The organism is Streptomyces sp. NPDC001920, from assembly GCF_053594495.1.
The window spans coordinates 344,762-402,432 of record NZ_JBSFEP010000001.1 but is presented as its reverse complement, the minus strand read 5'-3'; the positions used below and the strand labels follow the sequence as shown (position 1 = coordinate 402,432).

Annotated in this window: 47 protein-coding genes (1 of these 47 cut by a window edge); 14 read left to right on the top strand and 33 right to left on the bottom strand. The window is 70.8% G+C overall.

The genetic code is table 11. The features are described 5' to 3' along the window. Nucleotides 1-428 precede the first annotated feature (428 nt). On the top strand, nt 429-1,124 hold the full coding sequence (locus ACWCPI_RS01655; protein WP_388810463.1) for a formyltransferase family protein: 696 nt from the start codon (nt 429-431) through the stop codon (nt 1,122-1,124). A 50-nt stretch (nt 1,125-1,174) separates the two neighbouring features. On the opposite strand, the gene ACWCPI_RS01650 is transcribed toward ACWCPI_RS01655, so the two are convergent. The 10 genes from ACWCPI_RS01650 to ACWCPI_RS01605 all read right to left on the bottom strand — a co-directional run bounded on the left by ACWCPI_RS01650 (nt 1,175) and on the right by ACWCPI_RS01605 (nt 12,008). Next, nucleotides 1,175-2,107 (bottom strand): LysR family transcriptional regulator, encoded by a 933-nt coding sequence (locus ACWCPI_RS01650; protein WP_451036193.1) that lies wholly within the window; start codon nt 2,105-2,107, stop codon nt 1,175-1,177. A gap of 374 nt (nt 2,108-2,481) precedes the next feature. Then, nucleotides 2,482-3,738 carry a pyridoxal phosphate-dependent aminotransferase gene (locus ACWCPI_RS01645; RefSeq protein ID WP_451036192.1) on the bottom strand — a complete coding sequence of 419 codons (1,257 nt, stop codon included), beginning with the start codon at nt 3,736-3,738 and terminating at the stop codon, nt 2,482-2,484. After that, on the bottom strand, nt 3,735-4,598 hold the full coding sequence (locus ACWCPI_RS01640; protein WP_451036191.1) for a class I SAM-dependent methyltransferase: 864 nt from the start codon (nt 4,596-4,598) through the stop codon (nt 3,735-3,737). Before ACWCPI_RS01640 ends, ACWCPI_RS01645 begins: the two co-directional genes overlap by 4 nt. 16 nt (nt 4,599-4,614) lie before the next feature. After that, on the bottom strand, nt 4,615-5,655 hold the full coding sequence (locus ACWCPI_RS01635; RefSeq protein ID WP_451036190.1) for a hypothetical protein: 1,041 nt from the start codon (nt 5,653-5,655) through the stop codon (nt 4,615-4,617). A gap of 2 nt (nt 5,656-5,657) precedes the next feature. Then, entirely contained in the window at nt 5,658-6,914 is a 1,257-nt protein-coding gene (locus ACWCPI_RS01630; protein ID WP_451036189.1) for an MFS transporter, read from the bottom strand. Next, entirely contained in the window at nt 6,911-8,077 is a 1,167-nt protein-coding gene (locus ACWCPI_RS01625; RefSeq protein ID WP_451036188.1) for a hypothetical protein, read from the bottom strand. The genes ACWCPI_RS01630 and ACWCPI_RS01625 overlap by 4 nt, the downstream gene beginning before the upstream one ends. Beyond that, nucleotides 8,067-8,561, bottom strand: a complete 495-nt coding sequence (locus ACWCPI_RS01620) for a hypothetical protein (RefSeq protein WP_451036187.1) — start codon at nt 8,559-8,561, stop codon at nt 8,067-8,069. The genes ACWCPI_RS01625 and ACWCPI_RS01620 overlap by 11 nt, the downstream gene beginning before the upstream one ends. A 37-nt stretch (nt 8,562-8,598) precedes the next feature. After that, nucleotides 8,599-9,642, bottom strand: a complete 1,044-nt coding sequence (locus tag ACWCPI_RS01615; RefSeq protein WP_451036186.1) for a S66 peptidase family protein — start codon at nt 9,640-9,642, stop codon at nt 8,599-8,601. Continuing rightward, nucleotides 9,639-10,652: an asparagine synthetase A gene (locus tag ACWCPI_RS01610; protein WP_451036185.1), complete on the bottom strand. Its 1,014-nt coding sequence runs from the start codon at nt 10,650-10,652 to the stop codon at nt 9,639-9,641. Before ACWCPI_RS01610 ends, ACWCPI_RS01615 begins: the two co-directional genes overlap by 4 nt. Before the next feature lie 57 nt (nt 10,653-10,709). Continuing rightward, a complete protein-coding gene (locus ACWCPI_RS01605; RefSeq protein WP_451036184.1) occupies nt 10,710-12,008 on the bottom strand; it encodes an ATP-grasp domain-containing protein in 1,299 nt (432 codons plus the stop codon). Nucleotides 12,009-12,467: 459 nt separating this feature from the next. On the opposite strand from ACWCPI_RS01605, the gene ACWCPI_RS01600 reads away from it, so the two are divergent. The 10 genes from ACWCPI_RS01600 (at nt 12,468) to ACWCPI_RS01555 (ending at nt 24,611) form a co-directional block, all read left to right on the top strand. Beyond that, nucleotides 12,468-13,256, top strand: coding sequence for an ABC transporter ATP-binding protein (locus tag ACWCPI_RS01600; RefSeq protein WP_451036183.1), 789 nt, complete (start codon nt 12,468-12,470; stop codon nt 13,254-13,256). Beyond that, entirely contained in the window at nt 13,253-14,002 is a 750-nt protein-coding gene (locus tag ACWCPI_RS01595; protein ID WP_451036182.1) for an ABC transporter permease, read from the top strand. The genes ACWCPI_RS01600 and ACWCPI_RS01595 overlap by 4 nt, the downstream gene beginning before the upstream one ends. After that, the gene (locus ACWCPI_RS01590; RefSeq protein ID WP_451036181.1) at nt 13,999-14,745 is read left to right on the top strand and encodes an ABC transporter permease; all 747 of its coding nucleotides are present in this window, start codon (nt 13,999-14,001) and stop codon (nt 14,743-14,745) included. The genes ACWCPI_RS01595 and ACWCPI_RS01590 overlap by 4 nt, the downstream gene beginning before the upstream one ends. 32 nt (nt 14,746-14,777) lie before the next feature. After that, nucleotides 14,778-15,854 carry an ABC transporter substrate-binding protein gene (locus ACWCPI_RS01585; RefSeq protein ID WP_451036180.1) on the top strand — a complete coding sequence of 359 codons (1,077 nt, stop codon included), beginning with the start codon at nt 14,778-14,780 and terminating at the stop codon, nt 15,852-15,854. Between the two features lie 69 nt (nt 15,855-15,923). After that, nucleotides 15,924-16,955 carry an iron-containing redox enzyme family protein gene (locus ACWCPI_RS01580; protein WP_451036355.1) on the top strand — a complete coding sequence of 344 codons (1,032 nt, stop codon included), beginning with the start codon at nt 15,924-15,926 and terminating at the stop codon, nt 16,953-16,955. Nucleotides 16,956-16,965: 10 nt separating this feature from the next. Beyond that, nucleotides 16,966-17,643 (top strand): 2OG-Fe dioxygenase family protein, encoded by a 678-nt coding sequence (locus ACWCPI_RS01575; protein ID WP_451036179.1) that lies wholly within the window; start codon nt 16,966-16,968, stop codon nt 17,641-17,643. After that, entirely contained in the window at nt 17,633-19,660 is a 2,028-nt protein-coding gene (locus tag ACWCPI_RS01570) for a radical SAM protein (RefSeq protein ID WP_451036178.1), read from the top strand. The genes ACWCPI_RS01575 and ACWCPI_RS01570 overlap by 11 nt, the downstream gene beginning before the upstream one ends. Nucleotides 19,661-19,753: 93 nt before the next feature. After that, nucleotides 19,754-22,219 carry a leucine--tRNA ligase gene (gene leuS / locus ACWCPI_RS01565; protein ID WP_451036177.1) on the top strand — a complete coding sequence of 822 codons (2,466 nt, stop codon included), beginning with the start codon at nt 19,754-19,756 and terminating at the stop codon, nt 22,217-22,219. 282 nt (nt 22,220-22,501) lie between these two features. Further along, nucleotides 22,502-23,341, top strand: a complete 840-nt coding sequence (gene dapF / locus ACWCPI_RS01560) for a diaminopimelate epimerase (protein ID WP_451036354.1) — start codon at nt 22,502-22,504, stop codon at nt 23,339-23,341. 76 nt (nt 23,342-23,417) lie between these two features. Further along, a complete protein-coding gene (locus ACWCPI_RS01555; RefSeq protein WP_451036176.1) occupies nt 23,418-24,611 on the top strand; it encodes a cytochrome P450 in 1,194 nt (397 codons plus the stop codon). 102 nt (nt 24,612-24,713) lie between these two features. On the opposite strand, the gene ACWCPI_RS01550 is transcribed toward ACWCPI_RS01555, so the two are convergent. Next, on the bottom strand, nt 24,714-25,484 hold the full coding sequence (locus ACWCPI_RS01550) for a thioesterase II family protein (protein ID WP_451036175.1): 771 nt from the start codon (nt 25,482-25,484) through the stop codon (nt 24,714-24,716). A gap of 713 nt (nt 25,485-26,197) precedes the next feature. On the opposite strand from ACWCPI_RS01550, the gene ACWCPI_RS01545 reads away from it, so the two are divergent. The 3 genes from ACWCPI_RS01545 to ACWCPI_RS01535 all read left to right on the top strand — a co-directional run bounded on the left by ACWCPI_RS01545 (nt 26,198) and on the right by ACWCPI_RS01535 (nt 28,985). Continuing rightward, on the top strand, nt 26,198-27,556 hold the full coding sequence (locus tag ACWCPI_RS01545) for an MFS transporter (protein WP_451036174.1): 1,359 nt from the start codon (nt 26,198-26,200) through the stop codon (nt 27,554-27,556). Between the two features lie 78 nt (nt 27,557-27,634). After that, entirely contained in the window at nt 27,635-28,123 is a 489-nt protein-coding gene (locus tag ACWCPI_RS01540) for a hypothetical protein (protein ID WP_451036173.1), read from the top strand. Between the two features lie 163 nt (nt 28,124-28,286). Further along, a complete protein-coding gene (locus tag ACWCPI_RS01535; RefSeq protein WP_451036353.1) occupies nt 28,287-28,985 on the top strand; it encodes a phosphatase PAP2 family protein in 699 nt (232 codons plus the stop codon). A 7-nt stretch (nt 28,986-28,992) separates the two neighbouring features. Here the strand turns inward: ACWCPI_RS01535 and ACWCPI_RS01530 are convergent, their stop codons facing one another. The 22 genes from ACWCPI_RS01530 to ACWCPI_RS01425 form a co-directional block, all read right to left on the bottom strand. Further along, entirely contained in the window at nt 28,993-30,312 is a 1,320-nt protein-coding gene (locus ACWCPI_RS01530; RefSeq protein ID WP_451036172.1) for a glutamate-1-semialdehyde 2,1-aminomutase, read from the bottom strand. Between the two features lie 7 nt (nt 30,313-30,319). Continuing rightward, entirely contained in the window at nt 30,320-30,871 is a 552-nt protein-coding gene (locus tag ACWCPI_RS01525; protein ID WP_451036171.1) for a dTDP-4-dehydrorhamnose 3,5-epimerase family protein, read from the bottom strand. Continuing rightward, on the bottom strand, nt 30,868-32,115 hold the full coding sequence (locus ACWCPI_RS01520) for a polysaccharide pyruvyl transferase family protein (protein ID WP_451036170.1): 1,248 nt from the start codon (nt 32,113-32,115) through the stop codon (nt 30,868-30,870). Before ACWCPI_RS01520 ends, ACWCPI_RS01525 begins: the two co-directional genes overlap by 4 nt. Further along, complete coding sequence (locus ACWCPI_RS01515) at nt 32,112-33,059, bottom strand: glycosyltransferase family 2 protein (RefSeq protein ID WP_451036169.1); 948 nt, start codon at nt 33,057-33,059, stop codon at nt 32,112-32,114. Before ACWCPI_RS01515 ends, ACWCPI_RS01520 begins: the two co-directional genes overlap by 4 nt. Further along, on the bottom strand, nt 33,056-34,354 hold the full coding sequence (locus ACWCPI_RS01510; protein ID WP_451036168.1) for a hypothetical protein: 1,299 nt from the start codon (nt 34,352-34,354) through the stop codon (nt 33,056-33,058). The genes ACWCPI_RS01515 and ACWCPI_RS01510 overlap by 4 nt, the downstream gene beginning before the upstream one ends. Further along, complete coding sequence (locus ACWCPI_RS01505; RefSeq protein WP_451036167.1) at nt 34,351-35,652, bottom strand: DUF4910 domain-containing protein; 1,302 nt, start codon at nt 35,650-35,652, stop codon at nt 34,351-34,353. Before ACWCPI_RS01505 ends, ACWCPI_RS01510 begins: the two co-directional genes overlap by 4 nt. Further along, on the bottom strand, nt 35,640-36,674 hold the full coding sequence (locus ACWCPI_RS01500; RefSeq protein ID WP_451036166.1) for an NAD-dependent epimerase/dehydratase family protein: 1,035 nt from the start codon (nt 36,672-36,674) through the stop codon (nt 35,640-35,642). The genes ACWCPI_RS01505 and ACWCPI_RS01500 overlap by 13 nt, the downstream gene beginning before the upstream one ends. Nucleotides 36,675-36,677: 3 nt before the next feature. Beyond that, a complete protein-coding gene (locus ACWCPI_RS01495) occupies nt 36,678-37,325 on the bottom strand; it encodes a PIG-L deacetylase family protein (RefSeq protein WP_451036165.1) in 648 nt (215 codons plus the stop codon). Then, nucleotides 37,322-38,116 carry a glucose-1-phosphate cytidylyltransferase gene (locus ACWCPI_RS01490; protein WP_451036164.1) on the bottom strand — a complete coding sequence of 265 codons (795 nt, stop codon included), beginning with the start codon at nt 38,114-38,116 and terminating at the stop codon, nt 37,322-37,324. The genes ACWCPI_RS01495 and ACWCPI_RS01490 overlap by 4 nt, the downstream gene beginning before the upstream one ends. Continuing rightward, nucleotides 38,113-39,363, bottom strand: a complete 1,251-nt coding sequence (locus tag ACWCPI_RS01485; protein ID WP_451036163.1) for a class I SAM-dependent methyltransferase — start codon at nt 39,361-39,363, stop codon at nt 38,113-38,115. Before ACWCPI_RS01485 ends, ACWCPI_RS01490 begins: the two co-directional genes overlap by 4 nt. Then, complete coding sequence (locus tag ACWCPI_RS01480; protein WP_451036162.1) at nt 39,360-40,571, bottom strand: glycosyltransferase; 1,212 nt, start codon at nt 40,569-40,571, stop codon at nt 39,360-39,362. Before ACWCPI_RS01480 ends, ACWCPI_RS01485 begins: the two co-directional genes overlap by 4 nt. Nucleotides 40,572-40,573: 2 nt before the next feature. After that, on the bottom strand, nt 40,574-41,806 hold the full coding sequence (locus tag ACWCPI_RS01475; RefSeq protein ID WP_451036161.1) for an O-antigen ligase domain-containing protein: 1,233 nt from the start codon (nt 41,804-41,806) through the stop codon (nt 40,574-40,576). 1 nt (nt 41,807) lies between these two features. After that, on the bottom strand, nt 41,808-43,331 hold the full coding sequence (locus ACWCPI_RS01470; RefSeq protein WP_451036160.1) for a right-handed parallel beta-helix repeat-containing protein: 1,524 nt from the start codon (nt 43,329-43,331) through the stop codon (nt 41,808-41,810). After that, complete coding sequence (locus tag ACWCPI_RS01465) at nt 43,322-45,319, bottom strand: alginate lyase family protein (RefSeq protein ID WP_451036159.1); 1,998 nt, start codon at nt 45,317-45,319, stop codon at nt 43,322-43,324. The genes ACWCPI_RS01470 and ACWCPI_RS01465 overlap by 10 nt, the downstream gene beginning before the upstream one ends. Beyond that, nucleotides 45,316-47,502, bottom strand: a complete 2,187-nt coding sequence (locus ACWCPI_RS01460; protein ID WP_451036158.1) for a bi-domain-containing oxidoreductase — start codon at nt 47,500-47,502, stop codon at nt 45,316-45,318. The genes ACWCPI_RS01465 and ACWCPI_RS01460 overlap by 4 nt, the downstream gene beginning before the upstream one ends. Before the next feature lie 18 nt (nt 47,503-47,520). Continuing rightward, a complete protein-coding gene (asnB, locus tag ACWCPI_RS01455; RefSeq protein WP_451036157.1) occupies nt 47,521-49,455 on the bottom strand; it encodes an asparagine synthase (glutamine-hydrolyzing) in 1,935 nt (644 codons plus the stop codon). A gap of 3 nt (nt 49,456-49,458) precedes the next feature. Continuing rightward, entirely contained in the window at nt 49,459-50,979 is a 1,521-nt protein-coding gene (locus ACWCPI_RS01450) for a Wzz/FepE/Etk N-terminal domain-containing protein (protein ID WP_451036156.1), read from the bottom strand. Beyond that, complete coding sequence (locus ACWCPI_RS01445; RefSeq protein ID WP_451036155.1) at nt 50,976-52,346, bottom strand: Wzz/FepE/Etk N-terminal domain-containing protein; 1,371 nt, start codon at nt 52,344-52,346, stop codon at nt 50,976-50,978. Before ACWCPI_RS01445 ends, ACWCPI_RS01450 begins: the two co-directional genes overlap by 4 nt. Next, a complete protein-coding gene (locus ACWCPI_RS01440; RefSeq protein WP_451036154.1) occupies nt 52,343-53,623 on the bottom strand; it encodes a glycosyltransferase family 4 protein in 1,281 nt (426 codons plus the stop codon). Before ACWCPI_RS01440 ends, ACWCPI_RS01445 begins: the two co-directional genes overlap by 4 nt. Then, complete coding sequence (locus ACWCPI_RS01435; protein WP_451036153.1) at nt 53,613-54,929, bottom strand: nucleotide sugar dehydrogenase; 1,317 nt, start codon at nt 54,927-54,929, stop codon at nt 53,613-53,615. The genes ACWCPI_RS01440 and ACWCPI_RS01435 overlap by 11 nt, the downstream gene beginning before the upstream one ends. A 75-nt stretch (nt 54,930-55,004) precedes the next feature. Next, nucleotides 55,005-56,483, bottom strand: coding sequence for a sugar transferase (locus tag ACWCPI_RS01430; protein ID WP_451036152.1), 1,479 nt, complete (start codon nt 56,481-56,483; stop codon nt 55,005-55,007). 647 nt (nt 56,484-57,130) lie between these two features. Further along, nucleotides 57,131-57,671 carry the 3' portion of a hypothetical protein gene (locus ACWCPI_RS01425; RefSeq protein WP_451036151.1) on the bottom strand. Its footprint extends 77 nt past the window's final position, so 541 of the gene's 618 nt are visible here — the last part of the coding sequence; its start codon lies off the right edge, out of view; it ends in the stop codon at nt 57,131-57,133.

Genomic DNA, 57,671 nt, shown 5'->3' with positions numbered 1-57,671 from the left:
GGGCCCGGCGCATCCACCGGGTCGCCGCCCCCGCACACCGGAGGCGTCGTGCCGACGGACGCCGGGGCCCGGATGCCCGCGTCGGGGGGAAGCCACGGCGGTCTGCCGGAACGCCCTGAGCCGTCCTCGATCCTCGATCGGCTCAGGACGTCCGACCCCGGCCGCACCCCGGACAGGCACTTGGCCCTTGGTCACGGCCCCGCTTCCTCTGCGCACCCGAGACGAACGCCGTCGGCGCGGGCCGCCGCGCCGACGGCGGGCCCGCCGACGACCGGTGCGAACGCGGCGACGCGGCGCGGGCGTCGCCCTGGGTCACGCACCACGGTCGACCGAGTCGTCCGCGATCGAGCCGGTCCTGCGCCTCGGACGAGCGCTCTTTGCCCGTACCGAAGAGATACCTACCCGACCAGCGACCACCGGGAGCGCGAGTGAACATCTACATTTCAGGACAAGGGGGGTTCGCGGTGGAGGTCGCGGATGCCCTGCTGGACGAAGGCCACAAGATAATCGGCGCAGCCGCCCCGCGGCTGCGCAAGGGGCACTCCGACGAGAGCAACGCGATGTCCTGGGACCGCCTGCGTGCCTGGGCGTACCCCAGGGGTATCCAGTGGACGGACTCGGCCGAGCTCCGCGCGATGCACATCCCGGACGGGGTGGACATCATCGTCGCCGCGCATTCGCACGCCTTCATCGGCCGCCGGACGCGCGCGAGGGCCGCCGTCGCCACCATCGGCTATCACCCCAGCCTTCTGCCGTTGCACCGTGGCCGGGACGCGATCCGCTGGACGATCCGCGACGGTGACAGGGTGACCGGCGGCAGCGTCTACCACCTCACCGAACGTACGGACGCCGGCCCGCTCGCCGCCCAGGAGCATGTGTTCGTGCCCCCCGGCTCGACCGCGCAGAGCCTGTGGCGCGACCACCTGGCCCCCCTCGGCGTGCGGTTGCTGGTGCGGGTGGTCGCCGACCTCGCCGAGGGCAGGCGGATCGAGGTGCCGCAGGACGAGAAGCTCGCGACCTGGGAGCCTGCGATGGACTCGGCACCGCTGTTCAAACCCGAACTCATCGCGCTGCCCGGAGCGACGCCCGTGGACGGCAGCAAGTGGGCGCTGCACGCACAGTGAAGCCACCAGCGCGGAGCACGTGTCCAGTGCCGTCCAGGACGCGGGCCGGCTCAGCCGGCTGTGATCGGAACGTAGATCTGCTGGGCGGTCGTGCGGAGGGCTGCCACGAAGTCACGCGCACGCCGGGTCGGCTTGCTGTCCCGCAAGGTCTGCACGCCTATGGACAGGTGGGGGAGTTCGTCGGTGATCTCCACCAGGGCGGTCCGGCTTCCGTCCGGGGTGTCCAGCGACTGGGGTCTGTGATGGGTCAACACGAATCCGACACCGGCCCCCGCCAATGCGCGCATTGTCTCCATCCCGGTTGCGGAAATGATCTGGGGCATGGGTATTTCGGCTTTCCTGAAGGCGCTCTCCACGTATGTGTAGTAGCACGAAGAGGGTATGTCCGCCATCAGGATGGGATCGCTTGCCAGATCGGCCAGCGAGATCATCTTCGCATCGGCCAGCGGGTGACTCTCGGCGATGAGCGCATACAGCTTGGGCCGGATCAGTTCGGTGAACCTGGTCTTTTCCGACGAAGTGGTGCTGTATGTGACGGCTAATTCACACGTGCCGTTCAAGAGCAGGTCTATCGGCGAGTGGACGTCATGGACGTTCACGGTCAGTCGGGGGTGGGAATCGGCCACCCGGGAAAGGGTTCTCGGCATCAGGAACGAAGTGATCGAGTAATAGGATGCGATGTCGAGGCACCCTGCGGACTCGCCCTGGAGCCTGCTGCTGTAGTGATTCAGGGCATGAGCCTGCCGGAGGATCGCCCGCGCGTCGTTGATGAGCAACTTCCCGACCGGGGTCAGGCTGACACCTTTGGCGTGGTGGCGCACGAGCAGCTGGTTCGCCAGCTGTCTCTCCAGTCGCTGGATCGCGGCCGACACCGCGGACTGGGAGGCGTGGAGGCGCTCGGCGGCCTCGGATATGTTTCCGGTCTCGGCGATGGTCACGAAGTAGAGAAGCTGAGTGAGGCTGAACTCCGGCCGACGGCCCATCCGAGGTGGTCCTTTCGTTCCCGAACAGAACTTGGACCGCTGCTTTCCGTGACGGAAAGGACAGCAGCCTTTGCGAGATATCCGTGGAATCCAACTATCAGGCTTTTTGGTGTCTACCGGGGGAGCCCTGGGCGGCGTCTTGCTGAAATCTGCCTACGTGCGGGCGGGTGAGGTGGCTGTGTATGTGGCGGGTCGAGACTCCCCGTTGTGGGCGCGGTGCTGATCAGCACGGCTCGGCGGGTTTCCGTATTCCATCATCGTGGCGCACGGCTGACGAGAAGTGAGCCGGGGCGGAGCGCGAGCTCCGCCGGCGGGCGGTCATGAGCGATGCGGCGAGAGGGCGGGCGGACGAGGCGCACCGGCAACGTTCAAGGTCACGTTTCCGGCAGGAGCTGGTTCTTCCTGAGTCGCTCGACTCCCTCCGTCAAGGTGGTGAGGTCCGGGCCGAGATACATACGGGCGTACCCGCTGCCCGACAGCCGTGTCACCCGTGCCACCGGCCAGGCCGGGGACAGGAAGACCCCGGCCCGGACAGCACACGCGTGCAGGTACTCCCGCTCGTCGTCGGCGTAGGACTGCGGTACGGGGAACAGCGCGTACGGAGCCGCCGGACCCGCCACGACCCCGGGCCGGCCGGGTGGCAGAGCGAACTCCCGGATCACGGCCGTACGCTTCTCCTCCAGGCCCGACCGCTCCGCGGCCAGGTACCTCTCCACCGCCGCGCCGTCCGCCAGCCACTCGGCCATGGCGTACTGGAGATGGCCCGCGTAGTTGAAGGTGTGCCGGGGACGCAGCTCGTTGACGAAGTCGTCGAGGAAGCCCGGTTCGGCCAGCACCGACCCGATGCCCCAACCGTTGCAGTGGAACTGCTTGCCGAACGAGCGGACGCTCAGCCACGGCAGGGACGCTCCCGCCTCGCCGAGGGTCTGCAGGAGGACGGCGGTGGCGGAGGTGGCGGTGAGGCCGTCCGCGCACAGCCCGAAGTAGGCGTCGTCCACCAGCACGGCCGCGCGCGCCTCCACGGCGATCTCGACCAGGGTCCGCACGACGTCCTGCGACCAGTTGTGGCCGGTCGGGTTGTGCTGGGCGTTGATGACGACCAGGGCCAGGTCGTCGGCGGACGCGGCCGCCTCGCGCAGACCGGCGACGCTCGGCAGGAACCCGTCGTCGGCCGACGTCTCCACGTAGCGGGGCCAAAAGCCCAGGGGCTCCAGGAAGCCGGCGTAATCCCACGCCGGAGCCACCGCCAAGGCGGACGGCCGGTCCCCGGCTGCCTGGTGCCGCACCCACTCCGCGAAGTCCCGCATGGCGCTGCGCGTGCCCGTCCACGTGACGGCGAGCTCCCACGTCCCGTCGTCGGCGAGACGCTGGGAGTCGGCCACGTACCGCTTCATACGGCGGCGCAGGGACGGCAGCCCGTACATCGACATCTGGTAGCCGTGCACGTCGTGGGGGACGTGGCGCAGGGCGTCGAGCAGCGCCCGCGGAGTGTCGTCCCAGGTCTCGCCGAGGGCCAGCAGCACAGGGGCGCCCGCGGGCTCCCCCAGCTCCCGGTACTCGCGCAGCCAGGCGACGTCCGGCAGACGGTTGGGCCGGACGTCGTCGTCGAGCATCCTGTCCAGCAGCGTCACGAGCCGGCCCCGACGACGCGACGGGACTCGTGAAGCACCGGCTCCGGGTTCGGGTGGGCCCGGCGGAACAGCAGGATCGAGTAGCCCGCGTAGGACAGGTTCTCGTCGAACAGCTCGTAGAAGTAGGTGAGCCGCTTGCGCAGGGCCGTGCGCTTCTCCTCGGGCTGCTGCTCCAGGTGCGGCTGGCGGAACACCGAGTCCACGTACGCCTCGATGCGCTCCGCGGACTGCCGGACGTACTCGTAGGGCTCCTCCACGATCAGCGTCGCCTCGGGGTGCGAGAAGACGTCGATCCAGTAGTCCAGCGAGGTCACCGGCAGCGGCGCGGCGATGGCCTTCTCCACCCGGCGCCGCAGGTCCTCCGGTGGTGTCGTGCGGTAGTAGATCGGGACCGCCGCGAGGACGCCCCGCTCGGCCAGCACGCGGTAGTACTCGGCGGCGGCCCGCCGGTGGTCGTCCATGAAGGACGTCACGTTGCTGCAGAACACCAACTCGAACTCGCCGTTGCCGTAGGGCAGCAACCGGCCGTCGCCGAGGTCGAAGGTGACGTTGTCGATCCCCGCCGCCGCGGCCTTCTTGCGGGCGAACTCGTTGGAGACCGGGTTGATGTCCAGGCCCACCACGGGGTTGTCGACCCAGCTGGCGATCTCGATGCTGGTGTAGCCGGTGTTGCTGCCCACCTCCAGCACGCGCCGGCCGGGCCTGGGCCGCGTCAGTTCCAGCACCCGGCGGACCGTCCGGCCGCCACCCGAGGGCATGTTCGGCTCGTTGACCAGCCCCACCAGCCGGGAGAAGTCGAGCTCCCGGATCTCGGAAACCGTGATGTCGTTCAGTGCGTCGAGGACGGGTCGGGAAATCAAGAGCGCTCCTGAAGGGTCAGTTGGAGATACGGAGGGTCGGCATTCCGAGCTCGACCGAGACGGCGCTGACGGTGGCGGGGGCGACTCCGAGGTCGCCGAGCTTCGCCAGCGCCTCGTCGCGGCCCAGCGCACCGAGCCGGACGTGATGGGCCATCTCGTACACGTAGGGATGGAAGCCGTGACGGTTGATGTGATCGACGATCAGCAGACTGTTGAGCCGGCAGTTCGTCGAGCAGGAGTCGGTCTCCTTCGGCGGCACCCAGCCGAATTCACGGAGCTGCTCCAGCGCCCCCGCCTCGGTGTAGTCGGTCGCGTAGAGCGGGTTGATGAGGCCCAGGGGCTCGTTCTCGGTCGGTCCGGTCCACAGGTCGAGCCCGGGGCCGAGCTGTGGATCGGCCAGTTTGACCGGGTCGAGGTTGCGGTCCGCCACCTCCCGCAGGAAGGAGGTCGGGACGAAGGCCGATGTCGTCATCTGGCCGGGCGTCCACCCTCCGGCCAGCAGGGGCACCCGGTGGGCCGACGCGATCTGGATGCCCACGGAGAAGACCAGCCCGATGCACGAACCGCAGGCCGCGGTCGAGTACTTGATGGTCTCCGGGCCCATCTCCGTGGTCATGGCGGTCCGGTAGACACCGCTCATCAGCTTCCGGTGCGGCCGGAAGACCAGGTGATCGGCGCCCACGGCGTCGACGACCGCGCGCATGTTGTGGGTCGTGGCCTGGGCGAGGAAACCGTTGTCGAGTGTCATGGCCAGCACCCGCAGACCGTGGTCCCGAGCCAGGGAGACCAGGGCCAGCGAACTGTCCTTGCCGCCGCTGTACAGCAGCACACAGTCGTACGACCGGTCGTCCCACTGCGCTGCGGTCGCCTTGCCGAGGGCCGCTTCGAGCACGGACCTGCTGTTGTCGATCCGCTCGCCCTCGTCCAGGCAGTAGCTGCACACTCCCGACTCGCCGAAGGCGATACCGGGAAACGACTCCGGGAGGACACACCGGGTGCACACCCGCTGGTCACCCGTGACGAGCAGTTTCCCGTCCACTGTCTCCACACGCACCATGTCTAGGCACTCTCCTGGACTTCCGCTGGGACCTGCCGGTCCGATTCATGGGTTTCGCCCCGCCCGCGGGAGGTCGGGAAGGCGAGCAGCACGACGCTGAGCACCACGGTCGCGAGGCCGCCGACGAGCGCCGCCTCGTGCACGCCCCACCACGAGCCCACGGCCGCCACGGCCGTGATCGCGACGGGCCGCAGACCCAGGGAGATCAGTCCGTCGATGGCGAACACGCGGCCCAGGAACTCACCCGGGAGCCACCGCTGGATCACGCTGTGCCACACCGTGTCCGCGTAGCTGATGGCCACGCCGTACAGGCCCATCAGGACGAGGGGCACGGCGAACGAGACGGCCGCGCCGAGCGCGACCAGGACGGGTCCGGCCAGTGCGGCCGAGACGAACACGGCGGCGAGAGGGCGCGAGGGAATCACCTTGACCGCCATGAGCCCGCCGACCAGATGGCCGCAGGACGCCACGGACAGCAGCAGCGCCCAGTCACCGGAACCGCCGTAGTCCGCATGCGAGATCAGCGGCCCGAGCACCTGGTTCGGCGCCACCGCGAAGCACTGGAACAGGGCCGCGTGGCAGAGGCCGAGAGCCAGCCACCGACGCGCCCGCACTTGCGCGAACCCGCCGAAAGCTTCCTTCCACATCGGACCGGAGCCGGATGCGGAGCGCGGTCGGCGCACCCCGAGACCGCCGATCAGCACCGCGCTGAGGAGGAACGAGAACGCGTCGAGCGCGATGGCCGTCCCCGGCGACCACCAGGCCACGGCCAGTCCTCCGGCGAGCGGCCCCAGGATCATCGCCGTGCTGTAGGTGATCGACAGCAGGGCCGTCGCGGACTGCACGGCGTCCTTCGGCACCAGTTGGGTGATCACGGCACGGGAGGTGGGGAAGTGGAACGCCGAGGCCGCGCCGTGCACGGCGTAGACGGCGGCCAGCGCCCAGACGCTCGCGGTGCCGGTCAGGACCAGGGCGGCCGCGGTGGCCTGGGTGCCGACCCGGACGACGTCCGTCAGCAACAGCGTGGCGGTGGGGGACCGCCGGTCGCCCACCAGGCCGCCCGGCAGCATGAACACGACCAGGGCGATGGTGTGCGCCGCGAGCACGATGCCGAGCGCGGACGGGGCGTCGGAGAACTCCAGCACCGCGAACGGCAGGGCCACGAGCAGGAACGCGTCGCCCGCCGCGGAGACCAGGGTGGACAGCAGCAGCCGGCGCATGCCGGGGTGGGTGAGCGGACCGAGCTTGGTCGATGTCACGGCCTGCCTCCTTGTCCCTCTTCGTGGTGCACGGACGATTCCGCACCCCCCGGCAGCGCGACGAGACGTCCGTGGCCCCTCAACTCGGTCCCGCCGTCGGCCGCGCAGACCAGCTGCCCCTCCAGCAACTCCCGCAGCCGCTGCTGCTGCGACCTGCGGAGGTCCTCGTCCACCAGCGCGAGGATCTCCGGGATCGGCCGGTCGACCGGGTGGCGGACGCGGTAACCGTCGGACAGCCGGGCGTAGCTGCGGCCGTCCGCGGCCAGCAGTACGGGGGCGGCGCCGGTCCGGGTGAGAGTCCGGGCGCCGCCCGCGGTGTCCGGCGGTGGCGCGGTGCGCAGGCCCGCCAGCGCGGGGTCAGGGGACTCGGTGAAGATCTGCGTGGGCGTCACCGCACTCGCGAACTGTGCGGCCTGCCCCTGCTGCATCTGCGCTCCGAACGCCATGACCCGTTCCGAGATGCCGACTTCCATGATCGCGTGCCCCGGCAGGTCCAGGTACTTCTCGTAGACCTCTCCCAGGCGGTAGGCGAGCATCCACGGTTCCCAGCGGCCGGGCGCGGTGCTGAGCAGGGCGGCCACGCAGCGCTTGGCGTAGTGCTCGGGCGCGGGCGTCTCCACCAGGAGCAGGGGGACACCGACATCCCGGGCCACACCGGCAAGCAGCGTGCCGATGTGCTGCCAGGCCTCGTCCTCCCGGGGCTCCTCGACCGCGATGTGCAGCCCGATCGCAGGTGAGATGAACTCGTCCCGCACCAGCGGGCGCGGATTGGGCACGGGCCGGTAGGTGCCCTCCGGCGAGGCGACCGCGGCGGGGAGTTCGCCCTGCCGGACGCGCCCGCGCAGATGGTCGATGTGGGCGGGGTTGGTGTCGTACCACAACACGCTGCCGTCGGGCATCCGGAAGCAGTCGAAGTTCTCGGAGATCTCCGAGGAGAACTCCAGGGACCAGGGATCGGCCAGGACCGGCGGATGGGCGTGCACCTGCAAGGGCCACAGCCGCCCCGCGTGCTCCAGCACCCGCTCGACGATACGGTCGCCGAGCTCCAGCCCGGCCCCCGTCAGGCTGGGCACGCCCGACGAGACCGGATGTCGGCTCAGATAGCCGGCGGTGACGAGACGCCTCTGATACGGCGGGAACTGCTTCGACGCTTCACGCAGCAACGCGCAACCCCCTCGCGCACGCGCGGAAATGCCGCAGTGTCCGGTCGGGCGCGCTCAGCTGCCACTCGACGTCGGTGAAGAACCGGTCGACGACCTCCAGGAAGCCGTCCACATCGGTCGAGCGGGCCCGGGTCCACGACTCGGCGAGCAGGACGTCCGGCTTCACCTCGTCGCCGTCCAGGGCGTACCCGAGGGAGAGCAGCCGCTGGTCGAGACCGTCCCGCTGCAGTCGCGGGCCGGTGACGAGAGTGAAGTCCAGGCCCACCGACCGCAGGGTGAGGGCTCGTTCGCCGGTGAGGGTGTGCGCCCGGCACACGGTGCCGTAGCGCACGTGCTCCGGGATCCGGTGGTCGCGCCACGACCTGACGGCCTCGTGGCTGCGGACCGCGAAGGCGGGCGTCTGCCGCTCCCAGCCGTGGGCCGTCAGCTCCCGGAACAGCAGCAGCCGGGTGCCGCGCACCTGCGCGGGCTCCGGGACCAGCATCGCGTCCTGGTGCCCTTTTCCCGGGTGAAGCGTGGATCTAAGCACCATCTCGCTCTTTCAGTGTGATGGCCAATGGGTCGGTGTCCAGCCGGACCTCGGCGCCCAGCGGCAGGGACAACATCGGTTCGGTGTGACCGAAGTCGACGTCGGTCACGATCGGCACGTCGATCCCGTCGAACGCCCGCAGCACGGTGTCGTCGAAGTCCACCCAGCCGCTCGCCGCCCGGCCCGGCCTCGCCCGGCGGGCGAACACCACGCCGGCGACGGACTCCAGCTGTCCGGAAAGCCGCCACTGCGCCAGCAACGGCACCAGTTGGTCCGGCCCGGTGCCGAAGTCCTCCAGGAAGAGGACCCGCCCCGAGACGTCCGGCCAGTACCGCGTGCCGAACAACGAGGACACCGAGAACAGACAGCCCGCCAGCAACCGCCCCTGTGCGACGCCGTGCCTCAGGACCCGCCAGGGCGCTGCGGTGCGCATCGTGAGCGGGCGCTCGTCGTCCCGGTCCCACCACGGATCGTCGTCGGTGTACTCGGACGGCGGCCGCAGCACGGTCGTCCCGTGGCCGCGCAGGGCGCCGCGCAGACTGTCGAGCGCGTAGGGGAACGGCCCGCCGAAGTGCCCGAACTCGGAGACGGCCATCGGACCGTGGATCAGTGACCGCACGCCCTGCGAAGCCATCGCCCACAGCACACAGCTGACATCGCTGTACCCGATCACCGGAACGTTTCGGCGGCGCACCAGCCCGTAGTCGATCCACGGAAGGATCTCCATGGCGGTGTATCCGCCCGTGGTCGCCATCACCGCACCGACCGACGTGTCCCGCAGCAGCCGGTGCAGGTCTTCGGCCACCTCGGCCGGCTCGGCCGCCCCCATGCGGTGACTGCCCAGCGTGTGCGGGGCGGTGACGGGCTCCCAGCCCGCAGCCCGCAGCGCGGCCGTGGCTCTCGCCATCCGCTTGGGGAACAGGTTCGGGGCCGGTGAGGACGGCGTCCACAATCCGATGCGCCCGCTCTCACCGGTGCGCGGCCGGGCCGATTCCGGCCTGGTGGACGGCCTGGTGGACGGCCTGGTGGCGCTCACGGAACGATGTCGGCCCCGTGCGCACGGGGCAGCAGCTGCATGTCCCGGATGTCGTCGTGGTCCAGCAGCCACATGAAGAACCGCTCCAGGCCGATGCCGAACCCGGTCGTGCGCAGCGGCACGGTGTCCCTCATCTCGCAGTACCACTCGTACGGTTCGGAGGAGACGTCGTGCACTCCGAGCGCCCGGCGGACGTCCGCCGAGGTCTCGTGCCGCTCACCGAGGCCGACGACCTCACCGATGCCGAAGAGCAGGTCGGCATTGCACGCGCGCTGCTCGGAGCCGTCCGCGAACGCCTGGTAGAAGGGCACCGAGAGGTGGTCCCAGTGGGTGATCCAGGTGAACTCGCCCAGCTTGTCCATCACGGCCCGCTCGCCCTCGCGGGTCAGCGTGCGCCAGCCGGCCTCCTGCTGTACGCCGTGGCCCTCCACCAGTTCGGCGGCCTCGTCGAAGGTGATGCGGCGGAAGACCGGGTCGGCGGCGAAGGACTCTATTCTCGCCAGGTCGCCGCCGGCTTTGGCGAGGGCGTCCGCCTCCTCTTCGAGGACGCGGCGCACGAGATGAACCAGATACTTCTCGGCCACCTGTATTCCGGTGTCGAGATCTCCGGCGACCTCGGCCTCACTGTGGAAGAACTGCGACAGATGGGAGGTGTCCGGCTGCTCGCCCCGGAACGACGGCATGATGTAGTACACGCTCTTGCCGGTGAGGCGACAGCCGTACTCCAGCATGAACTGCATGGAATCGGCCAGGTAGGTGGGCGTGCCGCCCAGTTCCACCTCGACGGGCAGTGAATCGCTGCCGAGACCCATGGGGCTGGAAATCGACCCGGTCGTCAGCGGAAGGTGGATGGTCTGGCCGCCGTTGCTCGTCCAGAATTCCGTGGTGGCGCGTGACACAACGTCCTGAAGTCCGGCGATGAGCCGGTACCAGGGATTTTCAAGAGCGAGTAGATGATGTTTCCCGGGGTGGCGCCAGATTGCAGCGGGAGAGTAAATGGATTCGGGCACGAAGGAACCTCGCTTCAGGAGTTCTACGGAACGTGCTCGGCGCTCTCGCGGCAGAGATCAGCGGGCGCTGGTGGGATCGGCGGAACCAGCGGGCTCGGTCGCCACGCGGTACTCCGTCATGACCTTCTTCATGGCGGCGTCGAATTCTGTGCGGTCGTCGGATCCGAAGATGACGATGTAGCAGAATTCCGCGCCATGGCTGAGGGAAAGGGTGTCCCCGACCTTGGCCACGGGCCAGACCCGCGCGACCCCGGGAATGGCCGCGACCTCGTCCACGGGCGGCAGCGTCGTGATGACGCCGGGCTTCTCCGGAGAGAGGTTGACGAATCCGACGTGGCGCCGGACCACTTCGCGCGGGTGGGCCTGGTCGGAGAGCAGACCACGGCCGATGATGTGCCACACGGGCTCGCCGAGGTGCTCGGAGACCATGGGCACGACGGCGCTGCCGCCGAGTCGCGTGCACATCTCGGAGAAGACCAGTTCGCCGTCGGGGGTCTCGAAGAGCTCGACCTCGGTGACGGCATGAGTGACGTGGAAGGCGGCGTTCACCCGCCGGCAGAAGTCCAGCAGCCGCTCGTAGAGCTGTGCGTTGTCTTCCCGCGACAGCAGAACCGCCCCGTCGGGAAGTTGCGTGGTGCCGCCGCCGGTCCGGCTTCCGATGCTGGCCAGACGGGGTTCCAGATAGCTGCCGGCCACGAAGAACTCCGGCTCGCCGTTCACCCAGAGGCCCTCCACCAGCAGCTCGCGGCCGGTGACGAACTCCTCGACGGTCAGCTGGCGGGAGGGCAGGAGCGGCTCGTAATGGAAGTCGTCCAGGATCCGGTCGAACTGTTCCGGGGTGTCGGCCCTGCGGGTGCTCATCGTCCCGAAGCCGAGTGCGGGCTTCACCACCACGGGGAACCGGAGCGTGCGTTTGATGTGCTCGCGGCGCTCCCGGTCGTTCGCGTCGGGGAGCGAGAGTGAGGCCGCGGTGCGGATTCCGGCCGCCCGCACCCGCTCCTTCATGAGCCGCTTGTCGCGGACGGCCACCCAGTCCAGCAGGTCCGTGGGCCGTGCGGCCACGAGACTCTGCAGGTAGCCGGCGCCGAGCTGGCTGAATTCGGTGAAGCTGATGACCTGGTCGATCTGCTCCCCGCGGAGCCGAATGTCCGCGGCGACCGCGGAAAGATCACTCAGCGCGTCGAAAGAAGAAACGCGGTAGACCCGCTCGGTGCGCTCGATCAGCTCGGGCTCTAAGTGGTGGTGCTCGGTGTCGAAGTCGTCGAGGACCAGGATCACATCATTGCCCGAGTCGAGCAGGGTGGCTAAGAGCTCCCGCTCCCACTTGCACATGAGCAGCTTTTTCAGTTGCGTCAAGTTATTTTCCCCCGGTGCGGTTTCAGGCAGCCGGATGGCGGCTTCCCGAGACGATAGACCGTCCGTCGTGCAGAGATCAACGGTGTATTGCCGGAAGTCCGGGACGGGAATGTCCGAATTTCCCGGATTAGTCGAGGTGTAGGAACTCGCGAATGCTCCGCACACGATGGCGAGGGGCAGGGCGAGTGCTTGTGCCATCCTTGAACCGGCCAAGCTCCTGTGTACTATGGCCGCTGGTATGTGCCAGACGCAAGTAGTGGCCTGAGTATGTTGTTGCCCGTGGGGTGGCCGAAAATGGTCCGCCCTGACTGCGGCACCGTATCGCGGAGCGTTCGCTTCGCTTGATCGAAATGTTTGTGCAGTTCCGGCGAATCGGCCGGATGTTTCCGAGACCTGGCTCAAAACCTTCTGGAGACCTTTGTGCGCAAGCCTGCCACCCCATCGCCATCCTTATCGGGGGTGATAACCGGGTCCGATGTCGCGCCCGCGATCGTCCTGAGTCAGGTGTCCAAGGACTACACGCTGGCCCGGGGTCGTGCGGTGCAGGCTCTGGCGGACATCGATCTGACCGTCGCACCCGGCGAGTTCGTCGCGCTCATCGGCCAGTCCGGCTGCGGCAAGTCCACCGTGGTGCGGCTCATCGCCGGCCTGGAGGAGCCGACTTCGGGAAGCGTTCTGGTCGGCGGTGGCCCGCCCGCGGCCTTCCTCGCCGAGCGCAGACTCGGGGTGGCGTTCCAGGAGCACGCGCTGCTGCCCTGGTCCTCCGTGCGGGACAACGTGGCCCTCCCCTTCCGTATCGCCGGGCGACCGGTCGACCGGGAGAAGGTCGGCCTACTGATCGACCTGGTCGGGCTGGGCGGCTTCGCGGACGCCCGGCCCAGCCAGCTGTCCGGCGGGATGAAGCAGCGCGCCGCCATCGCCCGCGCCCTGGTCATGGACCCCGACGTGCTGCTGCTCGACGAGCCCTTCGGCGCCCTGGACGCCGTCACCCGGCGGCGGATGAACCTGGAACTCGCCCGCATCTGGGCGGAGCGGCGGATCAGCACCCTCCTGGTCACCCACGACGTGAACGAGGCGGTGCTGCTCGCCGACCGGGTCGTCGTCCTCAGCGCCCGGCCGGGCCGGGTGCGCCACGTGGAGACGATCGACGTGCCCCGTGAGAAGCGCGCCGAAGCCGGCCACGCCTCCGAAGTGCAGGACGTGGCACTGCGGTTGCTGGAACAGCTGGACCGGGACGGGACCGCATGAGAAGCGGAGTACGGACCCTCGCGCTCGGCACCATGGGAACGCTTCTGCTGATCGCCGCCTGGGAAGTGATCGGGCGCAGCCGGTGGGCCGGCGCCGGCTGGCCGGCGCTGAGTGCCGTCGTCGACTACGCGGACCAGCCGCAGATCCAGGACCTGCTGCTGCGCTCCCTGTCCGCCACCACCGCCTCCGCGCTGAGCGGACTCGTGGCGGGGGCCCTCGCGGCGCTGGTCCTGGCGGTGCTCGGCGTGCTGCTGCCGGTCCTGCAGCCGGGACTTGACCGTCTGGTCACCGTGATCAACGCCCTGCCCCTGATCGCGCTCGGTCCGCTCTTCGTCTCGACCGTCGGCAGGGACGGCACGGCAACGGTGGTCGCGGCCCTGGCTTCCTGTTTCGCCGTGTTCGTGGCGGCCACCGCGGGGCTCGCCGCCGCGCCCAAAGTCCACCGCGACCTGCTCACGACCCTCGGTGCCGGCCGCCGCCGGCAGCTGCTGCACCTCCAGCTTCCCTTCGCCGTACCCCTGTTGCTCGACGGACTGGCCCAGGCGGCGCCCGCGGCGGTGCTGGGGGCGGTGATCGGAGAGTGGTTCGGTGCCGACCGGGGGCTGGGCGTGCTGCTCGTCGGGGCCATGCAGAATCTGCAGACCGAACTGCTGTGGTCGGCCGGTCTCGCCACCACCTTGCTGTCCTTCGTGGCCTACGCGGTGGTCGGTGCGTGCCGCTCGGCGGTGCGCGGGAGGTTCCTGTGAACCTGGTCAAGAAGTGGCTGATCCGCTACTGGCTGCTCCTCGGAATGCTGGCCGCCTGGGGGACGTGGGTCCACGTCGGCTCGGTCAACGCCATCGTGGCCCCGAGCCCGGCCGCCGTCTTCCAGGACCTCCTCACGCACGCCCCCGCATACCTGCCCGACCTGCTGTGGACCGTCCTGATGAGCGTGGCCGGGCTGGTGCTGGGCATGGCGCTGGGCGCCTTGCTGGCTCTCGCCGTATGGGCTTCGCGCCTGGTCACGGGGGTCGTGACACCCGCCGCCCTGGTCATGCGGTCGGTACCGGTGGTCGCCCTGATCCCGGTCATCGGACACCTGGTGGGGTACGGTCAGAGCGCCGCGCTCGTGGTGACCGTGGTCGTCTCCTTCTTCCCTGCCTTCGTCCTCATCAACTCGGCGCTGCACAGCGTGCCCCGGGCCACCGCGGACCTCTTCACCGTGCTGGGCGCCGGACCGCTGAAGCGGTTGCGGCTGCTGTACGCGCCGCACGCCGTGGGCGCCCTGCTCGTCGCCCTGCGGACGACCGCGCCGAGCGCCGTGCTCGCGGCCATGCTGGCCGAGTACCTCCTCGGACAGCACGGCCTGGGCCGGCTGTTCGCCACCTCCGTCACCTACATGGACACCGCCCGCGCCTGGGGCACCGCGCTCGTGGCCATCGCCTTGTCGGTCGCATTCTCGGTGCTGGCCCAAAGACTGGAACGCGCCGCGGCCGGCCGGTTCCACTGAAGTCGCCACAACCAACGGGGAGTTATCGCTTCATGGGCATGCCTGACCTCACACGATCCGCTCCGACCCGCCGTCAACTCCTGCGCGCCTCCGGCGCGGCAGGACTCGCCCTCAGCGGTCTGCTGGCCGGCTGCGGCAGCGGGGAGGCGGAGTCCGGCGGTGGCGGACAGACCATCAAGGTCGCGCTGGGCTGGATCAAGAACGTCGAGTTCGCCGGATACTGGATCGCGGCGGACCGCGGCTACTACGCCGACGAGGGGCTGACGGTCGAGTTCCAGGCGGGCGGTCCCAACGCGCCCGACCCGACGCAATCGGTCGCGACCGGCAACGCCCACATCGGAATCCACCCCAACCTGCAGACCGTCGTCCAGGCCATAGCCAAGGGCAACGACTTCAAGCTCGTCGGTACCCAGTTCCAGACCGGACCGGGCGGCATGCTCTCGCTGGCCTCCGATCCGGTGCGGACACCGGCCGACCTCGTCGGCAAGAAGATCCTCGGCCAGCAGGGCACCCAGCCCACGATCGACGCCGCGCTCAAGGTGGCGGGGCTGCCCAAGGACTACACCTTCGTCCCGGTCGGCTTCGATCCCGCGCCGCTCGTCGAGAAGAAGGGGGCGGTGTACACCTGCTTCGTCACCAGCCAGCCCATCACCCTGGAGCAGAAGTACGGGATGAAGGAGGGGACGGACTACGTGTCCGTCACCACCAGTGACCTCGGCATACCCGGCTACGCCTGCCTGGTCTTCACCGGGAACTCGTTCCTGGACAAGCACCGAAAGGCAGTGGAGGGATTCCTTCGTGCCTCCGTCCGCGGGTGGCAGGACAACGCCCGGGATCCCAAGATCGCCGCCCGGCTGGCCGTCGAGAAGTACGGCGTCGACCTGGGGCTCGACCTCAAGCAGCAGATCCGTGAGAACGAGTTGCAGACCCCGCTCACCCGCAGCGCGCTGACCGAGTCCAGCGGACTGTTCCGGATCGACACCGAACTGCTCGGCGGAAAGATGTACGAGGCGTTGCGCGCATCGGGCGTGCAACGCCTCCCCGATGCCTCCGAGATCGTCGATCAGACGGTCCTGGATGCGGTGTTCAAGGGAAAGTCCGCCGTCTGACACGTCATGTCCGCGGACGCATGACCCCATGCTCCGCGAGCCATCCCAGGGAGACGCGATCGCGTGAACATGTCCCACACATCCCTGCTGTCCTCACTGACGAGGGCGGAGGACAGAGACGACTGGCACGCACTCAACACCGACCCGGACTTCCGCAAGGAGGTCGTCCTCGCCTGCCGCGAACTGGTCGACACGGCGTACGGGCAGGGCGACGAGCTCGCCCTGTGGAACCTGCACGACATCCTGGCCCGCATATACGACAACGATTTCGGACCGCCCGGCGTGGACCGCGCCGGCAAGGAGACCCAGCCGATCCACCGGGACATCGCCGCCGTCCTGGAGAAGGCCGTGCTGGAACGCGAACTCGCCGACATCACCGACGACGAGGTGTCCTCGTACCCCGAGGACCCGGACGCCTACGTGACCTGGCTGAAGGCGCGCATCGGGGACCACGGCAGCCGACGGCATCCGCTGTACCGGGAGTACCTGAGGAACGAGGCCGGCGCCGAGGACTTCCGGTTCTTCCTGGCCCAGGAGTCGAACCTCGACCCCCGGTTCGACGACATCCTCGCCCTGATGCAGCTCGGTGTGTCCGGACGGCAGAAGCTGGAGCTCGCGGCGAACTACTGGGACGAGATGGGCAACGGCGACCCGGCCGACGTCCACACGGCCATGTTCGCGCAGGCGCTGCGCACGGTGGGCGCGGACGACGCGTACATCGCCAAGAACCAGTTGCTGGAGACCAGAATCTCCGGCAACCTCTCCGCCTGCCTCGCCCTGTCGCGCCGGCACTATCTGAAGGCCGTCGGCTTCATGGGCGTGACGGAGTACATGGTCCCCATACGGTTCCGGGACTTCGTCGACGGCTGGCGCCGGGCCGGCCTCCCCGAGGACGGCGTCCGGTACCACGAACTGCACATCGGCATCGACGCGCAACACGCCTCCGGTTGGTTCAAGAACGTCGTCAAGCCGCTGATCCACGAGGACCCGCGCAGCGGCCGGGAGATCGCGACCGGAGCCCTCATCCGCCTGAACTCGTCGCTGCGGTACCTGGACGCCGTGCTGGCGCACCTGCGCACCGCCACCGAACGCCCGAACTGAGGAGCCGACCATGGCGCTGAACGAGCTGGGATTCGACATCATCGACCTACCAGAGGCCACCCCGGAGCTCCTGGAGTCCTTCGACGACCTGAAGTTCGACGAGTACATGGGGGACAACCGCTACCGCCGCTTCGCCCAGTTCCGCATGTACCGGCACGACGGGCAGTGGGAGTTCGAGCGGCTGCCGCTGCGTCCCTATGTGACGTTCTCCAAGTTCAACCCGGTGGCCGGCGGCATCCGCCGCCACTACGAGCCGATCGTCGCGGACTTCACGCCGCACATCCGGGCCGGCGCCACGGCCGTTCCGCTCGACACCGGCCAGGACTGGCAGGTGAACGTCCACCAGTTCCGGATCGTGACCCGCCCGGACACCTCCGGCACGATCGTCCCGGAGGGACCGCACTCCGACGGCCGGGACTACGTGCTGATCGGTGTCTTCGGCCGGCACGGCATCACCGGCGGCGAGATGACGCTCATGCCGCACGGCGGGGGAGAGCCGTTCTACCGGGGCACGCTGCAGGCCGGTCAGGCCGCGCTGCTGGCCGACCGGGACATGTGGCACGACGTGTCGCAGATCGAGCCGGTCGAGGAGCAGGGCCACCGGGACACGCTCATCGCCACCTGGGTGCCGTGGGCCGACAAGTGGTACGGCGACGATTTCGAGGAGCGGGCCATCAGTGAGGGCTGAACACGACCATCTCGGCGGCCGGCCCCTGCCGGACGCGACCCGCCCGCCCCGAGCATCGGCACCAGGTCGGCGGCTGTGCCATCTGATCGAGATCACGGCGATGCCCGATGTCCGCTACAGCCTGATCCTGGGCTCCCTCCAGGCATCCGCGCAGGCCGATCCGCAGGTGGCCGGCGCGTACCGGTTCCACAAGCACGTCCTGTTCCAGTCCCCCGATCTCATGGGGCGCCTCCCGGAGTGGGTGGAGAGGCTGGAGCGGCCCGACGTGGTCGCGCTCAGCGTGTACTTCTGGAACCGCGCCGGCGTGATGCTCGTCGCACGGGAGGTCAAACGGCGCTGGCCGCGGTGCACGGTCGTGCTCGGCGGAAACGATGTCAGCTATCAGACCGAGTCCGTCTTCCGTGAACCGGCGGTGGACGTCCTGGTACACGGTGAGGGCGAGCTGACCTTCACCACGGTGCTGTCCTCCCTGGCCGGAACCGGCCGGCCCCTGGCGGACCTGCGGGGAATCAGCTACCGCGAAGGGGACCGCGTGGTCACCACCGCTCCCGCGGACCGCATCAGCGATCTCAGCCTCATCCCGTCCCCGCTGCTCAGCGGGGTGTACGCGGAGGAGGACCTCGCGGCCTCCCGCACCATCATCCTGGAGACGAACCGCGGATGTCCGTACTCCTGCGCGTTCTGCTACTGGGGCGGGGCCACGAAGTCCAAGGTGAGGCCCTTCCCGCTGGAGCGCGTCAAGAAGGAGATCAGCCACGTCGTCGCCCACGCCCCCGAGAACGCGACCCTCTTCCTCGCGGACGCCAACTTCGGAATTCTGCCGCGGGACGTGGAGATAGCGGAATGGCTGGTCGAGGAGCTCCAGCGGCACGAGAAGCGGATGTTCCTCTACACGAACTGGGCCAAGAACACCAACAAGCGTGTCATGGAGGCGGCCCGGATCCTGTACTCGCACCGGCTGATATCCGCGGTGACGCTGTCGGCGCAGTCGTTCACCCCGGAGGTATTGGAGATAGCAAGACGGTCGAACATCAAGACCTCCTACTACCGGACGCTGCAGGAATCCTTCCAGAACCAGGGAATTCCCACCTACACCGAGCTGATCTGGGGTCTTCCCGGAGAGTCCCTGGATTCTCATCTGGCCAGTGTGGAAGAGGTGATCGAAGCCGGCGGACACCCCGTGGTGTATCCGCTGCTGCTCCTCAACAACACCGAGTACTCGACCGAGCGGTTCCGCGGTGAGCACGGCCTGGTCACCAAGCGGCTGCCCTATCAGGTCTCGAATCCAGAGATGGAAGCCGAGTTCGTCATCGAGCACAGCCGGATGACACAGCGGGAGTGGCAGCACGGCCTGGAGATCCGGCTGGCCGGGGCGGTGTTCCACGGCTGTCTGCTGCGCAGCGTCCTGTACCACCTGCACACGCGTTCCGGGCTGCGCGTGGTCGACCTGTACAGCCGTCTGGTCCGCTATCTCCACGAGGAATGCCGCATCCCGGAGATCCGCGAACTCACCCGGAACCACCGGGCGTCGCTGCTCGACCCCTCGGCGCTGGACTCCGCGCTCATCGGCCGGTTCGTGGCCGCGGGTTCCATCCCGGAGCACCTGCACTATCAAGCCATCGTCCGCATGCTGGCGCACACCGGCGGCATGGCGCAGGTGGTACGGGAAGCGGCGGAGTACCTGTACGCCGGGCTGCCGGAACCGGTCATGGTCCCCCGCGAGGAGTTCGACGCCATGGTCGACGTCCAGACCGCGATCGCTCAGAGCCTGGCCTGCGCCGTGCGCGGGGAAGCGGTGCGCACCACGGTGCCGCTGCCGGACGGGGTGCGCCGCGTACTGGCCGCAGCCGGCCATCTGCCACCTGCGGATTCCCCGGAAGGCAGCACGGTGGGCGACGAGTTGGAACTGGACAGTTCGGCGCTCGCCGAAACACCCTCCGACACCATGTTGCTGGCGATCTATCACGGCAGCATCCGGCTGCCACGCGCCCTGCAAGCAGCGAAAGCGGGGGTGTGAGCGAGGTATCCGTGACCGAACTGCCGCACGTTAGCCGTACAGTACACTTGCCGCTCATTTAGCCGGTCGAGAGCTGCATAGCCAAGGAAACCGATGACCGAAAAGATTGCGCCAAACCAGTACGACCCGCGCCGCGTCGAAGCCCACTGGCAGGGCGTGTGGAACGAGCAGCGGACCTGGGAGGTGTCGAATTCCCCGGCACCCGGCGGTAAGTCCGCCTATGTGCTGGAGATGCTTCCTTACACCAGCGGAGAGCCGCACGTCGGTCATCTCAAGAATTACTCCGTGGGCGACGCGGTGGCGCACTTTCTTCGGCGCCAGGGGTACTACGTCCTGCATCCCATGGGCTACGACGCCTTCGGCCTGCCGGCCGAGAACCATGCCATCCGTACCGGCCAGCACCCCCGGGTCTCGACCGAGGCGTCCCTCGCCTCGTTCCGGGAGCAGTTCAAGCAGTGGGGCGTGTCGATCGACTGGACCCGCGAGGTCAGTACGCACGAGCCGTCGTACTACCGCTGGACCCAGTGGATCTTCCTTCAGCTGCTGAAGGCGGGCCTCGCCTACCGCAAGCAGTCGGCGGTCAACTGGTGTCCGACGGACGCCACGGTGCTCGCCAACGAGCAGGTGGTGGACGGCGGTTGCGAGCGGTGTGGCACGCCCGTCGAACTCAAGCAGCTGGAGCAGTGGTTCTTCCGCATCACCGACTACGCGGAGCGCCTGCTGGGAGACCTGGGCGGCCTGGACTGGCCGGAGCACGTGAAGACCATGCAGCGCACCTGGATCGGACGGTCGGCCGGTGCCGAAGTCGTCTTCCGGGAGGCCGAGTCGGAAGGTGAGATCAAGGTCTTCACCACGCGCCCCGACACGGTCTTCGGCGTCAGCTTCATCGCCCTGTCGCCCGAACACCCGGAGCTGGAGCGGTTCGTCGCCGACTCACAGGCCGACGCCGTACGGGAGTACGTGAACGCCGCCCGGCGCGCCGGCCACAGCGACCGGGGCAACGAGCAGCGGCCCAAGACCGGTGTCCTCAGCGGAGTGCACATGGTGCACCCGTTCACCGGCGAGAAGATCCCCGTGGTCGTCGCCGACTACGTGCTCATGGAGTACGGCAGCGGTGCCGTGATGGGTGTCCCGGCGCACGACGAGCGGGACTTCGGCCTGGCCGAGGCGCTCGGTCTGCCCATCGTCCCGGTCATCGGCCGGCCCGACGGCGAGGAGACCGAACTGCCCTTCACCGGCAGGGGAGTGGCGGTCAACTCCGGTGCGTTCGACGGTCTGCCGAGCGACGAGGCGGCGACGCGGATCGTCGCCGCGCTGGCCGAGAACGGACAGGGCGAGTCGGTCGTCAGCTACAAGCTGCGGGACTGGCTGGTGTCACGGCAGCGCTACTGGGGCTGCCCGATCCCCGTCGTCTACTGCGACGGCTGCGGCATCGTGCCCGTGCCGGAGGAGCAACTCCCGGTGGAACTGCCGGACATCGAGGACTTCGCCCCCAAGGGCAAGTCGCCGCTGGCCGCCGCGGAGGACTGGGTGCGCACCCAGTGCCCGGACTGCGGTGGTCCGGCGCGCCGGGAGACCGACACCATGGACACCTTCGTCGACTCCTCCTGGTACTACCTGCGCTACTGCGACGCCCGCAACGACCAGGCGCCGTGGAGCCAGGAGGCCGTCCAGGCGTGGATGCCGGTCAACCAGTACATCGGCGGCGTGGAGCACGCCATCCTGCACCTGCTCTACTCCCGCTTCCTCTGCAAGGCCCTCGCCGACCTGGACCTGCTGCCGGTGCAGGAGCCGTTCGGCACGCTCTTCACCCAGGGCATGATCACGCGTGATGGCGCCAAGATGTCCAAGTCCAAGGGCAATGTGGTCTCGCCGCGGACCATCGTGGAGAAGTACGGCGCGGACACCGCGCGTGCGTACATCCTCTTCATGGCGCCGCCCGAGGCCGGCGGCGACTGGTCGGACGAGGGTCTCGAAGGCGTCTACCGCTTCTTCAAGCGGGTCTGGCGGTACACCGAGACGATCGAGGCCGCCGAGGGCGAGGTGATCGGTGCCGCCGCGGACCCCGAGCGCGACCTGGCGCTGCGGCGCAAGACGGCCTGGGCCATCACCAAGGTCACCGAGGACATGTCCGGCCGTTACGCCTTCAACACGGCGATCGCCGCGTTGATGTCGCTGTCCAACGAGTGCAGCCGCGCGCTGCAGGACGGTGTGTCGACCGACGTGGCCCGTGAGGCCGTCAGCACCCTCGCCTCCCTGCTCCAGCCGTTCGCCCCGCACATCGCAAGCGACGTCTACTGGCGGCTGACCGGGAAGTACGTCTGGCAGGACCCCTGGCCCACCGCCGACGAGGAACTGCTGCGCACCGAGACCGTGACCCTCGTGGTCAAGGTCAACGCCAAGGGCCGCACCGAGCTGACCGTGCCCGCCGAGGCATCGGTCGAGCAGATCGAGGAAGCGGCGAAGAACCTGCCGGTGGTCCAGGAGGCCGCGAAGGGACGCACCGTCAAGCGCGTCATCGTGGTCCCCGGAAGGCTGGTGAACGTGCTCGTCGACTGACCGGCACCGAACTGGGCGCGGTCCGGTCCGACCTGGTCGTCGGCCGGACCCGGCCGCCCGCACTGTCCGGGCACCTAGGGCCTGTCGTTTGGATCATGTCGGCGTCGCGGGGTCTGGCACGCGCATCTGCCGCGTTGTCGTCGGTTGCCGACGCTCCGCGTCGGCGCCCTCCTCCGCCTTGCAGCTACACGCACCAGACCCCGCTCGGGTGGGCCGAGAGGCGACGTTTCTCTCAGCCGACCTGATCCAAACGACAGACCCTAGCAGCGTGAACGGGTGGAGATGATGGCCGAGTTCTTCAAGTACGAAGCTCTGGGAAACGACTACGTCGTGATCGACACCACCAAGTCCTCGCTCGCCGCGGACGGCGAGGTGGCCCGGCGGGTCAGTGACCGGCGCCGGGGAGTGGGCGCCGACGGGGTGATGTTCGGACCGCTCGACGCCGAGGGCCGACCTGGTCTGCGGGTGTTCAACGCGGACGGCAGCGAATGTCCCGGCAGCGGGAACGGGCTGCGGATCTTCGCCCACTTCCTGCGCGAGCGCGGTCACGTCGGCCACGACCGGTTCAGCCTGCGCACGGTGTCCGGCACGGTCGAGGTCCGGGTGCTGGACCTCGCACGCGGGCTGGTCGAGGCGTCGCTCGGACCGGCGGCCGTGCAGCCCGTCCAGCCGCTGCCCGTGGGCGACCGCACCTTCGACGTCAGCCTCGTCACCGTGGGGTCGCCGCACTGCGTGGTCGTGGTGCCGGAGGCCACGCGGGACCTGGCCGAGCGGTGGGGCCCGCTCATCGGCGGCCACCCCCGCTTCCCCGACCGAGTGAACGTGGAGTTCGTGACCGTCCTCGACCGCCGCACCCTCGCCGCCGAGATGTGGGAGCGCGCGGCGGGATACACACCGGCCTCCGGAGCGGGAGCCTGCGCCGCCGCCCTCGCCGTGCACCGCCTCGGCGACGCGGACTCCGAGATGGACGTCAGGATGCCGGGGGGCCGCCTCGAGGTGACCGTCGGCGCCGCCGGTGACGTCGCGCTGCGCGGTGGCGTACGCAGGATCGTGGAGGGCACTTTCAGCGACGCCTTCCGGCAGGACCTGGCACTTCGGCGGGCCGAGGTCGCAGTGCCCTGAGGACTCCGACCTCCTTCTGCCATGCATGTGTGCCGAGAACACGTTCTCTTCCGTCAGTGTGCCCTCAAGGAGCCGGATGACCAGCCCGACCGTCCATGCGCACGTCCAGGGCCTGGACCCCTTCCACCCAGACGTCCTGCGGGACCCTCACCCCGTGTACGCGTCCCTGCGCGACGCGGGCCCCGCGACGTACCTTCCCGACCGGGATCTCTGGCTGGTTCCCCGCTACGAGGAGGCGTCCGCCGTCCTGCGGAACTACCGGGAGTTCATCTCGGGACTCGGCGTGGGCTACACACGGGTGCCCGACCACGGCTACCGCTACCCCCTCGTCGACACGGATCCACCCGACCACACACGGATTCGCCGGGCCGTGCAGGGATGGTTCAGACGAGCCGAGATGGCGGAACTCCGGCCCGGCGTGCATGCCGTGGCCGAGGAACTCGTGGAGGCGGCCGTCGACGCCGGGGAGGTCGACGCGGTTGCCGCGCTGGCCCGGCCGCTGCCCGACCTGACGATCCGGCTGCTGACCGGAATCGTCCCCCCGAGCGCCGAGACGATCGCCGCGTGGGCCGACGCGGTCGGTCAGCTCGCGGCGCCGGATCTGGAGCCGCGGCACGCGGAACTCGCGGCGCGGTCCCTGGAATGGCTGAGCACGCAAGGCATGGAGGCGCTGCCCCCGCACTGCATGGCCCGGGCCCTCATGGAGACGGGCGGGCACGAGGGCGGGCTGGAGGCGGACGGCCCCGAACGGCTGATGACACTGGACTCGATCTGGCTCGCGGGCATCGACTCGTCCAGCAGCCTGTTGGGCAACGCGGTGCACGCCTTCTGCCGCTTCCCGGACGAGTGGGACCGCATCCGGTCCGATCCCGCGCTGATACCCAACGCGGTGGAGGAGCTCATGCGGTGGGACTCGCCCTTCCGCGCCTTCTACCGCCGTACGGTGGCCCCGGCGGTCATCGGCGACGTACACATTCCCGCTGACGCCGACATCTGCGTCATGCTGGGCTCTGCGAACCGGGACCCACGGCGCTTCGAGCGGCCCGACCGGTTCGACGTCACCCGAGCTGACGCCAAGGCGCACCTGGCGCTCGGCGCCTCCATCCATCTCTGTCTCGGAGCGCCTGTGGCCCGCCTGGAGACCATCGAGTTCCTCACGGCGCTCGCCGCGCGCGTCCGCCGTTTCGAAGCGGCCGGAGAACCGGTGCGGGCCCGGAGCCAGACGATGCGCAAGTTCGACACCCTGCCCGTCCGGTTGGTACCGGCCTGACACGCGTCCGCGCCCGGCCGGCCCGCCGCCCCGGCCGGGGCGGCCCGACGCGTTCCCGGCCGGCGCGCTCGCCCTTGCGGTTTCGCAGCGTGCCGGGCGACTTCACACGGCCGGCCGGCCCTGCCGTGTGCGCGCCGGCATCTCGGCCGAGATCCTCGCGATGACGTCCGTGGCGTGCCTGTCCAGGTAGAAGTGCCCGCCCGGCCAGATCCGCAACTGGAAGGCGCCGTCGGTGTACTCGCTCCAGGCGGTGGCTTCCTCGGCCGACACCATCGGATCCGCGTCGCCGATCAACGCCGTGATCGGGCAGGTCAGTTTCGGCCCCGGCGCGTACACGTACGTCTCCGCGGCCTTGTAGTCACTGCGGATCGCGGGGAGCACCATCGCGGTCATCTCGGGGTCGTCGAAGACGTCGGCCGCGGTGCCGGCCAACGACCGTATGTGCGCGACGAGTTCCCGGTCGCCACGCTCGTGGAGGTGCTCATTGCGGTTGAGGGCGGGGGCTCGCCGCGATGACACGAACAGGTGCTCGATCTTGGTGCCGGCCGCTTCCAGGCGCCGTGCGACCTCGAAGCCCACGGTCGCGCCGAGACTGTGGCCGAACAGGTACAGCGGTTGGTCCGTCAGCGGCCGGATCACCTCGGTGACCTCGTCGGCCAGCTCGGCGACCGTCTCCCGGCGCCGTTCCGGCAGGCGTTCCTGCCGCCCCGGATACTGGATCGCGAGCACTTCGACGTCTGGCGAGAGGGCCTTCGACACGGGCATGTAATAGCTTGCCGCACCACCGGCGTGCGGCAGGCAGACGAGTCGGGCGGGCGCCGGGCCCGCCGGGTGGAAGCGGCGGATCCACTGGTCGGGGTCGACAGCCTGCATGCGATCGGCTCTCCTTGTCACGGTGTCGGGTGCGTCGGGTGCGTCGGGTGCGTCAGATGAGGGGCACGTACGACCATGCCGGATTCGGTCTCCCGCATGCCGATGTCCGCGGGTCTGGGATCGTTCAGGAATGGGCCGGGATCATCCGGAATGCCGAAAGACCGTCAAAGACTGTGCGTCGGCCAGACTGTCCGAAAACTCGCGGGACTTCCCGGACTCGATTCGAGGAGCAGGGAATGACCGTTGGCAGGGAATGCCTGGCGCAGTTTCATGACGGCCTGTCAACTCTTGTTCAGAATAGGGGAAACGCGCTTCGGCGCAACTGAGTATGGGCGGTCTGGACAGCGGGCGAGTGACACTGCAAGAGTACTCGGTATGAAGATCATGTACCACGAGCCCCCACGGTCTGTTCCCCTCGCCCCGGCGTCGGGCATTGAGCGCCTGGAAAGCAACTCGACACGGCATGGCCATTTCGCGGATGCCGGCGCCGCCTTATCCGAATACCCCCCACACCGTCTTGTGCCCGCGTTACCCGATATGCCGGCAGGGGGTGAAGTGTTCACCCAATTATGGCTCGCAGGACACCTCCTGCGGGCGTCGGTCGGCCGGAAACATGACGGTGGCACGGTCGGCCCGCCGTCCTCCCGCAGCGGCACCCGGGAACGCCCGGGCGAGCGTCGGTCGGTCGACGGCGGTCTTCCCGGGGTGCCCGCATGACCAGTACCGAAGTGACGCCACGACACAAGCCCGGACTGGCACTTGTGGTACTGGCCGGGGCGCTCGCGCTGGATGTCAGTGGCCTCGGCGTGCTCAACGCCGCCCTGCCGTCGGTCGGAGCACGGTTCGACCTGGACGACACCACGCTCCAGTGGGTCATGATCGCCTACGCCGTGACGTTCGCCGGCTTCCTGCTGGTGGGTGGTCGGCTGGCCGATGTCCTCGGTCGACGACGCGTGTTCGAGTTCGGTATCGCCCTGTTCACGGTGGCCGCGTTGGTCGGGGCCGTCGCCCCGGACATCGGGGTGCTGCTCGGCGCGCGGGCGGTCCAGGGCATCGGTGCGGCCTTGTCCGGTCCGGCGGCACTGGCCCTGCTGACCGAGGTGTTCGAGCCCGGTCCGGCGCGCAACAAGGCACTCGGTGTGTACGCGGCCGTCGGTGCGGCGAGCTTCAGCGGCGGGGTGCTGCTGGGCGGTGTACTGACCCAGTTCCTCGGCTGGCGGTCGGTGCTGTGGTTCTCGGTCCTGGTGGGAGTGGCCGTGCTGGCCGCGACACGCGCCGGGTTGCCCGGCGGGGCCGGACGCGGCGGCCAGTTGGACCTGCCCGGTGCGGTCTCCGGCACGGCCGGCCTCACCCTGCTGGTCGTCGGCGCGAGCACCGGCGGCACGCTGGCCTGGTCCTCACTCGGCCTGGCAGTGGTGTTCCTGCTGCTCTTCGTCGTCCGCGAGCACCGCACCACGGATCCGGTGCTGCCTCTCGACCTCTTCCGGGTCACATCGGTACGCACCGCGAGCCTCGCGGCGTTCCTCCAGTACATGGCCTCGGTCGGGATGCTGTTCTTCGCGCCGCTGTATCTGCAGGGGATGCTGGACTACTCTCCGTTCGAGTCCGGTCTCGCGCTGGTGCCGATGTCGGCGGGCGTGTTCCTGACCGCCAACTTCGTCACCGGACGCCTGCTCACCAAGTACACGCCGCGCATGCTGATGACCGTCGGGCTCGTCCTGATCGGTGGCGGAACAGCGCTGTGGATGAGTACACCGCCCGACGGCGACTATCTGTTGCATGTGCTGCCCGGCATGGTGATCAGCGGTATCGGTCAGGGACTGAACTTCCCCGCGATGACGTCCGCCGCGCTCACCGGCGTCGAGCCCGAACGGCACGCGGTCGCCGGGGCGGTGAACGTGGTGGCACAGCAGATCGGCGCCAGTATCGGGGTGGCGGTCATGGTGCTGATCGCGGCGACCGGCGACGACCAGCTCACCGGCTACCATCTCGCCTATCTCGCAGCCGGTGTCGGCTGTGCGCTCGGAGCGCTGATCATCGCTATGGCAGGCCGACGGACCGGCACGGCCTGAGGAGCTCACATGGGGAACGGCTCGCGGGGCGACAGGCCACTTTGCGCGGTGGCCCCGCGAGCCGCCGATCGTCGCGAGGTGGCCGGGAGGCCAGGGTCCGGGCGTACGGGCCCCACGAGGCAGCGCCGGCGCAGCCGGCCGGTGTGGTTCCTCGCCCTGTGCGCGGTGTGGGCGCTCGGTGCGCTCGCCTGGGCGGCCGTCGCGCTGCTCACGCCGGCCGGTGACGGTCCGCGAGAGGCGGTGGAGCGCAAGGCGGGCATGCACCATGAGCAGCATCAACCCGCGGGGCGCTACTACATACCGACCCACGCCGAGGTGGAGGAGGACGGCACCGCCGTACTCCGGTACGAGGTGGGCGACAGCCAGGACTCCGGCGTCGAGGACTTCCTCCGTACGTACGGCATCACCGCCGAGCCGCAGCGCACCGGCCCGGCCGAGGTGACGTACGCCGACCGCTTCGGCGACGTACGGCGAACGTTCACGGTCACGTACAACCCTTCGCCCGAGCCCGGCGGGTACGACTACGCGCGGATCACCGTCAGAGCCAGGGGCACGGACACGAGCTGAAGGGCCGTGGCAGCGCTCCCCATGGCTCATCATGAGCGGAGCGCGGCGAATCACGGATGCTGCGAACGAGCGTGTCCGATCTGTGGGGGGGGGAGCGGAGGTGGGTCGCATCCGCGGGATGGTCCGCGACGGTGTGCGGCGGGCGGCGCACGTGTTCGGCGGCATGGCCCGCCGGCCGGCTCCCCCGGTGCTGCACCCGCCGCTGCGCGCATGGCTCGGTCTGATCGCGGCCCTCGGCGCGCTGGTGGTCGTCGTGTTCGGCGTGCTGTACTCCGGCCACAACGAGTCCGGCAGGGTGGACAGGTGGATCATCCGGCCGACCGCGGACAGTGTGGGGCCGCCGTGGCGGTACGTCGCTCTGGCCGTCGACATCCTGGGGGAGCCGGTGGGAGCGGCGACGCTGGTCGTGGTCACCGTGACCGGCTGCCTGCGGCTTCGGCACCCGCGCGCGGCGGTCCTCGCCGTTGCCGGTGCCGGCCTGGCCGTGGCTGCGACGAAGGTGCTCAAGCCCTTGGTGGGGCGCACCATCCACGGCGACGGCAACCTGTCCTACCCGAGCGGGCACACCGCCTTCCTCACCGCGCTCGCCGTCGTGGTGGCGCTGCTCGCGGCCGGCCGGTCCGGCCTCGGCAGGACGGCCGGCACGCTGGTGGTGCTCACCGCGGCACTGGCCGCCGGCGCCGCCATGGGGTGGGCGCAGGTCGCCCTGGGCGCGCACTACCCGACCGACGTCCTGGGGGGCTGGTGCACCGCGCTGGCGGTGGTACCGGTGACCGCGTGGCTGGTCGACCGGACCGCCGACCGGGCCGCCGACCGGCCGGCCGATCGGACGGCCGACGCCGGTCGGCAGGAGCTGCGCTGAAGCCACGTCATGCCGAGCGGCGGAACACGGGCTTCACCGGTCGCCCGCCCGTCCAGGGGGTGGGGTCGGCGGCGTCCAGTGCCTTCCGGTACACCGCACACGCCTGGGCCACCACCTCGACGGTGTGGTCGATGTCGGCGTCGCTGAGCGCGCTGCTCACCACGAACGACGGGGCGAGCACCCCGCCCGCGAGAAGCCGGCGCAGGAAGAGCGTGCGGTACCGCTGCGACGGCCGCAGGTTCTCGTCGAGGGTGGCGAAGACCAGGTTGCTGGCCCGGCCCCGGACGACGAGGTGGTCGCCGACGCCCATGCCGGCCGCGGCCTCGCGGACCCCGGCGGCCAACCGCTCGCCGATGGCGTGCAGTTGCGCGGTCACGCCCTCCTCCGTGAAGGTCCTCTGCACGGCCATCGCGGCGGCCAGGGAGTGGGTCTCCGCACCGTGCGTCGTGGACAGCAGGAACACCCGGTCGCCGGAGTGACGCAGCCCGCCCCGCTCCATCAGCTCGCGGCGTCCGGCCAGCGCGGAGACGGCGAACCCGTTGCCCAGCGCCTTGCCGAAGGTGGAGAGGTCGGGGACGACGCCGTACAGGCCCTGGGCGCCCGCCTCGGACCAGCGGAAGCCGGTGATCATCTCGTCGAAGACGAGAACGCAGCCGTGCCGGTCGGCCAGTTCGCGCAGGCCGGCGAGGTACCCGGGCGGCGGCTCGGTGTGGGTGGCGGGTTCGAGGATCAGGCAGGCGACCTCGTCCTGGTAGCGGGAGAGCAGCTCCTGGGTGGCCGCCAGGTCCCCGTAGGGGAACGCCACGGTGAGTTCGGTGGTCGACTCCGGGATGCCGGCGGACATCGGTGTGGTGCCGATGAACCAGTCGTCGACGGAGAAGAACGGATGGTCGGCGCAGAGGGCCACCCGCGGGCGCCCGGTGGCGGCGCGGGCGAGACGCACCGCGGCGGTGGTGGCGTCGGAGCCGTTCTTCGCGAACTTCACCATCTCGGCGGTCGGCACCGTGGCCAGGAAGCGTTCCGCGGCCTCGACCTCCACGACGGACGGCCGGACGAAGTTGCTGCCGCGGTCGAGTTCCCGCCGCACCGCCTCGGTCACGCGCGGGTGGGCATGGCCGAGGCTGACCGACCGCAGGCCGGAGCCGTACTCGACATAGCGGTTGCCGTCGACGTCCCACACATGGGCGCCGTGGCCGTGGCTGATGACCGGGGCGAGGTTCTCGGGGTACTGGTCGTCGCCCTTGGCGTAGGTGTGCGCGCCGCCGGGGACCATGGCGTGCAGCCGTTCGTTCGCCGCCTGCGACCGGGGGAGGAGGAGCTCTTCCACGCCGACTTCATCCTTCCTGCTGCTTGAGGACCTCGGCGAGGCTCGGCGCCTCCCGGTCCCGCTGGGACATCGAGGTGACCGGCAGCGGCCAGGGGATCGCGAGCTCCGGGTCGTCGAAGGCGATCGTCACGTCCTCGGCCGGGTCGTGCGGGCGGTCGATGCGGTACGAGGTGTCGGCGGTCCCGGTCAGCGCCTGGAAGCCGTGCGCGCATCCCGCCGGGATGTACAGGGTCGCCTGTGTCTCGCCGGACAGTTCGAAGAAGGCCCGATTCCGGTACGTCGGTGAGGTCGGCCTCAGGTCCACCACCACGTCGAAGATCCTCCCGTACGAGCACCGCACCAGCTTGGCCTCGCCTGCGCCGGACCGCAGGTGCAGGCCGCGCAGCACGCCCCGGACCGAGCGGGACAGACTGTCCTGGACGAAGGCGTCCGGGTCCAGGCCCACCGAGCGGACCACGTCGGCGTCGAAGGTGCGGCAGAAGAAGCCGCGTTCGTCGGCGTGCGGCGTCGGCTCGAAGAGGAACGCGCCCGCGATCTGCGGGACTTCGGTCGCTTTCATGGAGTCTCCTGCCGGGGACGGCGGTGGGCGTGGGCTCGGGCTCGGGTGTGGTCGGGCGCGCGGAGCAGCGCAGCGGTCAACTCGGTGAACTGCTCCCCCAGTTGTGCGGCGGCGACCAGGTTCCGCTCGGCGAGGGTCCGCCGCAGCTCCGCCGATCGCTTCTCCAGCGCCCGGAACTGCTCCAACAGCCGGTCGGCGTCCACCTCGCGGGCCGGATGGCAGTACGGGCCGAGGCCCATCCGGTCCATGAGCGCCTCGCTCTTCGCCGCGTAGCTGAGTGCGAGGGTCGGCGTTCCGGCCTTCAGCGCGCAGACCAGGTTGTGGTACCGGGTCGCCACCACGGTGTCGGCAGCCGCCGCCTCCCTCATCAGATCGGCCAGCGAGGCCGCCTCGGCCGCGGTGACCAGCGGCGAGTCCACCGCGTCGAGGATGGCGGCGACCACCGGCGCGTCGCACTCGTCCCCGGTGAGCAGCCGGACCGGCCTGCCGTCCTCCACCAGCGCGCGGACGAACCGGGTGGTCCCGTCGAGGTAGCGCCGGTGGATCCCCTCGGCCAGCGCGCGGTCGTCGTTGCCGCCGTGGAAGTCCATGACACCGACGCAGACCAGGCCCGGCGAGCCGTCCGGGGGCGCGCTCGCCTCCGGCGCCGGCAGGGCGAACGCCAGGTCCGGGTAGACCCCGTCGTGCGCGGCGTCGACGCCCATCTCCCGCATGGCGTCGCGGGATCGGTCGTCACGGTAGGACCGGTACGCGGCCAGCCGGGCGGACCAGCGCACCAGCGCCCGGGTCGGCCGGTTGCCTATCGGGGCGGCGCCCACACCGACCAGTGCGACCCGGGTGCCGAACAGCCGGCCGGTCGCGCACAGCAGGAACAGCGAGTACGGGAAGCCCCACGGCCGCAGCGGCAGCGTGGCCTCCAGGACGCCCATGCCGGGCACGATCACCACGTCGTGCCGGCGCACCCAGGCCGCGGTGCGGGCGACGTCGACGAGTTTGCCCAGCCCCTTCGCCGCGATCGCGCCCGCACGCGACGCGGTGCGGTACTCCCCGCGGTACCAGTGCAGCCGGGTCGCGGGGATCCCGTACCGGGCCGTGACGACCTCGGGCCCGCCGCACAGCGCGTCCACGACCGCCTCCGGGTGCTCGGCGCGCAGGTAGCCGAGCACGGCCTCCAGCGACCCGTCGTTGCCGAGGTTGCCGGAGCCGAGCAGGCCGAACAGCCCGACGCGTACGGCAGGTCTCATGTCCGCCGCCCCTCGCGTCCCGCGACGAGGTCGTCGACGCTGACGGCGAGCTTGGCCGGGTCGACGGGGGCGCGGTCCTCGACCCGCTCGCCGGCGCCCGGCCGGACCCGGCTCGTCATCCACTCGCCCAGGTGGCGGTAGCAGGCGCGCCGGTCGGCCGCGGACAACGGCGCCCGCCGGATCGCCGAGACGAAGCCCAGGACGTACTCGGCGAGCAGCCGCGGCGTCGGGTGCAGCGGGCCCGCCCGGCGCGGGTCCAGATTGACGCACCGGGCACGCTTGCCCGGGTTCGCACGCTCGGCGCGCGTGGGGTGGTCGCGGCGGAAGTACAGCAGCTCCGGCACCTGATGGAAGGGACCCTGGAGGACGATCTGGGCGACGAACGTGCGGTCCGCGTGGTGATAGCTGTCGTGCGGCCGCACCCGGCGCAGCATGTCGGCGCGCATCACCCCGTAGAAGTCGTCGCCACCGGGCTCGAACAGGAAACTGCGGAAGCGCTCCGGCGCGTGCGGGGAGTCGGTGGCGAGCCCGTACTCGTACGGGACCTTCACCTGGCCGTCGCCGTCGATGACCGCCTGGCCGGAGTGCGCGAGGACCACGTCGGGCCGCTCGTCCAGTGCCTCCACGCAGCGCCGCAGCAGGTCCCGGGCGTAAAGGTCGTCGTGCGAGGCCCACTTGAACAGCTCGCCGCGGCACTCGGTGAAGACGTGGTTGTGGTTGGGGGCGGCGCCGATGTTCCGGAGCAGCCGTATGTACCGGATGCGCGAGTCCCGCGCGGCGTACTTGCGGCAGATCTCCTGGGTCCCGTCGGTCGAGGCGTTGTCGGAGATGACCAGCTCGAAGTCCTCGTAGGTCTGGCCAAGCAGGGCGTCGAGCGCCTCGGCGAGGTACTCCTCGCCGTTGTAGACGGGCAGGCCGATGCTCAGCCGGGGACGGTCGGTCATGGAGTCCTCACTTCGGGGATGGAATCGTGGTGGCGCTCGCGCAGGGCGGACCGCAGGTGCAGCCACCACACGGCCGAGCCGCCGACGGTCGCGGCGGCGACGCCCCAGGCCGAGCCGACCGTGCCGGCCGCGGCGGCCCCGCCGAGCCCGCCGGTGACGTAGCAGGCGGAGGCGAACAGCTGGCTGCGCAGGCTGCGCCGGGCCGCGCCGAGCGCGCGCAGCCCGGCCGCCGCTCCGGTGCCGAGACCGGCGCCCGCGACACCGAGGGTGGCCGGCACGACGAGCTCGGAGGCGGCGTGCCAGACGTCACCGAGCACGAGCTCACCGGCCCGGTCCGGCACCAGCAGCAGCGCCGCGCCCCACAACAGCGCGGCGACGGCCTGCGCGCCGCCCAGCAGGAGGCAGAACCGGCCGAGCCGGTGCGGGGCTCGCCGCAGCACCCGTGCCGCCTCCGCGACGGTGACCAGCGAAAGACCCATCAGGACCGCGAGAAAGGGGCCCAGCAGGAGTTCGGCGCCCCGGATGACGCCCACCGCGCTGACCCCGACGATCGCGCCGAGCCCGTACGCCCGGAGCTGGCTCGCGCCGCTGACGGATGTGTTCTCGACCAGGTACCGGTAGCCCAGGTCGCGGTGCTCGCGCACCCACTCGCGCGCTCCGGTCGACCGGGGCCGGATCCCGGACTGGAAGCAGCCGTACACCGCGGCCACCGCGGCGGACGCGCCCCAGGCGAGCACGAACGCGGCCACGCTGCCCACGCGGGCCGCCACCACCATGGCCGGGACGAGCGCGAGACCCCACACGAGGTCGTTGACGAACGCCTTCCGGCCGTCGCCGGCGGCGAAGAACGAGTACCGCCAGGCGTCCTGCAGCAGCAGCCCCGGCAGCATGACGCCGAGGCAGACGAACGCGGGTCCCACGGCTCCGCCGAGAGCGAGGCCGACCACCGCACACGCCCCGCCGACCGCCGCACCGACACCGAGCGCGGTACCCGACGACCGGGCCACCGCCCCGCGCCAGGACCAGTCCGGCACACCGCTGAAGCGCACCACGAGCGGGTCGGTGGCCAGCCCGCGGGAGACGCTGAGGACGACGCCGTAGGTCACCCAGGCCAGGCTGAACACGCCGAACGCGGCCAGCCCGAGCGAGCGTGCCACGTAGATCCCCACCGCGAAGTTGGTCATGCTGGAGGCCGCCTGGTCGGCCAGCCCCCAGGACAGCCGTCCGACGACGGCCCGCCGGGCCGACCCGGCCGGCCTCGTCGTCCTCTCGCCCTTGGTGGTCATCGGCGTCATGCCTTGATCAGCGCGGCGCCGTGCAGGGCGTCGGCCGCGGCGGCGACGGTCTCGAACGGCAGCCCGGACCGCTCGACGACGTCCAGCAGACTGTGCTCGCCGTCGGACAGGCTGAGCACCCAGAGCATGGCCATCTGGGCCTGCTTGGTGTCGCTGCGGCCGCCGAGCGCGTCGTACAACCCACGCCGTCCCAGCTGTGGTTCGCCGTACGGGCTGAGGTTGACGTACCGCCGGTTGCGGTCCAGGACGGCGAACGCCTCACGGCAGACCGCGAGGGTGTCCGCCATCGCCTCCGGGGAGACGAAGTCCAGGTTGTCCGCCGAGGTGTGGTACTCGGGGTAGCCGGCGTACGGGGTCCGGCTGAGCGAGCCCACGCCGAGATCGAACCCGGGCGAGCAGAACTGCCGCTCGTCGTAGCCGTACGGGGTGAACTCCGTGACGCGGTGCGGGCGTTCGGAGGCGGCCAGCACATGCCGCATCACCCGGTCGATCTCCGCGTCACCGCGCCTGCTCTGCTTGTACGTCAGCCGGCCCGGGTCGCCCGCGCAGGCCAGTACCAGGCCGTGCCTGACCCGGTCGACCCGCTCCGCGTTGCGGGCCAGCCAGGTGATCGCCCCGATGGTGCCGGGCGCGAACAGGAACCGGTACGTGTAGTGCGGCGTCCGCTCCGCCAGAGCCCGGGCCAGGAACGTCGCCACCGCGATGCCGGCCAGGTTGTCGTTGGCCAGCGACGGATGGCAGACGTGGCAGGAGACGATCACCTCGTCCGGCACCTGACCGGGGACCACATGCTCGGCGTAGGTGAGGTGGCCGTCCGCGAGGGTGGAGTCGACGCACACCTCGTAGTCGCCGTCCGGCATCGCGTCCAGGGTCTCCTGGGCCAGGCAGAACCCCCATTCCGGCTTGTAGTAGCTGGTGCGGTACGGCACCCAGGAGGGGTGGTCGGGCAGGGTGTGCAGGTGCGCGCGGAGTTCGGCCAGCGGCATGGTCCGCGACACCGGCACGCTGTAGCCGAGCACGTGCAGGCTGGACGCGGCGAAGTCGACGACCCGGTTGCCGGCGCTGTCGGCGATGTACGCGTCCCGGATGTTCCACTCCTGGGGCACCGTCCAGTCGAGCACCTGGGTCCCGGTCGGCACCTCGCGCACCTGGAGCGGGATGTACTCGCCGATGATGTCCAGGGTGGCGCGCACACCGTCGCCCGTGATGCTCCGGCACAGCGGGTACAGCCGCTCCACCAGCGTGTACATCTCCTCGCCGGGCCTCGACGGGTCGCCGGCCGCGGTCACCGGCGCCACCGCAGGGTGTCGTCCACGATGCCGGCGTCGGCCGCCGTACGCAGCACGGCCAGCCGGGTGAAGCGCCGCTCGAAGTCCTCCCGGGTCAGCCCGTGCGCACGGTAGGCGTCGGCGAGTTCGAGCGCGCCCTGCTTCACCGTCCACTCGCAGTCGAAGCCGGGCACCGCGGCCCGGAACCGGGAGAAGTCCACCCGGTACGAGCGCGGATCGGCGCCGGTCTCCCCGGTGATCACCACCCGCGAGCCGGGCACCGCCTCGGCGACCTGCTCGGCGATCTCGGCGACCGTGACGTTGTTGGTCTCGCTGCCGATGTTGAACGCCCGGCCGTGCACCGCTTCCCGAGGCGCGCTCAGCGCGGCCGTGAAGGCCCGTGCGATGTCGGCGGCGTGCACCAGCGGGCGCCAGGGCGTGCCGTCGGAGAGCACGAGGACCTCACCGGACAGCAGCGCGTGGCCCACCAGGTTGTTCAGCACGATGTCGGCGCGCAGCCGGGGTGAGAAGCCGAAGGCGGTGGCGTTGCGCATGAACACCGGGCTGAAGTCGCCGTCGGCCAGCGCGTGCAGGTCGTCCTCCACCCGCACCTTGGACTCCGCGTACGGCGTCACCGGGCGCAGCGGGGCGTCCTCGCCCACCAGGTCCGCCGAGTCACCGCCGCCGGCGGCCCCGTAGACCGAGCAGGTCGACGCGTACACGAAGCGCCCCACCCCGGCGTCGCGGGCCAGCCGGGCAAGGCGTACGGAGGCATGGTGGTTGATGTCGTAGGTGAGCTCCGGCGCCAGCGATCCCAGCGGGTCGTTGGAGAGCGCGGCCAGGTGGATCACGGCATCGACCCCGGCCACGTGTTCGGCCGTGACGTCACGCAGGTCCACCCGGTGCCCCCGCGGGTCCGCGGGCGAGGGGCCCAGCACGCAGTCGGCGAACAGGCCGGCGTCGAGGCCGACGACCTCGTGCCCGGCGGCGGCCAGGACCGGGGCCATGACGGTGCCCAGGTATCCCTGGTGTCCGGTCAGAAGTACGCGCATGGTTCAACCCCCCAGGTTGAGCGTGAGTTTGGTGACGGCGAACGCCTCGGCGTATCGCTCGTGGCATTCGATGCCGCGGATCCGGGCAAGGCCGAGGAAGGCCTCCCGGTCGTACCAGGGCCGGTGGCGCTGCGAGGGGTAGTGCTCCTGCAGCAGCCGTACCTTCTCCTCGGCGGTCTTCGGCGACAGCGGCTGGTACGCCGTCGGACGGCCGAGATCGCCGTCCCACTTGACGATCTCGTAGCCGAGCACGAGGTGGTCGCGGAAGGCGGTGGGTATCAGCTGTGCCAGGCCACGGTGATCCTGGTGCGCGTCATCGGTGCGCGGGGCGAGGATCAGGTCCGGGTCGCTCTGCGCGCGCAGTTCCTCGACCGCGGCCTTGGCCTCCTCCCAGTGCGCGGGCAGCCGGCCGTCCGGCAGTTTGTGCACGGTCAGTCGCAGGTCGGCGCCCGGGCAGAAGGCGGCGAGCGCGGCCTGCTCCTCCTGCTCGCGCTCGGTGCCGCCGCCGGAGAGCACCAGCGCGTCGACACGGACACCCGGCCGCGCCAGGCACAGCGTCAGCAGCGTGCCGCCGGCCCCGATGGCGATGTCGTCGCAGTGCGCGCCGACGGCGACGATCCTCTCCGGCCGCCCGGTTGCGAGCCTGATCACCCGCTCACCCCCGCGCTGTCCCGCTCCCACACGGCCCATGGACGCTCGCCCCGTGCGTAGGCGGCGTCGAGCGCGGCCCGTTCCTTCACGGTGTCGGTCGGCTTCCAGAAGCCGCGGTGGCGGTGCGCCACCAGCCGGCCGCGCTTGGCCAGCTGGGCGCATCCGTCGGCGACCAGGTCCCCGTTCTCCGGTATGTGGTCGAAGACCTCCTGGCGGAGCACGAAGTAGCCGCCGTTCTCCCACAGCGGCAGTTCGCTCACCGCGGTGATGCCGCCCACCAGGCCGTCCTCGCCCAGCTCGACGCAGTGGAACGAGGACTGCGGCGGCACCACCATCATCGAGGCCCCGGCGTCGCGCCGGGCGAACCGGTCGATCATCTCCGGCAGCGGGGCGTCGGTGAGCACGTCGGCGTAGTTGGCGAGGAACATCTCGTCGCCGTCCAGGTGGTGCCGCACCCGGCGCAACCGCTCTCCGATCGGCGACTCGACGCCGGTCTGCGCGAACGTGATCGTCCAGTCCGAGATGTCGGTGGACAGCAGCTCGGTCCGCCCGCCCCGCAGCACGAAGTCGTTGGACGTCGTCTCCTCGTAGTTGAGGAAGAAGTCCTTGATGTGATGGGCCCCGTACCCGAGGCACAGGATGAACTCCGTGTGGCCGAAGTGCGCGTAGTAGCGCATGACGTGCCAGATCAGCGGCCTGGGGCCGACCATCGCCATCGGCTTGGGCACGTCGTCGGACGCCCCGTTGCGCATCCGCATCCCGTAACCGCCGCAGAACAGGACGACCTTCATGCTGTGACCTTTCGGGGCGCGACCTCGACGATGCTCAGTTCCGGGATGGGAAAGACCAGCCGGCCGCCCCACTCGTGCACGAACGACAGCTGCTCGACCAGCTCGGCCCGCAGGTTCCACGGGAGAACGAGCACGTAGTGCGGCTTGTCGGCGGCTATCTGCTCGGGCGGCAGGATCGAGATGCGGGTGCCCGGGGTGAACCTGCCGTGCTTGTAGGGGTTGCGGTCGACCGTGTACGGGAGCAGGTCGGGCCGGATGCCGCAGTGGTTGAGCAGGGTGTTGCCCTTGCCGGGGGCGCCGTAGCCGACGACCGTCTCACCGCGTTCGGCAGCCTCGACGAGGAACTTGATCAGGTCCCTGCGCACCTTCGCCACCCGGGCGGAGAACTCGGTGTACCCGGACAGCTCCTGCAGCCCGGCGGCCTTCTCCCGGGCCAGCACGTCGGCCACCCGCTGCGTCGGCTCTCCCGCCACCTCGGCCGGTCGGGCCCACAGCCGTATCGAGCCGCCGTGCGTGGGCAGCGACTCGACGTCCACGAGCGTGAGTCCGCCACTCGCCAGGGCCCGGGCAGCGGAGGCGACCGTGTAGTACTGGAAGTGCTCGTGGTAGATCGTGTCGTACTGGTTCTCCTCGATCAGGGTCAGCAGGTGCTGCACCTCTACGGAGACCCAGCCGTCGTCGGCGACCAGGGCGCGCAGCCCCCGGGTGAACCCGATCACGTCCGGGATGTGCGCGTACACGTTGTTGGCCACGACCAGGTTCGCCGGTCCGTGCTCCTCGCGGACGGCGGTCGCGGTGTCCGGGTCCAGGAACTTGGTGAGCGTGGGCACACCCGCCTCCCGCGCCGCCGCGCCGACGTTCACCGAGGGCTCGATGCCCAGGCAGCGGATCCCGCGGTCCACCACGTGCCTCAGCAGGTACCCGTCGTTGCTCGCGACCTCGACCACGAAGGCGTCGGGGCCGAGACCGAGGCGCTCCACGGCGTCCGTGACGAACGTCCGCGCGTGCTCCACCCAGGAGGTCGAGTACGACGAGAAGTACGCGTACTCCTGGAACGTCTCCTCCGGCGTGATCAGCGGCGGGATCTGCGCGAGCCAGCAGTCGGTGCAGACCCGCAGGTGCAGCGGGTACGCCGGTTCCGGCCGGTCCAGTTGGTCCGCGGCGAGAAAACTCTCGCACGGTGGCGTCGCCCCGAGGTCGACGACGCTCGCCAGCGCCGCCGAGCCGCAGAGTCGGCATCGTGTCATTTACTGCCCCCCATTGATTCCGTCCGATCCGCGATCGCGGTGCGGTACTCCTCCTCCAGGCGCTCCAGGCCGACGGCCGGGCTGAAGCCCCGCTCGTACCGGCGCCGGGCCGCCCGGCCCATCTCCCGGCCCAGGGCCGGCTCGGCCGTGATCCGGCGTATGCAGGACGCGAGCGAGGCGGACTCGCCCGGCCGGTGCAGCAGCCCGGTCACGCCGTCCTCGACGAGTTCGACGAAGGCGCCGTGCCCGGCGGCGACGGTCGGGACCCCGGCCGCCATCGCCTCCACGACCACCAGGCCGAACGTCTCCAGCCACGTCGAGGGAGCCACCACGGCGACCGACCGCGCGACCGCCTTCCGGCTCTGCGCGGGGTCCAGCAGGCCGACGTACCGGACGTCGTCGCGGCCCGCCGCCCAGGCGGTCACCTCTCGTTCCAGTGGCCCCGCGCCGGCTACCACGAGCGGCACGCCCACGCCGCCCTCCGCGGCGATCTCGTCCCACGCGGCCATGAGCAGCCGCACGCCCTTGGCCTCCGCGAGCCGGCCCAGGTAGAGCAGGTGCTCGCCGGTGCCCGACCGGCGGTCGCCCGGGTCGGGGACGAAGTTGTGCTTCACCACCAGCCGCTCGGACGGCATGCCGGACCGCACCAGGACATCGCGCTGCGCCGCGGAGATGCAGAAGAACCGCTGCACGCCGGACCACCACCGCTGCCGGTTGACCGACATGCTGACCGCGAGCGGCACCGTCGCGAGGCGGGAGCCGCGGTAGCAGCCGTGCCGCACGGCGGGCAGCGGCGCCGCCGAGCCGACGCACTCGGTGCACGGCCGGCCGTCCCGCTGCAGCGTGCCCGGCGGGCAGACCTGGGTGTAGTTGTGCAGCGTGGCGACGGCGGGCACACCGGCGTCCGCGCAGGCGGCGAGGACCGCGGGCGACAGCAGCGGGAAGACGTTGTGGACGTGCACCACGTCCGGCCGGTCGGAACGCAGCCGGGCGGCGAGTTCGCTGCGGACCGCCGGGTTCCACGGCACGAGCAGCGGTACCGCGACCTTGCCGAGCAGGGACCGGGCGGCGATGTCGTCGCTGCGCCGCTCGAACACCTCGACCCGGTGGCCGGCCCCGCGCAGCAGGGCCACCTCCTGGTCGACGACCTTGTTCTCCCCGCTCGGCTGCGCCGAGGCGTAGCGGTTGTGCACCACGAGGACGTGCATGCTCAGGCCACCTCCGATCGTCGGGCCCATCGCGGGACGTGTCGTGGCGGGACTTCGGGCGCCGAAGGGGCAGCGGCCGCGGCGGGCGCCGCCAACAGCGAGGCCGCCACGGCCAGATGCAGCAGGTACGGCGAGGCGTCGCCCAGCCCGGCCTCCGTGTACGACGCGATCGCGCAGTAGCTGATCAGGAAGATCGCGCACGCCCTCGACAGCGACGGCGGCCGAAGCAGCGCGACGCCGCCCAGCACGACGACGAACGCCGCCACCAGGGCGACGCCGGTCATACCCTGCTCGTGGTAGACGGCCAGCCAGCTGTTGTCGATCGGCAGCCCGTCGAAGGACTTGTCGCCCAGGCCCACGCCGAACAGGTGCTCCGAGGTCGTCCGGGGCGCTGCCAGCAGGGCGTCCCAGACCTTGGCCCGACCGGTGAGGTTGGAGAAGTTCTCCTTGCTCTGGCCGCGCAGGAACCACGCCTGGAGCGCGGAGGCGAACCCCACCGCGGCCACGGCGGCGCACAGCACCGCCCAGCTGAAGAACCGGCGGGCGGCGGCGCTGGTCAGGACGAGCGAGCCGATCGCCAGCGTCAACCCGATGAGCAGGCCGAGCGTGGCCGTGCGGGTATGGGTCAACGCGAGCAGGGCGAGTGACGGCACGATGACCACGGCCGCGCTGCCCCTGTCGGTCCGGCGGCCCAGTACGAGCAGCACGGTCAGCCCGGTGATCACGGCGGCGTACTGGCCGATCTGCGGCGGGGTGAGCGGCCACAACGCTCCGACCAGCCGTCCGCCGTAGAGTTCGGGCATGGCCGCGCCCGGTGAGACGGCCAGCCCGGCGGCCACCGACCCGAGCACCGCGAAGTACATCCGGATGTGGTGCCGTACGAACGTCGCACTGCCGTCCCACCAGCGGCTGAGCAGCCACAGCGTGCTGACGAACAGAGCCAGCCGGGCGCAGCGGAACAGCGCGCCGAACCCGGACTCCAGACTCGCGCTGGAGATCAGGCTCGGGACCAGCAGCAGGGTGAGCAGGAACAGGAAGGCGCCGGCTCGGACACGCAGCCGCAGATTGACCGCGAGCGCCAGTGCGAACGCGGCGACCAGCGCGCCCATGGCGACCATCTGGATGAGGGAGCGGGGCAGCGGGACGATGGTCCTCGCCCCGGCCGAGCCGAGCGTGTTGAGGACCAGCAGCCCCCAGACCGTCCCGACGATCTTCGACGTGTGGTCCGCGCCCACCTCAACCACCGTCCCGTGCGCGCAAGGTACTGCCCGCGTCCTGCCGGTACGGCGTGCCCCGCCACGCGCCGAAACCGAGCACCCGGCTCGGGTCGTGGGCGACGAACTTCCAGGGACCGACGTACACGTTGTCGTGCCAGCGGTTGCGCTGCTCGCGGGTGATCGCCCGGGCCACCCGCTCGCCCAGGTACGGCGACCAGTCCGGGTAGGTGCCGTAGTTGGCAAGGACCGCCATGCGGTCGCACTTCGCCGTGCACTTGACGACGGACTTGTCCAGCACGAAGCGGTTGTCGTGGATGTCCACCCGCTGGGTCTTCCACCGGCAGTCGGCGTAGAGCGGGGGCTCGGCGATCGCCGGTCTCGCGCAGCGGTCGGTGTCCCGCACCAGCAAGGTGCAGTCACCGGAGGAGGTGTTGGCCGGACTGTTGCAGAACCGGTCGGCGTTCTCCCACAGGGTGATCCCGGACCAGTTGTTCTCCAGCACGTTCCGGTAGATCTCGATCTTGTCGGTGCGGGCCTCGATCCGTGGCTCGCCGCCGGACTCGGACAGGTAGACCGTCGCGTACGGGAAGGTGTCGCCCCGCTCGGCTCGTCCACGGCCCTCGACCCAGTTGTTCCGCCGGATCGTGTTGTCGCGGATGACCGCGTTGTAGCTGGTCTCGTAGATCAGGGCGGCGCCGTCGTTGGCCTCGACGACGTTGTTCTCGATGCGGAAGTCGTTGTTGTTGGTGTCCGCCCACAACCCCGTCCCGCGGTTGCCGTGCACCCAGTTGCCGCGCACCTCGGCGCCGTCGACGGCCCAGAACTTGACGCCCCCGGTGCAGCCGCAGCCCTCCCGCCGCCGCTCCCAGTCGTCGGTGTTGTTGCCCACGATCTCGTTGCCCTCGACCACCAGGCCGGTGATACGGCCTGCGGCCTTGTACGCGTTCATGCCGTACTGGCCGTTGCCGCGCAGGCAACTGGCCCGGACCCGCTGGCGGGCACCGGCCATCAGCCCGGCACCGGAGTTGTGCTGGATCGTCGCGTGCTCGATCACCCACCCGTCGGCCGAGTCGTGGTTGACCACGCCCTCGTCCGGCGGCGCGACGAAACGCTGCACGGTCAGGTGGCGGATGGTGACGTCGCGGGCACTTCCGCCGAACGCGTACTGGTTCTTCTTCCGGCCGTCGAGCACCGCGCCCGGCGCACCGAGGTAGCGGTTGCCCGCCTTGGGGACGACCTGGGCGTAGCGGTCCGGGGTGAGCCTGTGCCTGCCCGGTCGAAGCCAGAACGTGGTGTTCGGGGGGCTGCTGCGGGTCTTCGCCGCCAGGTCGCCGACCACCGCCGGGTCGACCGTCACCGCGCCCGCCGGTGCCGTCGCCGGCCCCGCCGCGGGCTTGGCGCACACCCGGGCCACGGGGGTGGACGCCGGCGCGGCGGTCGGCTCGGCCTCGGCGTCCGACGTGCTGTCACAGCCGGTCGCCGCCAGCAGGGCCAGCGCCAGCGGCGCCGCGGCCGACGCCCAGTGCCTCGTGCTCACCCCCACGCGCCCCCCTCGGGGGCGTCGAACCTGAGCACGGTGGTGAAACCCGCCGAGCCGTCGGTGAAGCCGGTGCCGACCAGCGTGGTGGCGGGCTCCCTGCGCCCGAAGCCCGCGGAGTACCAGCCCAGCGGCGGGTCGGTCTCGCCGCGATGCGCCCGCCAGTCGAGCTGCCCGGGCAGGTCGAGCACCGCGGAGCGCCCCTCGCCGTCCCGGGTCCAGGTGAGCACGGCCCGGTTCCCCGTCAGGTCCGCGGTGATCGCCGGACCCAGGTGGAACGCCAGTTGCACGGCCCGGCGCGGGCTGTGTCGGCCGCGGACCTCGTCGACCACCTTCAGTTCCTGGCTCGCGGCCGTCAGCTCCACCCGGCGGCGGTGCACAAAGCCCTGGTAACCGTCGTGCTCGGCACACCAGCGGGCCGTCCCCCCGGCAGCGGCGCCGGAGGTGTCCACGGCCAGGACGCGGCTGCGGGCATGCCGGGTCCACAGGAACGGGCCGCCGGAGACGGACTGGTCACCGCCGTCCAGTTGCAGGGTGTTGTGCCCGAGCGTGGACCGGAAGTACTGCCGCCACTCGGGCTGCCCGTGATAGCAGTACGTGCCCGGGTCGGCGAGCACGTCGACGCCGTCGTGCCGGACCTCCACCGACAGCGCGTCCGCGTGGGCGTGCGCGGCGATGGACAGGAATCCGTGCGGACCTGCGTCGCAGCGACACCAGATCTCTCCCGGACCGCGCAGGACGGTGAGCCCCGCGTCGGCGAAGTGGGCCGGCCGGCTTGCCGGGCGGGTCACGGACGGTGCGCCTGTGCCTTTCCCGTACGGCTCGATGAGCGCGGCCAGCAGCGGGGTGCGCACATCGGTGCCGGTCACCGCCGGCCACCAGGCGAGCCGGCCGAACACGGCGTCCCCGGTGGCCAGCAGCGAGGCCCAGCGGTCGGTGCCCGCGCCGTCCACCACCAGACCGTGACCGTCGTCCGCGTCCCCCTGGCGTGGCGGCCGTAACCGGCTGTCCACGACGGCCGCGAGCGCGTCGGTCATCCGCAGCAGCACCAGCCGCACGGACCCGGGGACCGGCACGCGGGCGGCATCCGCCTCGGCCACCGCCGCCAGGCCGAGTTCCAGCACGAGGCCGTGGTACTCGGTGGCCAGCTCGCGGTTGAGGCCGGAGGCGAAGGTGTTGCTCCGCAGATGCCGCTCCAGCGACCGCAGCGCGTCGGCCCGCCAACGCGGCGAGGCCGGGAACCAGCCGAACGCGCAGGCCGCGGCGAACTGTCCGGCGGCCTCGGCGATGACGTGGTTGTTCGCCGAGGACCCCCGGCTGGGGAAGGCGGCCAGCCAGCGCTGGTGGTGCCAGATCTGCTTCAGCGCCACCGGGTTGCCCTCGAACAGCTCTGGCGCGCCGGGCCAGCCGTCGAGCAGCCGGCGGATCCACACCCAGGACAGCAGCCGGATGCCCAGCTCGATGCCGCTGATCCAGTGCACGCCGCGCAGCGGCGGGTTGGCCGCCCACCAGGACCGAAGATGCCGGGCCACCCGCTCGGCGTACCGCTCGTCCCCGGTGACCGCGTAGGCCGCGGCGAGCACGGTGAGGTACTGATGCCGCGACAGCTCCCAGATCTGCTTGATGTCCCCGACCGCGTCCTCGCTGCGGTACGGCACGTCGAAGGCGTAGCCCCAGGGAGCGCGGCGCCCGGTCTTCGGGTCGTACCACCAGTCCGGGTCGCTCAGGTCGTCGCGGACCACCCCGAAGTACTCGACGTGCCCGTACATCAGCCGGTCCGCCTCGGCGACGAGACGTTTCGCGGCGTCCGGAGGGACGGCGGCGATCGTCCCGGCGGGCAGGACCGCGGTGAAGCGGGCGCCGATGACGCTCGGGCAGGTGGGCCGCGCCGACCGCCACCGCCGTCTGCGCACCGCGTCGCCCACCCGGCCGGCGACCTCCTGCGGCCCCATGCGGGACAGCCGCCGCAGGTACCAGCCCGCGCTCATGCTCATCGAGCCGCCGCCAACGTCACCGGGGCACCGCTCGCCAGGCCGGTCTGCACGGCGAGGGTGGCCGCCGTGGTGGCGACCAGCGACTGAAGCGGCACCGGCATCGGCCCGCCGGTCCGCACGGCCTTGACGAACGCGGCCAGCTCGGCGTTCTGGCCCTTGTCCCGGGCCCTGGGCAGCCGCGAACCGACCCACCGCCTGGAGCGGCCGTCGTACACAGCGGCACGGACGAAGTCGTCGAGGCGCAGCGCACGGCCGTCCGCGACCAGGTCCAGCGTCTCCTTCGGGAAGCTGCCCGGGCCGGTGGTGACGTAGCTGATGGTGGCGGTGGACCCGTCCGGGTAGCGCAGCACGACCTGCAGGTCGTCGTTGCCGGGCGTGGCGACCGCGTACACCGAGACCGGGTCGGCCTCCAGCAGCCAGCCGGCCGTGTCGATGAAGTGTCCGCCCTCGCCCTCGAACCGCGAGCCCTGGGTGTCTTGTCGGAGGTACCAGCTGCCGTGGTCGAGGCGGCCCGCGTTGACCAGATAGCGGAGGTTCGCCGGACCGCTCCGGGCGCCGAACCGCTGCTTGGCCTCCCGCAGCAGGGGCGCGAACCGGCGGTTGAAGCCCACCTGCAGCCGGTCGTTGCCGGACTCCTCGACCGCCGCGAGCACACCGGCCAGTTCGTCCTCGGTGAGCGCCAACGGCTTCTCCACGAACACCGCCTTGCCGGCCAGCAGCGCCTTCCGGGTCAGTTCGGCGTGCGAGCTGTGCCGGGTGACGACGAACACCGCGTCCACGGACTTGTCGCCGAGCACGGCGTCGAGATCGGTGGTCGCCCCGGCGAAGCCGAACTTGCGCTGGGCGTTGGCCGCGGACAGCGCGGTCGTCGTGACGACGGTCGACAACTCGACGCCGTCGCGCTGCGCCAGGTGCGGCAGCAGCATCGAGCTCGCGTAGTTCCCCGCGCCCACGAACGCCAGCCGCACCGGAGTCCTGGCAGCCCGTGCCGGGCCCCGCTTCACGTTCACGGGGGGCACGGCCACCGCCGGGGCCGCTGCTTCCTCGGCTCCCCCCGCCGGTTCGGGGTACCGGAACAGCACGGCAACGGCCTTGAGGTCGCCGTCCTTCAGGCTTCGGTACGTTTCCACGGCGTCATCGAAGTCAGCCACGTGGGAGACCAGCGGCTCCACGTCGACGCTGCCGCGGGCGAGGAGGTCGAGGAAGCACGCCAGGTTGCGGCGCTCGGTCCAGCGTACGTAGCCGATCGGGTAGTCACGCCCCTCCAGCTCGTACTCCGGGTCGTAACGGCCCGGGCCGTAACTGCGGGAGAACCGGACGTCGAGCTCCTTCTCGTAGTACGCGTTCCAGGGCAGGTCCAGGCGGCACTTGCCGATGTCGACGACCCGGCCGCGGTCCCGGCAGAGCCGGGCGGCAAGCTCGACGGGCTCGTTGCTGTCGCCGCCGGCGGCCAGGTACACCTGGTCCACGCCGTGACCGCCGGTGAGTTCGGCGACGGCAGCCTCCACGGCCGCGGACGCGGGATCGCCGCAGGCCGCGGCGCCCAGCCGCTCGGCGAGTTCGCAGCGCACCGGGTCGGGGTCGACGCCGACGACACGCACCCCCGAGGCGGCCAGCAGCTGTACCACCAGCTGCCCGATCAGCCCGAGACCGATGACCAGCGCCACTTCGCCCAGTCGTGACTCGCCCTGGCGGACGCCCTGCAACGCGATCGACCCGACGGTGCCGAAGGCCGCGTGCCGCGGCGCGAGGCCGTCCGGCACCGGGGTGTAGAGGTTCTTCGGTACCCAGTTCAACTCGGCGTGCAACGCGTGCTCGTTGCCGGCGCAGGCCACGAGGTCGCCGACCTTCACGTCGTCGATGCCCGCGCCGACCTGCTCGACCACCCCGCACAAGGAGTAGCCCAGCGGCGTGTACGAGTCCAGCTTGCCCATCACCTTGCGATAGGTGGCGGGCACCCCGTTGGTGGCCACGCTCTGCATGACCTTGGCCACCTGGTCCGGCCGTGAGCGTGCCTTGCCCAGCATCGACATGCCGGCCTCGGACACCTTCATCAGCTCGGTCCCGGTGGAGATCAGCGAGTAGGCGCTGCGCACCAGCACACCGCCCGGCTTGCACCCCGGCACCGGCACGTCGAGCACCGCCAGCTCGCCGCTCTTGTAGTTCTGCACAACCTGCTTCAACCCGAACTCCTCTGATTCCTAAGCCGATGACCGAGTGCTCTGGCCGGACCCAGAGGTCGCGTCGCGATACCAGTACTCGAGGGTCAGCACATGCCACAGATGCTTGGAGTAGTCCCGCTGCCCGGCGGCGTCCTCGGCGACGAGCCGCCGCAGCGCGTCGCGGCGCAGGAACCCGGAACGCACCAGCTCGCCGTCGTTGACCACCTCGCGCACCAGCGGAGCCAGGTCCCGGCTCATCCAGGCCCGCAGCGGGGCGCTGAACAGGCCCTTGGGCCGGTACACGATCTCCCGGGGCAGGACCGAGACGGCCGCCTCCTTCAGGACGGCCTTGCCCTGCCGTCCGACGATCTTGCGGTCGCCGGGCACGGCGAACGCCGCCCTGACCACCTCGACGTCCACGTACGGCACCCGCACCTCGGTCGACGCGGCCATGCTGGAGCGGTCCGTGTACGCGAGGTTCAGGCCCGGCAGGAACATCCGTGCGTCGGTCAGGCACATGCGGTTGACGAAGTCGGCGAGCTCGTTGTCCGCGTAGGTGTCCGCATGCTCGGTCAGCACGTCGTCGACCGACCCGGCCAGGTCCGGATCGACCAGGGCGAGCAGCTCGCCTCGGTCGTACATGGTGTAGCTGCGCCGGAACGCGGTCTCCTCCGGCAGATCGGCGAAGGAGAGGAACCGCTTCGCGAACCGCACCGACCGGTACCCGCGGCGGGAGGTGGCGACCGGCAGCCGGTCCACGGCCGCGGACACCCCGCGCCGCAGGGGCCGCGGAACGCGCTGGTAGCGCAGCGCGAGCAGATTGGCCAGGTGCTTGCGGTACCCGGCGAACAGCTCGTCGGCGCCCATCCCCGAGAGCATCACCTTGACCCCGGCCTCCCGGGCGGCCGAGCAGATCAGGTACGTGTTGATCGCGGCGGGGTCGCCGATCGGCTCGTCCAGGTGGTACGTCATCCGCGGCAGCAGGTCGAGCACGTTCGGGGCGATCTCGATCTCGTGCAGGTCGACACCGAACCGCTCGGCCACCCGCCGGGCGTGGCGCAGGTCGTCCGGCATCGCCTCGAACCTGGCGTCCTCGGCGCGGAAACCGATCGTGTACGCGGAGATCCCGGGTTGGTGGCGGGCCGCCAGCGCGGTCAGGTAGCTGGAGTCGAGGCCGCCGGAGAGGAAGGTCGCCACGGGTACGTCGGAGAGCAGGTGCCGCCGGGTCGACTCCTCGACGATGGCGGCCAGGTCCGGCTGCTCACCGCTGCGGGCCCGCTCGCGCCCCTCGGCGGCGACGTCCTTCAGGTCGAAGAACCGGCCGCGCTCCACCCGGCCGTCCGGCAGGCACCGCAGCCAGCTCCCCGGCGGCAGCTTCTCCGCCTCGCGGAACGCGCACCGGGAGTCCGGTACCCAGTAGTACAGCAGGGAGGCCACCAGCGCCGCATGGTCCACCTCCAGCAACCCGCCGGTCGCGGCGGCGAGCGCCTTCAGCTCGGAGGCGAACGCAAGGCCCTCGCCGCGCCGGAGCAGGAACAGCGGCTTGATGCCCAACTGGTCCCGGGCGAGCACCAGTTCACCGGTGCGTTCGTCGAAGATCCCGAACGCGAACATGCCGCGCAGCCGGGGGAGGCAGTCGGTGCCCCAGCGCCGCCAGGCCTCCAGGAGCACCTCGGTGTCCGAGGTACCGCGGAAGCGCACCCCGGCGGCCGCCAACTCGGCGCGCAGCTCGGGCGCGTTGTACAGCTCGCCGTTGTACGTCAGGGCGAGGCCGTCCGAGACCATCGGCTGGGCACCGGTCTCGGACAGGTCGATGATGGCGAGCCGGCGGTGCCCGAGGTGCACTTCGCCGTCACCGACGGCGTGGCCGTACCGGCCGGCCCCGTCCGGGCCGCGGTGGGCGAGGGTTTCGGTGAGCCGGTCGGTGACCGGCTTCCCGTCCGGCCATCGGTACGTACCCGCGATGCCACACATGTCCTACCGGCCTTCCTGGTCGTTGTCCGGGACCCGTGCGGCCCATGCCGGCTGCCGATCCGTGTGCCGCCGGCCGGTCCCGTTCTGCAGGGCCGTCCCCTCGCTCCGGCCGCGCAGCGCGGTGTGCAGCCCGTCCCACAGCGTGCCGTCGGTCCGGTCGCGCGGATCGGGGTCGATCAGCACCACACCGATCACCGCGATGCCCTGGTCCGCGAGTTGCCGCGCCACCGTGTGCAGCCATGCGGCGCTGCCGTGCCCGGCGCGCACGACGAGCACCGTCCGGGTTCCGAGGTACTGCAGGTCGGTCCACGCCGTGCCGGGCGCCACCGAGCCGACTCCGATCCGGCGCTCCTGCCGCGACACGGCCGCGGCACGCTCGCCGCTGACCACGGGCGGGTCTCCCGGTTTCGGGCGGCGGCCCGCGAGGTGCGGTCCGGGCAGGCCGTCGACGACGACCACCGGCCCCTCGGGCGCCAGTGCCGAGGCGAGGTCCAGGGCGATCGCGCTCGTGCCGCGCGCACAGCCCAGTTCCAGCAGCGACACCGGCTCCGCAAAGCCGTGCACGGTGCGGGCCAGGGTCGTGGTGAGGCGGTCGCGTGCCGCCCGGGTCCGACGGCGCTGCCACGGCCCGCCCGACCGGTGGGGAAGCTCCGCGATGACCGAGGCGCCCAGGTTGGCCGCGATGTCCCGGCGCAACACGGGCCGGTCCGCCACCACCGTGCCGACCGCGGCCACCGCGAGCCCGAGGACGAGCCCGAGGACGAGCCCGATCGCGGAGTCGGTGGCAGCGGCCTTGGGCAGGGAGTGCCGCACCGCGCGCGGCGCGTCCACGATCTGCGTGCCGGCGACGACCTTGGGCGTGCCGGTGCGCGCCTCCGCGGCACGCTGGTCGAAATCGGCGATACGCGAGGTGAGTTCGGCCCGGCGGGCGAAGAGCGACTCGATGCCGGCCGACGCTTCCGGGCCGCTCGACGGCGATCCGTTCCCGATCGCCTCGTTGACCCGGGCGAGTTCGTCCCTCATCCGGTCACGCTGGTCGAGCAGGGCCTTGGCCTCGGCCTTCGCGGTCTCCTGCATCCGCCGCACATGGTCCGCGACGAACGCGTCGGCCAGCGCCCGGGCCCGCGCCACCGCTTCCGCGTCGCTGTCACCGGTCACATCGATCTGCAGCAGGTTGTTGGTCAGGCCGGTTCCCCGGTAGTCCCGCATGAAGTCCTCAGGGTCTTCCGGGGAGTCGAGGGCCCGCAGGGCCTTGCCTGCGATCCGCGTGGTCTGCAGCAGCTCGACATCGGTACGGATCAGCGTCCCGGTGTCGTTGGGCTGGTCCTCCTTGTGCACGACCAGCACCTTGGTCACCGCGCTCGGCGGCGGCGGCATCAGGACCGCCACGGCCGCGCCGGCCAGCAGGCCGAGGAGTGCCATGGCACACCACAGCCGACGGCGCCTGCGCACCGCCACCACCAGCGCCTGCAGGTCGAGGAGCGGAGCGGCGGCCGACGACTCCGCGGTGGTGCTCGTGGTCACGCTGAACCTCCCGTCGCCCGGCCGCGCACCGCGAGCACCGCAGTGACGTCGTCCGGTGAAGGGCCGGCGGACCCCGTGGGACGGTCCCGGACGGCGTCGGCGACGACGACGCCGACGACCTCGTGCCTGCCGTCCGCACACGCTTCGGCGATGCCGGCGAGTTCCTCCGCGGTCCAACTGCCCGCGCCGAGCACGACCAGGGCACCGGCCTCGCCGTCGCGGTCCGGCACGGTCGGCCGGTCCACCGAGACCTCCACCACCCGCAGCAGCGGGTCGCTCCCGGCCTCGGCGACGAGTTGTCCGGCGGCCCGGCGGGCGATCTCGTCACCGGCCGGCACCAGGGCCAGCAGCCGCCGGGGGGCGGGCAGCCGGTCCCGGAGGCGGGCGCACACCCGCCGGTAGCGGATCCGCCTGTCCGTCTCGTCTCCCGACCGGTGCGGGACCGGTGCGTCCCAGCGGGTGTCGATGCCGAGGAGCCGGCGGATCCCGGCCCCCGGGCTCCCGCCCGAAGGCCGGTGCGTGCCCGGTTCGTCCGGCACGTCGACGGTGCCGAGGAGGACCGAGCCCAGTGCCGCGGTGATCTCCGGTTCGGTGCGCAGCCGACGGTTCGTCCGTGCGGCGACGAGATGGCCGATGACCGCGAGGAGGAAGAACAGCAGCGCCCCGGTGACGACGAGCTGCATCCTCGTCGGAGGCGCCTGGCCGGTCGGCCGGGCGGCCGGCCCCATGACGACCATGCCGGCCATGCTGGTCGCCGGGTCGGCCTGGTCCAGCTTCGTCATGGCCTCTTCCAGCGAGGTGCGCAGCTTTTCGAGCGTGGTGCGGGCCTGCACGCTCTCCACGGTCTTCCCGGGGTCCGCGGCATCGGCCAGGTCGGTGATGCGGCGGTTGGTCTCCTCGACCTTCTCGCGCAGCGCCTCGGGCGCCGCGGCCGCTTCGCTGTCGGTGCCGCCGCCCGCGATCCGCGCGGCGAACGCGACGAACTGCTGGGCCAGCCGGTCGGAGAGCCGCTGTGCGCGTTCCGGGGTGTCGGCCGTGCCGGAGACCTTGACGATGTTCCCGTCGGCGGCCTCGGCGCTGACGTGTTCCCGCAGTTCGCCACCGCTGACACCCGGCCACCCGAGCTCGGCGGCCGCCCGGTCGACCACCGTCGAACTGGTCGCGATGCCGACCTGGGTCAGCAGCTCGCGCTCCTCCCACTGCCCCGGCAGCAGCACGGAGGTGGACGCCGTGTAACGCGGCGGGAACACCACCACCGAGGTGCCGTAGCCGACGAGGGCGCCCAGCACGGCGAGGACGGCGAGCAGGCGCCACCTCCGACGGAGCATCCGCCCCACGGTGACCAGGCGGATCGTGTCATCGCTCAACGACGAGGCCTCTTCCCTGCGCGTACCGTGGTGCCCGCCGGCACCGGAGTGTGGTCACCGCACGCGGCGGCGTACGCGGCGAGCAGCGACGCCTGCGAGTTCCGCCACGAGAGCCGCCCGCTGATCCGCTCCTGGCCGATCGCGCCCATCCGGGCCCGTTTCTCCGGATCGTCGAGGAGCAGCGCGATGAGCCCCGCAAACTCCGCCTCGTCGTCGGCGGGCGCGTAGACGGCCGCCTCACCGGCGGAGACGCGCGCCTCCTTCAGGTCGAACGAGACGATCGGCCGGCCCATCGCCATGTACTCCAGGACCTTGTTCATGGTCGACACGTCGTTGAGCGGATTACGCGGGTCGGGGGAGAGGCACACGTCCGCGGTGGACAGGTAGCGCACCAGGTCGGCGTCCGGGACGCGCCCGGTGAACTGCACCTGGTCGCGCAGCCCGAGCCGCCTCGACAACTCCACCATCGCGTCGAAGGCGTCCCCGGCTCCGACGAACACCGCGTGCCAGTCGGTCCGCCCGAACTCGTCGCGCAGCTTCGCCAGCGCCCGCAAGGCGTAGTCGACGCCGTCCTGCGGCCCCATGACGCCCAGGTAGCACAGCAGATGAGGCTTGCCGCGCTTCAACTCCGGCTCGGGCGGCACCGGTTGGAACCGGTCGACCTGGGGCGCGCTGCGCACCACGAAGACGTCCTCAGGGCGTCGGCCGCCACGGCGCACCGCGACGTCCCGGTAGCTCTCGTTCGTGGCGAGCACGATGTCCGCGGTCCGGTAGGTGAGCCGTTCCAGCGCGCACACGGCCCGGTAGAGCAGGTCCTCGCCGCGGTCGAAGCGGGAGAGGTACAGCTCGGGTACCAGGTCGTGCTGGTCGAAGACGAACCGCGCGCCGCGCCGCTTCAGCCACAGCGCCGGCAGGAACAGCAGGTCGGGCGGGTTGCAGGCGTGCACCACGTCGACCGGACCGACCTTGCGGGCCAGCCGGGCGGTGTGCCACAGCGCCGATCCGTACTCCCGCAGGTAGCCGGCCGGTCCTCCGGTGGCCGCGCGCAACGGGTAGCGGTGGATCCGCACCCCGTCGATCACCGCCTCCGGTTCCGTGTCCCGCTTCTCCCCCCGGGGGCAGATGACGTGCACCTCCCAGCCCGCGTCGCGCAGCGTCGTGCACTCCTGCCACACGCGCCGGTCGAACGGCACGGACAGGTTCTCCACCAGGATCAGCGCGCGCCGGCCCGGCCGGTCGCCGCCGGCTGTGCCACTGGAAGACGTGTCACCAAGCAAGGCCCATGTACCCCGGTTCGGCCCGGCGCGCCTCGGCGTCGGGAAGGCGGATGAGGTCGACGATCACCGGGCCGCCGCCGTGTGGCAGCGCCGCGAGGACGGCCGGGTCCCTGGTCCCGACCAGGCACACCTCGGCGTGCTCCAGCACTTCGTCGACGGAGTCCGCGAGCAGTTGGGCCAGGTGCGGCAGCCGGTTCTCGATGTACTCGCGGTTCGCGCCGAGCAGCCGGGACAGGCTCACGTTGGCGTCGTGGATCCGCAGGTCGTAACCCTTGCCGTGCAGCCTCTCCGCCAACTCGACGAGCGGGCTTTCCCGCAGGTCGTCGGTGCCGGGTTTGAAGGACAGCCCGAACATTCCCACCCGGCGCTTGCCGGTGCGCTCGACCAGCTCCACCGCGCGCTGCAGATGGTCGGAGTTGGAAGGCAGCACGTGGGAGAGGATGGGCACCGAGACGTCCGCCCGCTGCGCCGCGTGGACCAGGCTGCGCAGGTCCTTGGGCAGGCAGGACCCACCGAAGGCGAAGCCGGGCCGCAGGTAGGCGGGGCTGATGTTCAGCTTGCGGTCGGCCAGGAACACGTCCATCACCTGGTGCGAGTCCACTCCCAGCGCCTGACAGACCGCGCCCAGCTCGTTCGCGAAACCGATCTTGAGGCCGTGGAACGCGTTGTCCGCGTACTTGATCGCCTCGGCCGTCGGGACCGGCACCCTGAACACCTCGCCGGGCAGGCCGTCGTACAGCGCCGCCACCACGTCGCCGCTGGCCGGGTCGAGTTCGCCGATGACGGTCTTGGGCGGATCGAAGAAGTCCCGCACGCTCGTGCCCTCGCGCAGGAACTCCGGGTTGACCGCGACCCCGATGTCCACCCCGGCCGTGCCGCCGACGTACTTCTCCAGGATCGGCACCAGCAGGTTCAGACAGGTGCCCGGGAGCATGGTGCTGCGGTAGACGACGGTGTGCCGCCCGCCCCGCTCGGCCAGCGCGGCGCCGATCTCCTCGGTGACCCGTTCCAGGTACGTGGTGCACAGGCTGCCGTTCGGTTCCGACGGCGTGCCCACGCAGACCAGCGACACCTCGCTGTCCGCGATCGCCTCACGGACGTCGCCGGTGGCCCGTAACGATCCCGCCCGTACGACGTCGGCTATGAGCTCACCGATCCGCTCCTCGACCACTGGGGCCCTGCCGTCGTTGACCAGGTCGACCTTCACCTGGTTCACATCGACCCCGATGACCTCGTGCCCCATGCCGGCCAGGCACGCGGCCGACACGCAGCCCACGTAGCCGAGCCCGAAAACGCTGACTCTCATGAAGCGTCCTTCCCCCCCCAGGCAGGCCCTTGTGGCCTGCTGTTCGCGCCTCGGCCGGACGTCGGCCCCCGCGCATCAATAGGCCCCCCGGCCATGGATCACCGCACGCAGCGTCTTCCACAAGATCACTGCGTCCAGGGCGAGCGACCAGTCCTCCACGTACCGCAGGTCCAGGCGGACCGCCTCCTCCCACGGCAGGTCGCTGCGTCCGCTGATCTGCCACAGGCCGGTGAGTCCGGGTTTGACCAGCAGCCGCCGCCGGATGTCCGGGCCGTACGCGGCGGACTCCTCCGGCAGCGGAGGCCGCGGACCGACGAGCGACATCGATCCGGTGAGCACGTTGAAAAGCTGCGGGAGTTCGTCGATCGAGTACCGGCGCAGGACCGCTCCCACCCGGGTCACCCGCGGATCCCGGCGGAGCTTGAACAGCAGCCCCGCACCCTCGTTGCGGTCGGCGAGCGCGGCGCGTGCCCGGTGGGCTCCGTCGACCATGGTGCGGAACTTGAGAATGGTGAACTCGCGGCCGTCCTTGCCGACCCTGCGCTGGCGGTAGAACGCCCCACCCCGGCTGTCCCCCATCACGAGCAGCGCGACGAACACCATCAGCGGCGCGAACAACATCAGCAGAAACGTTGCGCCTATTCGGTCCACGACCCCTTTGACGGCCCGGCGGCCCCCGGTGAAAGCCGGCATGCTGACCCGCAGCAGCGGAATCCCCAGTACCGCGTCCACATGCAGCCGGGGGCCGGCCACCTCCATCAGCACGGGGGCCACGACCATCTCGGCGTCGCTGCCTTCGAGGTTCCAGGCCAGCCGCTGCAGCCGGTCCGGTGACCAGTGCGGGTCCGGTGTGATCGCGACGACACGGTAACCGTCGTGGCTGACATGCTTGGCGACGTCCGCCAGTCGGCCGACGACCGGCACTCCGTCCAGTTGGTCACCCTCGCTCCCGCGACCGTCCGTCGTGCACACCGCCTCCACCCGCCAGCCGATGTGCGGGAACTTACGGGTGCGGGTGATCAGGTCGCGCACGGTGTCCGGACTCCCGGCAGCGAGCACCGGTCTCAGGCACCGCCCTTCCTTGCGCTGCTTGTGCAGCCAGAGGCGGAGCAGATACCGCGCGGTCATGGTGACGAGCGCGATCGCGGGGATCGCGACGAAGATCCAGAGCTTGATGTTGCGCGAGGTGAGAGCGATCCCGCCGAGCGCCAGTACGACGGTCGCCGCGAACAGCGAGCGTCCGAGCCGCCGGAACTCCTCAGCCCCCTGGCCGAGTACGGCCGGAGCCCACGACCGGCTCACCGCAAGCGCGCCCAGCACCAGCAGTTCGGTGCCGAATGCGAGAATCCCCCATTTCTCGTGCCAGTCGGCCGCGTCCCGGGCCCCGAAGAAGTTGCCGATCGCCGCCACCACGAAGGCGGTGGCCACGGTGTCGCTCATGATCACGGTACGGCGGTACCGCTGCTCCCAGTCGGTCGCGGTCTGGCTGATTGCCCCGTTCGCCAGACGCCCGCGCGCCGACGGAAACGGGTCGACTAATTCCCCCTGTTGCACAGGCCCCCCAGGTCGCCAGTGGTTCGACGCGTTCGCCTGACACTGTTACTCCCCCGGGAGGCACCCCCGCCTCCCGCGCCGCGCTGTTCCTCCCCGCGAGAGGTCCCGCCCCCCGCGCATGACATCCCTCATTGCTTCAGCGCTACCCGGACAACCCACCCCGGCGGCAGCGGACTCACACGTCCTGCCAGACCCTCAAGGTGCGTGGCTACCGATCGAAACCTCGCGTGCTCCCCGCACCCGAGCTCCTGTCGGCCAAGAACTGATCACCCCCACGTCCGGCGCCGGGGATGCGACTACCTGCTTGCCGATGCGCCGGACCTATAGATCATTACTGGTCGCCTCGTGTCCGAACAGCTGAAGCACGGTCAATCTAGACCATGGGCGCCAGTATGAAGAGAGGTTGTGTGGAATTTGTGCTCAAGCTTTGAGGCGGGTTCTCCGATGAGTGACCGCCTATGGTCGTGCTTCCGCCACCACCCGCTCCAGCGGCCCGGCCGGTCCCGGCCCCTACCCCTGCACGGCAGTGCTCGGCGAGCCGCGACGGGGGCCCGCATCGCACCCGGCCGCGCGACGGCTTCCCGCTGCAGGTGCGCAGGTCTGCGCCCCGCGAAAGGGCCGTCAACTCCTGGCGCGTCGCGGGCGGTTCATGCCCGGGGCGAGTCCGCGTCCGGGCTCCCGACACAGGCGGCCACTGCTTGCGGCAGGCCGGAGAAATCGGCCTTCCGGGGCTCCAGGCGCAGCAGGCTGGAGAGCCTGAGGGTCTTCTGGTGCGGGCAGCGTTCGTCCAGGACCCGGGTGGGCAGGACGTAGAAGGACCACTGGTCGAGGTCCAGGGGGTCGAGGGTCTGCTTGTCCAGGTGGTGCAGCAGACAGAAGACGTACACGTCCGAGCGGCGCAGCACTTCGGTCGAGGTGGCATCGCTCTGGGCGTCCCAGCCGGCGGCCGGTGCGATGTCGAAGGAGAGCCTCGACGGCTCGGACTGTGCCCAGGACTGCAGATACGCCGTCGACTTCACCTCGACGCGCCACTTCTCGGGTGTCCGGATGTCAACGGTGTCCCATTCGACGCGGGTGCCTGTGGCGGCGCCCAGCGCCGTCGCCACGAGGTACTCGGCGAGAACGCCGCGCATGGTGTTGTTCGCCAGGTCGGAGCACGCCCAGCTCCAGAAGTCGGCGAGCCGGGCC

Excerpts from the sequence above, each read along its gene's own strand:
- ACWCPI_RS01650 (WP_451036193.1), bottom strand. The coding sequence starts at position 2,107 with ATGGGCCGTCGGCCGGAGTTCAGCCTCACTCAGCTTCTCTACTTCGTG.
- ACWCPI_RS01635 (WP_451036190.1), bottom strand. The coding sequence starts at position 5,655 with ATGGTGCGTGTGGAGACAGTGGACGGGAAACTGCTCGTCACGGGTGAC.
- ACWCPI_RS01620 (WP_451036187.1), bottom strand. The coding sequence starts at position 8,561 with ATGCTGGTCCCGGAGCCCGCGCAGGTGCGCGGCACCCGGCTGCTGCTG.
- ACWCPI_RS01595 (WP_451036182.1), top strand. The coding sequence starts at position 13,253 with ATGAGAAGCGGAGTACGGACCCTCGCGCTCGGCACCATGGGAACGCTT.
- ACWCPI_RS01585 (WP_451036180.1), top strand. The coding sequence starts at position 14,778 with ATGGGCATGCCTGACCTCACACGATCCGCTCCGACCCGCCGTCAACTC.
- ACWCPI_RS01580 (WP_451036355.1), top strand. The coding sequence starts at position 15,924 with ATGTCCCACACATCCCTGCTGTCCTCACTGACGAGGGCGGAGGACAGA.
- ACWCPI_RS01575 (WP_451036179.1), top strand. The coding sequence starts at position 16,966 with ATGGCGCTGAACGAGCTGGGATTCGACATCATCGACCTACCAGAGGCC.
- leuS (WP_451036177.1), top strand. The coding sequence starts at position 19,754 with ATGACCGAAAAGATTGCGCCAAACCAGTACGACCCGCGCCGCGTCGAA.
- dapF (WP_451036354.1), top strand. The coding sequence starts at position 22,502 with ATGATGGCCGAGTTCTTCAAGTACGAAGCTCTGGGAAACGACTACGTC.
- ACWCPI_RS01555 (WP_451036176.1), top strand. The coding sequence starts at position 23,418 with ATGACCAGCCCGACCGTCCATGCGCACGTCCAGGGCCTGGACCCCTTC.
- ACWCPI_RS01550 (WP_451036175.1), bottom strand. The coding sequence starts at position 25,484 with ATGCAGGCTGTCGACCCCGACCAGTGGATCCGCCGCTTCCACCCGGCG.
- ACWCPI_RS01545 (WP_451036174.1), top strand. The coding sequence starts at position 26,198 with ATGACCAGTACCGAAGTGACGCCACGACACAAGCCCGGACTGGCACTT.
- ACWCPI_RS01535 (WP_451036353.1), top strand. The coding sequence starts at position 28,287 with ATGGCCCGCCGGCCGGCTCCCCCGGTGCTGCACCCGCCGCTGCGCGCA.
- ACWCPI_RS01525 (WP_451036171.1), bottom strand. The coding sequence starts at position 30,871 with ATGAAAGCGACCGAAGTCCCGCAGATCGCGGGCGCGTTCCTCTTCGAG.
- ACWCPI_RS01520 (WP_451036170.1), bottom strand. The coding sequence starts at position 32,115 with ATGAGACCTGCCGTACGCGTCGGGCTGTTCGGCCTGCTCGGCTCCGGC.
- ACWCPI_RS01515 (WP_451036169.1), bottom strand. The coding sequence starts at position 33,059 with ATGACCGACCGTCCCCGGCTGAGCATCGGCCTGCCCGTCTACAACGGC.
- ACWCPI_RS01510 (WP_451036168.1), bottom strand. The coding sequence starts at position 34,354 with ATGACGCCGATGACCACCAAGGGCGAGAGGACGACGAGGCCGGCCGGG.
- ACWCPI_RS01500 (WP_451036166.1), bottom strand. The coding sequence starts at position 36,674 with ATGCGCGTACTTCTGACCGGACACCAGGGATACCTGGGCACCGTCATG.
- ACWCPI_RS01490 (WP_451036164.1), bottom strand. The coding sequence starts at position 38,116 with ATGAAGGTCGTCCTGTTCTGCGGCGGTTACGGGATGCGGATGCGCAAC.
- ACWCPI_RS01485 (WP_451036163.1), bottom strand. The coding sequence starts at position 39,363 with ATGACACGATGCCGACTCTGCGGCTCGGCGGCGCTGGCGAGCGTCGTC.
- ACWCPI_RS01480 (WP_451036162.1), bottom strand. The coding sequence starts at position 40,571 with ATGCACGTCCTCGTGGTGCACAACCGCTACGCCTCGGCGCAGCCGAGC.
- ACWCPI_RS01465 (WP_451036159.1), bottom strand. The coding sequence starts at position 45,319 with ATGAGCATGAGCGCGGGCTGGTACCTGCGGCGGCTGTCCCGCATGGGG.
- asnB (WP_451036157.1), bottom strand. The coding sequence starts at position 49,455 with ATGTGTGGCATCGCGGGTACGTACCGATGGCCGGACGGGAAGCCGGTC.
- ACWCPI_RS01435 (WP_451036153.1), bottom strand. The coding sequence starts at position 54,929 with ATGAGAGTCAGCGTTTTCGGGCTCGGCTACGTGGGCTGCGTGTCGGCC.